Origin of the sequence: Gilvimarinus agarilyticus (assembly GCF_000832015.1) — a bacterium.
GTDB classification, from domain to species: domain Bacteria; phylum Pseudomonadota; class Gammaproteobacteria; order Pseudomonadales; family Cellvibrionaceae; genus Gilvimarinus; species Gilvimarinus agarilyticus.
On the sequence record NZ_JXCJ01000001.1, the window covers coordinates 3,370,494 to 3,413,276 of the forward strand.

Consider the following 42,783-nt stretch of genomic DNA (forward strand, 5'->3'; position numbering starts at 1 on the left):
GGGTCATCTCGGACGAAGTGGCCGAGCTAACGCAAAAATACCACGGCCTGTTATGGGGCGAGCACGGTAAAGGCGTGCGCTCGGAGTACGCGCCCAAATTTTTTGGCGAGCTGTACCCGCAACTGCAAAAAATTAAAGCCGCGTTTGACCCGCACAACCAGTTAAACCCAGGCAAAATTGCCACGCCAAAGGCCGAATTATCGCTGCTGAGCATTGATGGCGTTACTACCCGGGGCCAGCAGGACCGTAAAATCGCTGTGGAAGTATGGGACGGCTACGCTGAGGGCATGCACTGCAACGGTAACGGCGCTTGCTTTAACTGGAACCCCAACGACGCCATGTGCCCCTCGTACAAGGCCACTCGTGAGCGTATCCACTCGCCCAAAGGCCGTTCATCGCTGGTGCGCGAGTGGCTAAAACAATTAAGCGAGCGCGACATTAACGCGCTACAAGAAGCCAAAGCCAACCGCGAGCGTCACTTTGTTTTCTCGCTGCCGGCGCGCATTAAAAACACCATCAACAAAAAACGCGGCCAGTACGACTTCTCGCACGAGGTAAACGAGTCTATGCAGGGGTGTTTAGCCTGTAAGTCTTGCGTTGGCCAGTGCCCTATTAAAGTAGACGTGCCCGAGTTTCGCTCAAAGTTTTTAGAGTTGTATTACGGCCGTTATTTACGCCCGTTAAAAGATTATTTTATCGGCGCGCTTGAATACATTGTGCCTACCATGGTGCGGGTACCCTGGCTGTATAACGGCGTAATGAAGCCTAAAGTGAGCCAAAAAGTGCTGGCCAAAGTCGCCGGCATGGTCGATAGCCCGCTGCTCACCGGAGTGGATTTAGACAAAGCTCTGCGCGAGCTAAACGTGCGCTACGCCAGCGCGCAAAACATCGCCAGCTTAAACGACGAACAAAAAGCCAAAACCGTTATTTTGGTGCAGGATGCCTTTACCAGTTACTTTGAGACCGAGCTGGTACTTGACAGCATTAAGCTGCTTAAAATTTTAGGGTTTAACCCTATGCTGGCGCCCTTTAAACCCAACGGCAAGCCACTGCACGTACACGGCTTTTTAAAAGCCTTTGCCAAAGCCGCCAACAACAACGCCACGATGCTTAACGCCTTAGCCAACACCGGTATTGCTCTGGTGGGGCTTGAGCCCTCCATGACACTGGCCTATCGCAGCGAGTACCAAAAAGTGCTGGGCGATAAAGCGCCAAAGGTGGCCTTGATTCAAGAGTGGTTAGCCGCGCAAGATTTAACCGAGGCCACCGCGTTGTTTGGCAAAAGCGATTACAAGCTGCTGGCGCACTGCACCGAAAAGACCAATGCCGCCGCCTCGATTAAGGATTGGCAAACCGTTTACGCCGCGCTTGGGCAAGAGCTTAGTGTGCTTAGCACCGGCTGCTGCGGTATGGCCGGCACCTACGGCCACGAGGCCGCCAACCTCGACACCTCGAAAAAGATCTTCTCGCAAAGCTGGGAGGCGGTTGTCACAGAGCCGACCAACAGCGGCAAACTGACCGCCACCGGCTACTCCTGCCGCAGCCAGGTAAAGCGTATTCAGGATCAGCGCCTACCCCACCCACTGCAGGTGCTGCTCACGGCTTACCAAGGTTAGCCTCCCAATCCGGGCGCCACGGCGCCCGGATCTAATGGGGCAAACCCGACACTACATTTCCTAACACTTTTCGCACCACAGCTCTGGTAAGGTTTATCACCTTCTAAAAGCACGGTCGCTTTATAGCGATTCTTAATAGTTACGATTACCGTGGAGACTCCTCATGGCTTACTTACCTAAGGCCGCTGCCGGCCTCACTCTGGCCGCATTAATAGGCGCAAGCGCCGCCAGTCAGGCAACGATCGTTCAATTTCAAACCGTTATGGGCGATTTTGAAGTCAACCTCTACGATGAGACCACCCCCGAAACGGTGGCCAACTTTTTAGCGTATGTGGAGGCCGGTGCCTATAGCGACACTTTTATGCATCGTTCTGTACCGGGGTTTATCGTTCAGGGTGGCGGCTTTAATTACGATATCGAAAATGCGGAATATGGCGATATAGCCAGTAACGACCCGGTTATGAACGAGCCCCTGCTCTCCAACCAGCGCGGCACCATAGCTATGGCTAAACCTTCCGAAAAACCAAATGGTGCGACCAACCAGTGGTTTTTTAACCTGAAGGACAATAGCGTTTCCCTTGATGGCCCGGAGGGAGGCTACACCGTGTTTGGTGAAGTCGCCGGCAATGGTATGGCGATTATCGACGCAATGGCTGAGCTACCACGAGGTAATTTCACGCCAGAGGAGTTTATTAACAATATCGCACTCGATGAAATGCCGGTGCGGGATTATGAACAAGAAGATTACGACGACAACCTACTTCCGACTGAAGACCATATCGTTCTGGTACAAAACATCGTCGTTCTCGACGCCGCCGTGGACACCGCGGCCGATTTAGACCCCATGCCCACCACCCGCGATGACAGCGAGCCAGACAATGGCGGCAATAACGGTGGCAGTGGTGGCGGTGGCGGTAGTGTCAGCTGGCTGATGTTATTGGGCCTGCTGGGTGCGGGTATCGCGCGCCGCGTTAGCCGCCAGCGTTAATTCAGCGCAAGCCTACTGTGGTGCACGGCGGGCTCGAGCCTATTGAGTCAGCCGAGCACTTCAGCCAAGTAATAACGGCAACAACGACAACATAGCGATGGCCGCAATAGCCAGCAATGTGCCGATTACCACCAACGGCTTTTGGCGCAATTGGCTGGCAAAGGTAGGCGCCGTGCCCTCAGCCAGGCGGCGCTCAAAGTCGGCGCGCGACTCTTTGCTGAATTGGTACTGAAACTCGCCAGCCAACTCCCGCGCTTTGGCGGCATCCTCATCGTGGGTAAGCCACAACCCGTCTACCCCTAAACGCCAGCGCCCGGCGTCGGTGGTGTAGCATACGATTCCCTCCGCTTGTAATAACTCGATAAGCCCGTCGACTTCTTCGGCGCTGGCGCCTGTAGTACGCATTAATAACTGTGGCAAGATTCACCTGATGATGTCGGGCTGAGTGCTAACTTAAGGACTCAAGCGATTTAATTTCTGAGTGTAACTCGGGTGCCACCAGCGATTTTTGCTGCGAGCGTTTGTCCAGCAAGACAATACGCCCCACCCCGGTGGCGGCTACCTCACCCAACTCCTCGCTATAGATTTCGTACTCCTGCGAGAAACCGTGCTCGTGCACCTCCGTGATGGTACACCCCACAATCAAGCGGTCCGGGTAGCGCAGCGGCCGGCGATAGCGGCAGGCGGTCTCGGCTAACACGGGTATAATTTGCCCGGTATCAAATACACCTTTATGGCTCATGCGGCGCATATAGGCGATGCGGGCCGACTCGAAATAACGCAAATACACCGTGTTATTCACGTGGCCAAAGGCGTCCATTTCGCCCCACTGCACATCGATTTCAACCGTTACCGGAAAACTGCGTAAAAAATCCTCGCGATCAATCACAAATAGCTCCTTTTTGGTTTTGCCTAGCGTGGTGCCTTTCGCCATTTTAGACGCTATCGGCTATGATGAGTAGCCAAGAGAGCCTCTATCACCGCACACCCCAAGGATGTTTTATGCACGACTCAGCCATGGCAATTGCCATTATCGGAATTGCCGCGCTCGCCTGCCATTGGGGCGCCTGGAAAGCCCGCCTGCCCGCCATTTTATTTTTGTTGATCGCCGGATTGATTTTGGGCCCGGGGCTGGGCTGGATAAACCCCGACAAAATTTTTGGCGACCTACTGTTTCCGCTTGTATCGCTCGCGGTGGCGGTGATTTTGTTTGAGGGCAGTTTAACCCTCAACTTTCAAGAGCTTGGCGGCACAAGTAAGGTCGTGCAGCGAATGATTACCGTGGCGGCCCCCGTCACGTGGGTTGTAGTAGCCATCGCCACTCATGCGCTGTTCGATCTTAGCTGGCAGTTATCTATATTATTTGGCGCCTTGATGGTAGTAACCGGCCCCACGGTTGTCACCCCTTTGCTGCGCACTGTGCGCCCCTCCGAAAGAGTAGCCAATATTCTGCGGTGGGAGGGGATTATTATCGACCCCATTGGTGCGCTATTGGTGGTAGTTGTGTATGAGTTTATCGTCACCACAACGACCAGCGCAGCCTTCAGCCATAGCTTATTGTTGTTTTTAGAGATTATCGTGGTTGGCCTAGCCGTTGGCGCGGCCGCAGGTTATGCCTTGGGCAAAATGCTGGCACACCGCCGCCTGCCGGAATATCTACAAAACCTTGCCACACTAAGCTTGGTGTTTATGGTGTTTACTTTTTGTAACCACTTAGCACATGAATCCGGCTTATTGGGGGTAACCGTCATGGGCATGTGGCTGGGCAATATGCGCGGCGTGCATATTCACAACATCCTAAACTTTAAAGAAAACCTCACCATATTATTTATTTCCGGCCTATTTATTATCCTGGCGGCGCGTTTACCCATGGCGCAGCTTATCGGGATTTTTACGCTATCGTACCTACTGTTATTGCTGGTGATTCAATTTGTCGCCCGGCCGATCTCCGTGGCATTGGCCACGCTCGGCTCCGAGATCAAAATTCGCGAGCGGGTATTGCTGGGCTGGATTGCCCCTCGCGGTATCGTGGCGGCGGCGGTATCGGCACTGTTTGCGCTGCGCCTGGACGAAAGTGGCGTTGCCGGTGCTGACTTGCTGGTGCCGCTCACTTTTGCCGTTATTTTAGGCACAGTGGTGTTTCAAAGCGCTACCTCAAGGCCTTTGGCCAAGCTATTGGGTATTGTCGAACCCGAGCCACGGGGCGTATTGATCCAAGGCGCCAATCAGGTGGCGCGACGTATTGGCGAAGCACTGCAACAACAAGATGTACCGGTTTTGGTGTGCGACTCTAATTGGGATAATATTCGCTTGGCTCGCATGGCAGGACTTAAAACGTTCTACGGCAATCCAGTGTCGGAGTTTGCCACCCAGCGGTTAGAGTTAACCGGCATTGGCAACCTGATTGCGTTATCGCCACTACGCGAGTTGAATGTGATTGCCGGTATGCATTTTCGCAGTGAATTTGGCGATACCCACATTTTCTCGATCCGCACCAACGCCGACAGCAACAAAGCCGAAAAGCACCAGGTGGCCTCCACCTTAAAAGGGGCCCCGCTGTTTAGCAAAGACCTCACCTACGCCAAACTGGCCAGCTTAATTGGCAGTGGCGCCGAAATTCGGGCCACCCGCCTCACCGATGAATTTACGATAGAAGACTTCCGCCGCCAGGGTGGCTCAGAGCTGCTGTTCGCCGTCACCGACAAAGGCAAACTTAAGCCTTTTATCGAAAATGCCAAGCTTGAGCCGACCAAAGGTTGGGTGTTACTCAGTTTGATACGCGAGCCGAAACCTAAAATTCGAGAAAACACTCAAGAGTCGCCCGACATTCCGTCATAAGTCAATGCTATACGCTTTTGGAGTACGTCACATCGACTATACTGGTTGCAACATTATTAACCGGACATCACCACGAGGGATTGCTAATGCTACCAAACCTTAAATCTGTATGCGCAGGCTTAATCGGCTGCGCCCTAACATTACAGGCGCTCGCCGACCCATTACCATCCTGGCGCGAGGGCGATAACAAAAACGCCATATTGGAGTTTGTTACAAACGTCACCAACCCGGAGAGCGACCAGTTTGTGCCGGTCGCCTCGCGCATTGCCACATTCGATAACGACGGTACGTTATGGACGGAGCAACCCGTTTACTTTCAGCTTATCTACGCATTAGATATGCTCAAAGAGCAGGCAAAAAAAGACCCGAGCATTCTCGATTCAACCATGTTAAAAGCCGCTGTGGATGGCGACTTTAAGACATTGATGTCTGGGGGCAAAGGTGCCCTGCAAGAGGTGATCAATGCCTCCCATGCCGATATCAGCCTCAACGAGTTTGAGCAAAGTGTAAAACAGTGGCTTGCCACTGCCCGCCACCCCAAAACCAACATGCCCTACAACGCTATGGTCTACCAGCCTATGCTGGAGCTCTTAAGTTACCTACGTGATAAAGGCTTTACCACCTACATTGTCAGTGGTGGCGGGCAAATGTTTGTCCGCGCTTTTGCACAAGACACTTACGGTATCCCCCCGCAGCAAGTAATAGGCTCAGGTTTGCACCTCAGCTACGAAGTTATTAATGGCAATCCGCAACTCACCAAAAAGCCCGACATAGCCTTTCTTGACGACGGCCCCGGCAAACCTGTGGGAATTGCCACAATAATAGGCAAAAAACCCATTTTTGTGGCGGGTAACTCTGACGGTGACTTTGAAATGCTTGAGTGGGGTAGCACTAACTCGCTGCCAAGCCTTGGTGTGATCGTGCACCACACGGACGCTAAAAGAGAATATCAGTATGACCGGGATAGCCACATTGGCAAGCTCGATAAGGGCCTGAGCGAAGCCGGTGATCGAGGCTGGTTATTAATCGACATGAAAGAGGATTGGGCTAAGGTGTACCCCAAAACGCCGTAAACAACTTCTCTCAGTACTCGCAACCAGATAACAACGCACTGGTTGCGAGACCAGTATCCAGCCGAAAACCGCGCGATATTAAGGATTTAAAGGCTGCAACTGCGAGTGTTTAGTATTCACCATTTGCTGCAGCGCGCGACGATAGTCACGCAGAAGCGATGGTAAATTAGCCGTTTCTCTCGACAAGTAAACGTCCTGCTCAAGCGCAAAGACAATCCCCGTAAATTCTTGCTGACGTGCAAAATTTTGACGGTACGCCTGCGGCCATTTACCGTTCCATGTGTGTAGTAGCTGCTCACTGGCGCGATTGGGCTTTTTGAGTGACTGTAAGGTGCGGCGAAAGAGCACCGGCTCGGTTTGCTGATAGGCCTTATATTTAACCCGCAACCAGCGCGCGATAAACGTGCAGACCAGTACCCCCAGCAGTGCTACCAAAGCGTAAAACAATTTCTGCAGGCTAGTCGCGGCAGGCTTAGCCACCTGAAAGGCTTTGCCCTCAGCGACCACCTCAATCACCTCGCCTGAACTGGGCTGATAGTAGCGCACACTAATGTCGTCAAACACAATCTCGCCCGGCGCTTGCGTTAATGCATCTTGCCGCTCGGTTCGTACGCCACTCACTTGCCCACCGCTGACCTCATCCTTGCTAACCGGGCTTTGCTGGTAGGATGCAACGGCCTCGCTTTCTAGCTTTTGCAGCAGCGAGGGCAAAAACAAAGATGAGCTGCCACTCACCCGAGCGGTCAGTGCCCGGCTAATGCTATCGCCTACCGTCAGCTGATCCGGGGCCTCGAACGACTGTTGTAGATCAATACTGTCGGCAATAATCAACGGATCAAGGTTCTGCGCAGCTGGCGGAATATACGCACTAAAGGTTACTGGTGGTGGTGTGATATCAACGGTTTCGGCGCTGCCACCCTCGCCGCCAAAATGCAGCGTTAAGGGCGGAAAATCAAGCGTATAGCTTCCCTCAGTCATTGGCACCACGGTGTAGTCTTTAACAATACCCGACCAAGTTTTGCCATCGACGTTTTCCGAAATCGGATACGAGCTTTTATTGGTGGCAAGGCTAATGATATTAACCGCCTCCACCTCATCAAAATATACCGCTTTAGTGAACCAAGTGGGCACCAGGACTTTAACCGACACGGTGTTTATTTGCCCCACCATCACTTGCTCATTGCTAACCGATGAAGTTATTTTTGGCTCAGCCAGAGTCGCCACGCTGATGCAACACAAAGCCCACGCCAATATGACCTTACTCACTGTCATCGCCTCCCTGGTTGTTTGCCTCATTGGCAAACTTGGCCGACAGAAAATCGCTCATATCCGAATCCACACTTCGCATCCACTTTTCCCGTGCATCCTCAGACAGCGTATCGCTGACTTGATACTGCTGGGATTTAGCGCCCTCCTCTTTTTTTGCGGTTTTTTTACCGTCAACGTCCAGCGATACACTTTGCTCTAGATCGACGTTTTCACCGGCGTCGATCAACTCCTGAATAATGGCCTGAGTAATCGCAAGGTTGCGTTCCGCCTTAGCAAAGCCGGGCTTTTCTTTTAAAATCTGCTCGTAAGCGGCGGCAGCGCCATAATACTGATGGGCTTTTAGTAAGGCATTGGCGCGATTGTACATGGCCTCCACCGTGCCAACAGTGGCGAATAGATTTGCCGCCTGGTTGTATTTTCCTTCCTCATATAAAGCGGTGGCACGCCACATAGGGTCTTCGAATGTCTGTGCGGCCTCTGTAAAGTGGTTTTTCTGATATTGCCAAAAGCCCTGCTGGTCTGGGGTAACAAACCAATCCAGCACATCGGCCCGTGCCGTTTGCGGCTGTAACGCCAGCCCCACCCACAAAAAGCCCAGCCCTGCAGCAGCACCACGCGAGGTGACACGAGTGCCGGTAGAGGTGAATCCTTTGCGAAACCACAGTGCCATTAACACCAGTACCGGCCAAATAAAGTACCAGGCCATATCCTCATAGGGGGCGTTGGGGTTATCGCGCAGGGCGCGGCGCTGCAGCTCACGCACCGATTTATCCAGGGCTAACAAATCCTGGTTATTCAGCGTAACTTTTTGCGTGGTGACTTGAGGCAAGTCTGCGGCGATAGTGGGGTTAAGCGCAAAAGTCAGTGACTGACCGCTGTCATTACTTTGGTAAGCGCCGCTCTCGCTGATAATAACGCCGCCCTCTTCGGTAGCAAATTGCCACCAGATAAACGGCGTATCGTTCTGCTTTAATTTTTCCACCTCGCCTGGCTGTAGGTTATCGGCCATCAGCACCACAACCCCTTCGCCTGCGCGCTCTACCTCCTGTACAGCCAGAGCAATGGCGGCGGCGGCATCATCGGCGCCCAAAGAGTCGTTATTGGGCATAATATCGGGACTCAATGCCTCCACAAACGGCTGAAACACGCGATTATCTTCGGTCATTGGCAGAACTTTGTGGCTACTGTCGGCGTAGACGATCAGTGCTGTTTTCGCACCGGCGCGAAACGCCAACAAATCGGTAATCTTCTGTTTAGCGCGAGTCAGCCGGTCGGGCTGGATATCGTTAGCCAACATCGTCTGCCCCAGCTTCAACACCAGGACAACTGGCGGCTGTTGCTGTTGATCGTCCACCGCTTTGTGCCATGCGGGACCCGCTGCCGCGAACACCAACAAAAAAGCGATCACCGCAACCAGATCAACCGGCTTAAATTTGTCCAGTAAAGTCTGACGTGGGGTTAATGCTTTTACCAGATGCGGAGGAATATGCTCCTGCCAGTTGGCTTTACTTACCAAGCGGCGGCGCAACGCTCCGTACAGCAGCGCGAGCACTGGCAGTGCGACGAATAATTCGGGGCGCAAAAAATGAAAATCAAACATGATGACGCTCCATCATCCGCACGCGAACAACACTGATGATAAACGACAGGATTAACAGCCCGAGCGCCGCCACCAATGGGTAGACTAACAACATCTGCTCGCTGCGCTGTATAGGCTTCTCGCTGGTGGTTGCCGCTATTTTATCGATTTCAGCATATACACGGCTCAGTGCATCCGCATCCTGAGCCGAATAAAAAGCGGCATCAGTAATCGCGGCGACCTTGCGCAGGGTGTCAAAGTCCACCCGGTACTGGCCTTCACCATTTTCATCGCCAATACCGATGGTAAAAATCTTAACCCCGTCGTCGGCGGCGATATGAGCGGCGTTTAAAGGCGACATACGCGAGCCAGTGTCAGCGCCATCGGTAAGTAGAATCAACACCCGGTCTTTTACCTTAGAAGACTCAAAGTGTTTTATTGCCAAGCCTATCGCATCACCAATGGCCGTATGAGGCCCGGCAATGGACACGGCAGATTCACGTAAAATCTCTTCGGCACTGGCCAGGTCTTGGGTAAACGGCACCTGCAGATAAGCGCGAGTACCAAATACAATCAAACCAATGCGGTCATCACTGCGATCGCTAATGTACTGCGATACGACGTTTTTAACGGCGTCGAGCCGCTGTATTTTTTCACCATTGGTATCGGGGAAATCTTGCTCGCCCATAGAGCCGGACAAATCGATGGCCAACATAATATCCCGGCTAACGACTTTTTCCTGGATAGGCTCGCCGAGCTTTACCGGCTCGGCCAGAGCCAGCACTAAAAGCGTCCAGATCAGCAAACCCGCGATAAGATCCCACAGCGGCTTGCCAAACACCTGACTACCCGCCCCCACCCGCGCACCGGACACCTCCGCTGCCAGATTAAAAAACGGAATTCGAATCGCCAGCGCGCGCTGACGCAAGGCGGGCAACAACCAATAGGCCAACAGCGGAATGGGCAAAAGCGCCAGTAGCCACAGGTGTTTAAACACAATCATGGGGCCACCTTATAATGTTCTAGCCAAAAGATGGCCTGCTGCCTGAGCGCAGCACGGTCAAACCCATTATCGCTACGCAACCGATAAAAATCGGTAAAAGTAACTTGATTCTCGACTCGAGCGTTCAGGTACTCACACCACGGCTCACCGGTCAAAGCCGCCACTTCACGGCGTGGCATATGGCTTAACAAGCAACGCTTGAGAATCGCACTGACGTCCAGTGGATCGTAATCGTCCGCCAACGCGTTCACCTCGGCGACGGCATAGAGCCGAAAGCGATTTTGATAGCGGCGATAATAATGCCTGCCTACCAACAGCACCACTAAGAACAACACGCCCCCCAACAGCCCCCACCAACCGGGGCCTTGGGGTAACATCGAAATGGGCTCGGCGGGCTCCAGTGGCTGTATCAGCTCGAACAACTGATAAATTTCCAGACCATCCAGATCACTGTTATCGGTTGTGCTATCAATCATGATTTACCTCCGCACCGCCAGTGCTTCGGCCATTTGCATAAAGGTATCGTCAGCCGTACTCAACTCCATCACCGATAAATTCATGCGCTCGCGCCACTGGCCGATTTTTTCTACCCGCTCGGTAAAACTGCTTTGCAGCTTGCGGTGGGTTTGGCTATGGCTGGTGTCCAAAGTCATTTGCAAGCGCCCGTCGCTGACCACCATTTGTATGTCTTCGGGCAGCTCACGAGCCATAGGGTCAACGACCTGCACTAAGACGACGTCATTGTGAGCACACATCTGCCCCAGATAGTCTTCGGTTTGCTCGTCCACCTCGTCAAAGTCGCTGATTACAATGATTAACTGATCATGGCTCGCAAGTTCTGCCGCCGTTTTAAGTGGCAGGTTTAAATGCATCGGTGCGGACACCGGCTGATCGCAATTAAGGGCCAGATTGCAATCGGCCAAGGCGCGAATGATTTGCTCAAGTGATCGGGCCCGTTTACTGGGTTTATAGGCGTGCACTTCTGCGTCGTTAAACAACACCGCGCCCACCCGGTCGCCTCGCTCAAATATACCGTACGCGCAAAGCGCGGCGGCCTCACTGGCGGTGACTGACTTCATATTGTGGCTGGAACCAAAAAACATGCTCACGCGCTGATCGACGATCAGCAATGCCGAGCGATCTTTTTCTTCCGCGTAGACACGCACATGAGGTTTTCCGGTACGAGCGGTCACGCGCCAGTCCATGGTGCGAATGTCGTCGCCCACACGGTAGTCGCGTAACTCTTCAAAGCTTAAGCCCCTCCCGCGCATACGCGAGCCATGACGCCCCGACAAAATACTTTTACTGTTGTGACGAGGTAAAAAGCTGAGCGAGCGGGCTCGCCGCTGTAAACCTTTTAAGTGAGCAAAGTCTGTGTAGATGCGTGAATCGAGTGAACCAGGCGCGTCGTTCCCTGTCGACTTCATGGCAAGCCCCTAGGGTAACGCGACCAGCTCGATGATTTTGTCTACCACCCCATCAGCGTTTATGCCCGCCCCCTGAGCCTGGTAGCTGAGCGCTAAACGATGGCGCATTACATCTTTGGCGATAGCGCGAATATCTTCTGGAAGCACATCAGTACGGCCGTTTAACCACGCCTGCGTGCGGGCGCATTTATCCAACGCGATGGAAGCGCGCGGCGACACACCAATCTCAATCCAGCCGGCGAGCTCGGCATCGTATTTTTCCGGGGTGCGGGTTGCGTAAACCAAATCGGCCATATAGCGGGCCATGGCCGGCGCCACGTTTACCTGTGCTATGTCTTGGCGGGCGGCGAAGATAACGGCTTGCTCGGTGCGCTCGGCGTTACTGGGAGGCTTGGTGCCCTGGGCCTGCTGCTCCTCGTCGCGCACCAACTCGATTACTTTGACTTCGTCTTCGACGCTCGGGTAGTCGATGTTAATCTTCATTAAAAAGCGGTCTAATTGCGCCTCTGGCAACGAGTAAGTACCCTCTTGCTCCACCGGGTTTTGTGTAGCCAGCACCATAAACAGCGGCTCCATGGTATGGCTCTTACCGTTGACGGTAATCTGCCGCTCTTCCATCGCCTCTAACAGCGCCGATTGCACCTTGGCCGGAGCGCGATTGATTTCATCAGCCAAAACAATATTGGCGAAAATTGGGCCTGGATCAAAATGAAACTCACCGCCATCGGGGGTTTGATGAAACACCTCCGAGCCCGTGATATCAGAGGGGAGCAAATCGGGGGTAAACTGCACCCGGCTAAACTCGCTCACCATGTTTTTTGCCAACGCTTTAATGGCCCGGGTTTTAGCGAGCCCCGGCAGGCCTTCAATGAGTAAGTTACCGTTTGCGAGCAAACCAATCAGCAAACGGTCGACAACGTCTTCTTGGCCGATAATACTGGCGGCAATACGGGTTTTGAGTGCCTTGACTTGTTGCAATGTATTCATACTGAATTTTCAACCTCAATCCTTTTGTTGCTGTTCCAGTTGTCGCAGCATTTGCTGAATTTGCTGGTTGCCAGGCACCAGAGCGTTAAGCTTTTTAGCGTAGAACAATGCGCGGTCGTACTGTTGGTTCGCAGCGTATAACTGCGACAAAGTATAGCTGATGTCTGGGTTGCCGGGTTCGCGCTCGTACGCTTTTTGCAACTGCACAATGGCATCAGGTATCCGGTTCATATCCTGCAGCAGTAAGCCATAGGTGTAAATGAAGTTCGCGCTGGCATCAGCCCCACTCGCCGCAGCTTTCAACTCTGGTAAAGCCTTGGGTTTATCACCCTGACGAATATAGCTCATAGCCATAGCGTAGCGAACGGCAGCGGCGCCCTCATTAATAGCCAAAGCCTGCTGCAGTACTTCCTGTACTTTAGCTTCATTTTGGCGAATACGGTACAAGTCGGCCAGATTAACGTAGGCCGGCATAAAAATGGGTTCAACCTCAATGGCCTTACGGTAATGTTTTTCGGCGTTTCGGGAGCGCCCCAACTCATGTTCAAGGTTGCCCAGGTTAGTGTGCGCAAAACCGCGATCGGCTTGATATGCCTGCACTTCGCGATACTCATCCAGCACTTTTCGCAGCCGCGCACTGTCGGTCGCATCTAACGCTGTTTCCTGAGGCTGCACCAGCATGCGCGCCAACGAACGAGCCGCCTGAGTGCGAACCGGCAAATGAGTATCATCCAGCAGCTCGCTTAGCATTCGCCATTTATCCGGCGTGGGATACGCCGACGCGGCCTCAATCGCCGCTTGACGTTTTATCGGGTCGCCGTCGCGCACCGCGCGCGCGATAGCCACTACCGCATTTTGTCCCGGCGTCCGCGCCATACGATGCAAGGCTGAGGCGCGAATAATATCCGGGTAACGCGGGTCCTGTGCAATTTTAGTTAATTCTTGCCCCGCATCAGCAGCGCCAGTATCGCCCTTGTGAAAGGCGGTAGCAAAATGCTCGTGCCCCAAATAATTGCTTTCTGGGTGCCATTGTAGAATGTTCGCCTCGGACCACTTGGCGGATTTATCTTTATGGCAGCCGTTACACGCATTGGGCACTCCCAAACTCTGACTTAAATCCGGGCGCGGGACCTTAAAGCTGTGGTCTCGGCGAGCGTCTATTTGCATGTAAGTCGTAGACGGCATATGGCAATCCACACAGGCGCTCCCGATAGAGCCCAACGTGTGACCATGGTGTTTTTTATCTTCGTAAGTTTCTTGGGTATGACATTGAGTACACACCTGATTGCCGGGAAGCTTTATCTGGCCTGAATGAGGGTTATGGCAATTGCTGCAGGTTACCCCGGCCTCGTGCATTTTGCTCTGTAAAAACGAGCCCCACACATAATCTTCATCCCAAATTTGGCCGTCGGCGTGATACAGCCCCTCGGTGATCAACGCAGGTTCGAAAGTATTGTGGTAATCGTCCGGCGCCTGGCTGTCGGCAAGTGCCGAGCGGCGGGAGTGGCAACTGGCGCACACCTGCACCTGCCGGCTGGGCTTAATGTCGGCAATGGCCTGCATCAAGCCCTGATCATTTTCGCGAAATAGCGGCGCTTTTACGCCGATATAGGTGCTGTAGCCTTTATCAGCAATGGATTTATCACCCTCTGCCCACTTTAAATGTTGTTCAGCGCTCCCGTGACACGCCGCGCAACTGACATTAACTGCGGAGTAAGTGGAGTGGTACGACTGGCTCTCTAGATCAAAGCCTTTGCGAAAGTCGGTCGAATGACAGTCGGCACACATTTGATTCCAGTTCTGCCCCATATTGGACCAGTGAAACTCATCGCTCGGGGTTTGCTCGGGGTGCAACACAAACCATCGCTGGCCGCCATTTTCTTTGACGCGACTATCCCAGGCAAACGGAAAAAACTGATACTTGCCCTTTCCTGCATCAAACATATATTGCTGCAATGGTTCGTAGCCAAAGGTGTAGGCAACCGCAAGGGTTTGCAGCTTGCCGTCCAAACCCGGCATAGAGATAAACAGCTGTTCCCCCTGACGGGTAAATGTCGCCGTCGCCCCCTGATAGTTAAGAGTCTGATTGGTAAAGTCCCCCAACACCGTTTGCGGTGTGGCAGGCTCCATTGCGTGGAAGTGATGCGATTGCTGCCAGTCTTTGACTTGTTCAGCGTGGCAGCTGGCGCATTTTTCTTCGAGCCCTGCAGAAAAAGAAACGGCACTGGCCAGTGCCACGAGAATACCGACTACTAAAATGAACGAACTTTTCCCTAATGGTCTGCCTCGCTGTCGTCCTAACTTCACACTCGACCTCTTATATTGTTTCGCGTTGTTTACTGCTCACAGTAGCCAGTATTTTGGCACAGTACTCCCAGATAAATACAGCGGCATCAGCCACTGTGTTACCAACACATTTAAATGATAAATACGCGAATGTAAAAAAAAACGAATATCTTGGGGGGACGGCAATTTAGGTTATATACTCATTGTTCCTGGGGTGGATTGAACGCGTTCCGACGAGTCAACTCATCGCACAGAATAGGCACGGTCAATGAGCGTACGGACGTTTCGCGCATTAATCTGCCAACCTGCCACAACTAAAGGAGCTAGATCGTGTTTACATTTAAAGCACAGTGGAAAAAGCTTGTCGCTTTGACCGCACTTACCATAGGCGCCTCCGCCGCCACCCAAGCCGCCGATAAGCCCAATATTCTGGTTATTTGGGGCGACGACATTGGTGTTCACAATGTCAGCGCTTACAACCACGGTATTATGGGCTATAAAACACCGAACATTGACCGGATCGCCAAAGAAGGCGCTATGTTCACCGACGCCTACGCACAGCAATCGTGCACAGCTGGTCGCGCCTCATTTGTCTTAGGCCAGCACCCTTTCCGTACCGGCCTGCTGACCATTGGTATGCCCGGCTCTGATCACGGCATTCCCGATTGGTCGCCCACCATCGGTGACGTACTAAAAGAACAAGGTTACTTGACCGGCCAGTTTGGCAAAAACCACTTGGGCGATCAGGACAAGCATTTGCCAACAAATCACGGCTTTGATGAGTTTTTTGGCAACCTATACCACTTAAACGCCGAGGAAGAACCAGAGGGTTACTACTACCCCAAAGACGCCGAGTTTCGTAAAAAGTACGGCCCACGCGGGGTATTACACTCCACAGCCGATGGCAAAATCGAAGACACCGGCCCCCTCACTAAAAAGCGTATGGAAACTGCTGACGAAGAGTTTTTGAGCGCGGGGATTGATTTTATCGAGCGCGCAGTCAAACAAGACAAACCGTTCTTTGTTTGGATGAACACCACCCGCATGCACGTGTGGACTCACCTTAAGCCCGAGTCTGACGGCGTAACCGGCATTGGGCTGTACCCTGACGGTATGGTTGAGCACGACAAATCCGTCGGTGTGCTGCTCGACAAGCTCGACGAGTTAAAAATCGCCGATAACACCATTGTGGTTTACTCAACCGACAACGGCGCCGAAACGATCAGCTGGCCCGATGGTGGCACAACTCCGTTCCACGGCGAGAAAGGCACCACTTGGGAAGGCGGTCACCGTGTACCTATGATGGTACGCTGGCCCGGCACAGTTGAGCCCGGCACCGTGTACAACGACATTATCTCGCAAGAAGACTGGATGCCTACCTTTGCCGCCGCTGCCGGCGAGCCCGAGTTAGTCGAGAAAATGAAGAAAGGCTACCGCGCTAACGGCAAAAAGTTTCGCGTGCACCTGGACGGCTACAACATGCTGCCTTGGTTTAGTGGCGAGGTTGACGGCTCACCGCGCGAAGAGATCTTCTACTTTGGCGCTACCGGCGAGCTAAACGCCGTACGCTGGCGGGATTGGAAAATCCATTTCGCCATCCTGAAAGGCGGCATCAACACGGCAGTACGTGAGACGCCAGCTTGGCCGCTAATCATTAACTTGCGCGCCGATCCATACCAAAAAGGTGCACTCGAGTCAGAGATGTACCTTAAGTGGTATGCTGAAAACACCATGTGGCTGTTTGTTCCTGTGCAGCAAAAGGCTATGGAGTTCTTAAAAACCATTCCTGATTACCCCTTTCAGAAAGGCTCTAGTTTGAGCATGAGCAACATCAGCTACAAAACCTTCGAGCAAAAAGAAGCGATGGATAAGCTGAAGGCGCTGGATGCACTGGTACCACGCAACTAACATTAGGTAACCCTAATGCAGTAGTACTAAAAAGGCCGCTTACTCTCCGTAAGCGGCCTTTTTTCTGTTCGCCTAAACGGCCCTTTTTATCCCCCGCGCTTTACCCCGGCGCGGCGCGCTAAAGGGGTCGTCCCCAGGTAAGTCGTAATCGGGCCCCTCGGGCTCCAATCCGGCCGTTAAGTACTCGGCAATCGCCTGCTGTAATAACTCTGTGCCGCCCGGTAAGCCCTGATTACCAAACAGCCGGTTAAACTCCAACAAGTACGGGTGATCACCCACCATGGCCACATCAAAGCCGGCATGATCCACCCCCAGAGTATGCGCTACACTCAGCGCAAGTTCTACGGCCTGATACGGTACCGGGGAGTGATCCACAATACCGCCGCGCGCCACGTTGTTGTAGAAGCCTTGCTCGGCTTGCAAGCGCCAGTAGGCGGCGACCAACTTACCACCCACCACAATCACGCGAATATCCCGCACGATAGGTAAGTATTCCTGTACATACAAAATATCGGTCAGCGCTCGATAGCGTTCGTAGTCGGCCCGATCATTAACCAGCCAAACCCCCTCCCCCATAGAGGCCTTCGGTAGCTTCACCACAAACGGCAACAGCATAGCGTCCCACAACCGCTCGGCCTCGGTGTCAGTATTGGCGGCAATCAAGGTCCAGGGGGTATGGCGCGGCGCCACGGCCTGAAACGCACGGGTCATTTCGATTTTATCGTGGCCAATTAAATAGCTGGATAAACTGGGGAAAATGCGGCAGCCCAAACCAAACACCAACGCATTCACCTGCCAGTATTCCGGAAACAACACCCACGGCGCCTCTTGTAGGGCCTGTTGGTGCTGCAAGTACGCCTCTGGCTTTAGCACAGTGACACCTTCCAATCCCAGCGTACGAAACACATTAAACGAGATCATGCTCACAAAACGGTCACCTAAAAAAGGCGGATAATCCGGTGTTTTCAGGTTTTACGCAACTAATATCTCCTGTGGTGCTACATTATTTGCCAGCCGCACCCAGCATTCGCTATGCTCACTAGAAGAGTACGTATTCCAGCCCAGCCCTATCAGTAAGAGCAGCCCCATGAGCGAAAGCGACCATAAAGTAGAACCCATCCCCATTGCCCGACGAGTCGAAAACGGCTTGCGTGCGCTCGACCGCTGGCTGTGGCAAGTCGAAACCGCTCACCGCTCTAAAGCCCATCAAAGGTTTTGGCATTTGTCACGGGTGATTGTCGCCGTGGTGCGCGATCTCGTGCGCGGTGATATTACCCTGCACGCTATGAGCTTGGTGTACACCACGCTCTTGTCCGTCGTGCCATTTTTGGCATTAAGCTTTTCGGTGCTAAAAGGCTTTGGAGTACACAACCAATTAGAGCCAATACTCGATCACCTATTGGCGGCGCCGCTGGGCGACCGTGGCCCGGTGGTGGTGCAAAACATTCTAAATTTTGTCGACAACATTAAAGTCGGCGTGCTGGGCTCGGTGGGGCTAGGGGTATTAATTTATACGGTTATCTCGCTGATTCAAAAAATTGAACGCTCGTTTAACGAGATCTGGCGCGTCAGCGAAAGCCGCTCGTTAGCCCAGCGCTTTAGCAGTTACCTAAGTGTCATCATGATTGGCCCGCTGCTGGTATTCTCCGCCATGGGGGCTACCGCCGCGCTGGTTAACAGCGAAACCATGCAACACCTAATTGATTTTGCTCCCCTGGGTTGGTTGTACGGCTTTTTATCCAGCGCCATGCCCTATGTCATTATTATCGGCTTGTTTACCTTCCTGTATGCGTTTATCCCCAACACTCGGGTTAAGTTGCCCCACGCCTTTTTGGGCGGTTTGGTGGCTGGTGTTATTTGGCAAACGACGATTTTTGGTTTTACGCTGTTTGTTTCATCGTCCAATAACTATACCGCCATCTACTCCGGCTTTGCCGTTGGTATTTTATTACTCATTTGGCTGTACCTGGCGTGGTTAATTTTACTGATTGGCGCGGCCGTGGCGTTTTACTCGCAGCACGCGCAACAGATTACCCGCTCACGGGTTAACCGCCCCTCTGCCCGTCTGGATGAGCTAACCGGGCTGGCCATCATGCACAAAGTGGCTGGCAACTTTGATTGCAATGAGGGTGGCACCTCGATTGCTCAGATGGAGTCAAACCTATCCGTTGGGCCGGAAGTGATTCAGCGTATGATCAACAAAATGATCAAATTTGATTTGGTGATGATCTCGGGCCACGATGCTAACTGCCTGGTACCGGCCCGCTCGCTCGATCAAATTTCACTGCGTGAGGTGATTCAGGTAATCCGCCGGCATCAGAGCGACATCCCCTCAACCCTGCTAAGCAACACACCGGTAACCACACTGGAAACCCGTATCGAAACCGCTTTGTATGCGGAGCTGGGCGAGCAGACGGTGGCCGACTGGGTGCGGTCCACCGCCGAGCATCCGCTTATTTCACCGGATGCAAACGGGTAAAGAGTTTTTTCGCAATGGCGGTATTGTCTTGGTAGCCAGCGAACTGCTCGGCATCTACGCCGGCAGCAAGCACAGGAACATCACCGCCAGTGTGACCACTGGTGGTCCATCCGGTGTAGCTGGCCTTATCAATCACCGCGAGTAACGCCGCTCGCAGCTGAGTTTTGGCGTTGTTTTTATCCGCAGTAGTCTCGGCACCCAGTAAGGCATCAACCAGCGGCCCAATTGCCGTTTGTTGCTCGGGCGCAAGCTCAATTGCCGTTAGCTCAAGCCACTTTGCCGGCCAGGCATTGCCGGCCTCTTGTAGCTTGCGCACCAGCTCATTTGCCGATGCTTTAACCCCGCGCACGACGGAGGCGCGCCACTCGTAAACCCCATCAGACCCCATGCTCAAACCACCGGTACTGTGGTCGGCGGTCGCCACCATCACTGTATGTTGATGGGCGGCGACATAGTTGGCCAATACCTGTAAGGCCTCTTCGGCATCGCGCATTTCAGCCATCGCACAGGCAATATCATTGGCGTGGCCACACCAGTCAATCTCACTGGCCTCCACCATTAAAAAGAAGGGCTTATCTTTGGGCAACAATGCGAGAGCTTTGGTGGTCATAATCGCCAGGCGATTTGCCGGCGGCTCATCGATGGCAAATGGCAAGCCTTTGGGAGCCAATAGCGCCAGCGCTGGCGCCTTCTCGATACTCTCAAGCGCAGCAAAACTGTCGGCGTATTGATACCCTAACGCTGTAAACTCCTCAACCAGATCGCGGCTCTCACGCTTAAAGTACTGCTCGCCGCCGCCAATCAATACATCGACCCAGGGTTTATCCGCAATCCGGTTATCGAGATACTGATCGGCAATTTCATCGTATTTTTGACGACTATCTACGTGCGCGGCAAAGCTTGCCGGTGTGGCGTGGTTAATCTGGCTGGTAGACACCATAGCCGTGCTGTAGCCCAGCTTTTTGGCGCGCTCCAACAGCGTCTCGACGGGCTCTTTGTGTGGGTCAACGCCAATCGCACCGTTAAAGCTTTTTACCCCTGACGATAGCGCAGTAGCACTCGCCGCCGAGTCCGTAACCAGCTCGTGACCGTGCGGGTGTGTGGCCGAAGAGCCAATGAGGTAGCGGTCAAACACCGTTTCTTCGATTTGCTCGGTGGCCGGGTCATCGGCAAAATGGCGATACGCGGTTAAGTACTCCATGCCCATACCATCACCAATAAAATAGATTACCGACTGGGGCTGTGCGGCCGCAACACCTCCCACCTGGCACATTAAACATAAGGCCATCGCGGCCAGAGCTTGCTTCATAAACGCTCCCTACTAGTAGCTGTTATTTACAGGTTTTAGATCGAGGTAATTGCGCCCCCTCAAGATGGAACGTATAGTGCCAGATAATGATAAAAAAATAATGACAGTCACCCATGTCTAGTATGCATAAGCCAACACCTGAGCTATCAGCCAACCATCGTGCGCATATCGAGTGCCGCCACATAGGCCGCGAGCGGTACCCTCTGCTGGTTATTGATGACTTTTTAACCGCCCCCGAGCAGCTTGTCGAGCTGGCGAGCCGGGCCGAGTTTAAGCCCACGCAGGGCTTGTTTCCTGGTCATCGCGCGCCGGTACCCCGTGCCTATACCGATGCCCTTGAGCACGCTCTGCCGCCGCTACTCGCCGATGTATTTGGCACTCGTCCAGGCGATATAAAGCGGGTCGAATCGAGTTACTCGTTAGTAACTCAGCCGCCCACCTCACTCAAACCCTTACAGCGCATTCCGCACTTTGACTCGCGCGACACCCGTGAGCTGGCCAGTATTTATTTTTTATGTAACCGGTTGAGCAAGCGTTACGGCGGCACAGGCTTTTATCGCCACCGCCGCACGGGGTTTGAGTCCATCACCGATGAGCGCTTTAGCCGCTATATGGCGGCGCTGGAACAGGATGCCCAACAAGCGGGGCTACCTGCCGCCGACTATATTCGTGGGGATACCGCCGCTTTTGAAAAAATCGCCGAAGTGCCCGCGCGCTACAACCGACTGGTGATATACCCCTGCACGGTGCTGCACTCTGGTTTAATCGGAGCAGACTTTGATTACTCGCAAAACCCCACACAAGCGCGTCTGTCCATTAACAGCTTTTTAGTCAATGGTTAGCCATTGATGAGGCGTGGGCACGGCAGCCGTCTTGCCAAGGTAACCTATTCAAATAAACACAATAAGGAGTCTTCACATGAGCTTTTCATCCAAAGAAGCCGCCCGGGCCTATTGGCGCGCCAATATTCGCTGGCTGCTGGGTTTGCTGTCAATTTGGTTTATCGTCTCTTACGGGGCGGGTATTTTATTTGTCGATCAACTTAACAACATCCGCTTAGGGGGCTTTAAGCTGGGCTTTTGGTTTGCGCAGCAGGGGTCTATTTACACGTTTGTTATTCTGATTTTTGTCTACGTTCGCGTGATGAATCAGCTCGATAAAAAATTCGGCGTAGAGGAAGAGTAAGCCATGGATGTTCAAGTACTTACATTTATTATTGTCGGCATTACCTTCGCGCTGTATATCGGGATTGCCATTTGGGCCCGCGCCGCCAGCACCCAAGAATTTTACGTCGCCGGTGGCCATGTACCGCCGCTGGCCAATGGTATGGCAACCGCCGCCGACTGGATGAGCGCGGCCTCTTTTATTTCGATGGCGGGGATTATCTCGTTTAGTGGCTACGATGGCAGTGTTTACCTTATGGGCTGGACCGGCGGCTACGTTTTGCTGGCTTTGTGCCTGGCACCTTACCTGCGCAAGTTTGGTAAGTTTACGGTGCCCGACTTTATCGGCGATCGCTACTACTCACAAACCGCGCGCACGGTTGCCGTAATTTGTGCCATTTTTGTCTCGTTCACCTATGTTGCCGGACAAATGCGCGGCGTGGGCGTGGTGTTCTCACGCTTTTTAGAGGTGGACATTACTCTCGGCATTATCATCGGTATGGGCATCGTGTTTTTTTACGCCGTGCTCGGCGGTATGAAGGGCATCACCTACACCCAGGTGGCGCAGTATTGCGTGCTTATTTTTGCCTTTATGGTGCCAGCAATCTTTTTAAGTTTAATGATGACCGGCTCGCCTATTCCGCAAATTGGCATGGGCTCTACCATGGCCGATGACCCATCGGTATTTTTACTCGATAAGCTCGACGGGCTTAGTGAGTCGCTCGGTTTTAATGCCTACACCGAGGGTAAAAAGTCCACTATTGATATGTTCTGTATCACCGCCGCGCTGATGGTGGGCACCGCTGGTTTACCCCACGTTATTGTGCGCTTTTTTACCGTACCCAAAGTGCGCGATGCACGCAAGAGTGCAGGCTGGGCGCTGATCTTTATCGCCATTTTGTACACCACGGCACCGGCTATTGCAGTATTTGCCCGCGTTAATATGATCGATACGATTAACGGCCCTGAAGCTCAGGGCGTTGCCGCCGCCGAAGCACCGGGCTGGATCGACAGTTGGGAAACCACCGGTCTTGTGGCCTGGGACGATAAAAACCAGGACGGCCGCCTATTCTACAGTGGCGATGAGCGCAACGAGATGACCATCGATCGCGACATTATGGTACTGGCCACCCCCGAGATTGCCCGCCTACCCGCGTGGGTGATTGCGTTAATCGCCGCCGGCGGTTTAGCAGCAGCACTGTCCACCGCGGCGGGCTTATTGTTGGTTATATCAACGTCCGTCTCCCATGACTTACTCAAAAGAAACCTGATGCCCAACATCAGCGAAAAACAAGAGCTGTTGTTTGCCCGTATAGCCGCCGCCGTAGCGATCTGCGTGGCGGGGTACTTGGGGGTTCACCCGCCGGGCTTTGTCGCCGAGGTGGTGGCATTTGCCTTTGGCCTGGCAGCGGCAAGTTTCTTTCCCGCGATTATCATGGGGATTTTCTTTAAAGCGATGAATCGCGAGGGCGCCATTGCCGGCATGATTTGCGGCCTCTTATTTACCACGGCTTATATCCTGGTGTTTAAAGGGATTATTATGGAGCCGTTGCTACCTAACACCAAAGAGTACTGGTTACTGGGTATCTCGCCCGAAGGTATCGGCACTATCGGCATGGTGATTAATGTGATCGTCGCGGTAACCGTGTGGAAGTTTACACCGCCGGCGCCGAACGAGGTACAAGAGCTGGTCGAATCGATTCGCTACCCGCAAAAAATTCAGGCCTAATCCAGGCCTCTGGCAGTGACAAATGTCACCCGCAATGGGTGACATTGCTCAGTAGTTACTCACACCAATGAGCGGCACAATAGCTCCTGACACAAACACTCAGGAGCTTTCCCATGGCCATCGCCTTACTCGATTATTTCTCGGCCACACTTGTGTGCAGCTATGATGCGCTGTGCAATATAGCGCCGTGGCTCGGGCAATGGGCTAAAGTAACCCTGAGCGTCAATTGGCTAATGCTGGCAGTTGCCGGCTATCTGCTTAACCATTAATGAGGCCAGTTATGAACAACGTCGACTACACTGCGGAAAACGCCGATAACAGCCCTCATTACTTTAGTAACGATCGGCTGTATTACCTTTGGTTAGTTTTTAGTGCTTATTACTTTATTCCGATTTTCGCCATGCCGTTAACGGGCTGGAAGTTGGTGTTGTCTTTGCTTGGCTACGGGGCTTTTGTCGCCACCTACATCAGCCTGCGTTTCACCCCGAAAAAATACTGGCCCTTTGCCGTCGCGCTCATCATTGCAATCGCCACCGCCAGCTCTTTTGTAACGCCGGGCGCCTCTAACTTTTTTATGTACACCGGCTTTTTTCTCGGCGTTATGTTGCCGCTGGGCTATTTCATCGGGGCCATTGCACTAATCGTAGCGGGCACCTACTGGCTGGGTGAAGCATTGGGTTACCCCTTTTTGTTTTTTAGTTTGTACATTTTAATTGGCACACCCACCATTGGTATGATCGGTGTGGTGGAGCGGCTAAGAGCCCACAGCGTGCGACGGGAGCAGCAGTCTCTGGAAGAGATCCGCTCGCTGGCGCAGTCGCTCGAGCGCGAGCGCATCGCCCGGGACTTACACGACGTTATCGGCCATACACTGTCCACTATCGCCCTTAAAGCCGAGCTGGCGCAAAAATTACTCGATCGAGACCAGGCCGGGCCCGCCGCGGCTGAGCTCAGCCAATTGCAACTGATCACGCGCGATGGCTTGCGTCAGGTGCGCGAAACCATCAGCGGCGTGCACCGCACCAGTCTCGCCGGGGAACTGGAGAATTTATCCCTACTGATGAGCGAGCAGGGCATTCACTTTTTGCAACAGGGCGAGCCGCCGCGGCTTTCGCCAAAAGCCGACGCGACTCTGGCGCTGGTAGTCAAAGAGCTAACCACCAATTTGTTGCGTCACAGCAACGCCCGGCAATGCACCCTGAGCTTTGCGCACGACGGCGACAGCCAGCAGATCACATTAGAAGACGATGGCGAGGTAACAGAGTTTACCGAGGGCAATGGTTTACGCGGTATTCGCCAGCGCCTGAGTGAGCTGGGAGGTCAAGTGTATATCTCGACTGAGCCCGGGTTTAGCGCTCAGATGAGCTTTCCGGGCCAACCGACCACAACGGAGAACACGGCATGAATATACTACTAGCAGAGGATCAGGCGATGCTACGCGGTGCACTGGCAACACTGTTAGAGCTAGAGCCGGGGTTTAGCGTCACGGCGGTAAGCGACGGTTTAACAGCTCAGGCACTTTTACAGGAGCAGTCGTTTGATCTGCTACTGACCGACATTGAAATGCCAGGCTTAACCGGGCTGGAGCTCATCGCTTGGCTGCGCGAGCAAAACAACGCCTTGGCCAGCATTATTATCACAACATTTAATCGAGCGGGTTTTATTCGCCGCGCACTGGCGCTTAATGTCGGGGGCTTTCTGTTAAAAGACGCCCCCTCCGATCAGTTGGTCGATGCTATTTATCGGGTGCACCGCGGCGAGCGGGTGATCGACAATGATTTGGCCATTCAGGCACTGGGAGACCGGGACCCGCTCACAGATAAAGAGCGCCGTGCGCTGCGCCTGGCCCACGAGGGTTTGAGTACAGCGCAAATCGCGCAGCAGTTATGCTTATCCGAAGGCACGATTCGCAACTATCTATCTGAAGCCATCAGTAAACTCGGTGCCGGCAACCGGGTAGATGCCGCGCGAATTGCACGGCACAAAGGCTGGCTATAACACCCGTTAACGCACGGTTACCTGAAATGAATCCACTAACTGATGCAGGGTAACGGCGGTATTTTGTAAGCGGTCCGAGCTACCGCGCAATACACGATACACCTGATTCATGGCATCACTGGAGTTAGCTACCTCACGGACCCGGTCACCACTTTGACGACTGGTTTGCTCGATGTGCTGAATCGCATCAAACATTTGCGCCACGATTTCATGCAACTGAGCGTTATCCGTGGAGGACTCTTCAGCCAAACGCAACCCCCGGTCCACCTCTTCCACACTGGATTCCATATAGCTGGCAGCCTTTTGCGACTCCGATTGAATCGACAAAATCTTTGCACTGATATCTTCCGCCACTTGAGCGGTGCGACCGGCCAATGAGCGCACCTCTTCGGCCACCACCGAAAAACCCCGACCGTGCTCGCCGGCGCGGGCAGCTTCAATTGCGGCGTTAAGCGCAAGCAAATTGGTCTGCTCGGTAATGCCGCCAATCATGCTAACCATACCGGCAATATCGGAGGTCTGATCATTGAGCCGATGAATGGTTTCGGCCGAGCGCTCGACCACATCACGAATCGATTGCGTACCGGTTTGTACCTGGGCCAATTGCTCGCGGGCCTGTTTAACCACCTCGTCCATGGTGGTTTTCATTTGGTTCGCGGTCATACTGGCGTTACTGATTTCGCTGATTTGATCTTCCACCAAGGCAAGCATTTGCTCAACCGACGTGGACACGGTTTGCGACGTATCGCGAGCCTGTTCGTTGCGTGTTAGCATTTGGTCGCTGTTACTTTTTACATCGTTAGCCGCACCAATCACTTCGCCCACAATATTATCCAGGTTATCAATAAAGCTGTTGGTCCAACGGCCTAAATCACCGGTTTCATCGGGCGCAAGCTTGCGGGTATCTAGGCGCTGACGCAGGTTACCACCACCCTCGGCAATGGCGTGAATCATCTCAGTCATTTTACCAATACGCCGCGCCAAGCGGCGCGGGCCGCGCTGGCGAAAAATAAAAGCACTGGCCGCCAACAAGCCCGCTGTTGCCGCGTTAATACCCCACAGAGGTAACTCGGCAAAGCTGTGCAGCAGCGCATTACCACCAAAGACCAACAATACCGACAACGCATACTGACGCATCATGGTGTAGGTGACTGAGCGAAACCGGTACACCTCTTCGAGATCACCTTCACACATCATGCCCCAGCGATCGGGTGAACCTTTTAACGAAAAAGTCACGCCTTTGCCAATCACAGGAATGTGGCGATAATCCGAGTAGCCAGGGTAAGTCACAAACAGGTTACTGCCGTTTTTGATGGTCTCGCGCACCCCGGGGTGTAACTGCCCGGTGGCCGGATCGGTAAAACGAATTTCAAACTCTGTATGGTCGCGCACGCCAACCACACCCCAATTGGTGTGAATGCCAGATTTAAGATTTTCACCGTGAGAGAAAGTGCTATCTTCAAACCGCGAGCGCGACAAGGCCGTGCCCGTAGCAATGCTTCGATCAAACGTAGACTCGACCATAAACAAATAATTATCGCCTGACTCGGTAAAAATATGGCCGGCCTCGCGCTGAATCAAATCACTCAGTACGTCGTTAGGGTAGCGCGCGCATAAGCTGCCGGGGCTGCCATCGATTAGCGTCACCGGAAGATAAAACATTAACGTAACGGCATCATGAAACTTTGAACTGGAGGGCCCGATTTTTTCGGTGAGCCCGTCCACGTAAGGCCCGTGTAAAAAAGGCTCGGCCAAGCCCGCCGCCACCGCCTTGTTGTCTAAATCGCGGGTGCCTTTGTGGCCGGGGTAAGTAGATTCAATCACTTGCCCTGTGGAGTCGATCAAAAACAACTCAGAGCAATCCTTCATACGCTGGTGCTGGCGCGGCAATACCGCCTCTGGCTGCACATCGTCTGCGGCCAAACGCGCCGCCACGCTCTCCAAGTGACGCCACTGGGACTCTACCCATTGGTGCATTAACCGAATACGGGTATTGGCGATACTCTCAAAGGCCTGCTCCATCAGCGCGTAGCGATTGCGGTTTACCCGGCAAGACCAACCCAGTGATAGTTTGCCGTTGGCGCCAAACCAATCAAGCCAGCGGCGTTCCTGACCCGACAATTGCATTTGATGACTTTTTAGGCTCATGGCTTACTTCCTTTAACAAGGCCCCTCTGTGAGGGCTTAGAGAATTTTGGTTAGGCGACACCGAGGTGGACCCCGGGACAAGTAAGATCTTTGTAAAAGCAGAAATCAGGCCAATCGCGTCGCATTATTCAACAGTGCAAAAATAGCGGGGAAACTAAAAAGCCCCCCTAAAAAGCGCACCATTTAAGTGCAAGAGACTCAAAAAACATTAAAAAAACGACACTCGGGCGAGTGTCGTTAGGAGATATATCGACCACAGGGCCTAGGAATTTAGCGAGAAAACACCACGGTTTTACTGCCGTTTAACAGCACGCGGTGCTCGGCGTGCCAGCGCAGCGCACGATTAAGTACCACCGCCTCGATATCGCGGCCAATCTCAGCCATGCCCTCAGGGGAATTAACATGTGACACTCGCTCGACGGCCTGCTCAATAATCGGGCCCTCGTCCAAATCGGCGGTCACAAAGTGAGCGGTAGCACCAATCAGCTTGACGCCGCGCTCATAGGCTTGGTGGTAGGGCTTAGCCCCTTTAAAACCGGGCAGGAACGAGTGGTGAATATTGATGGCGCGGCCTTGCAACTTGCGACATAAGTCATCGGAGAGGATTTGCATGTAACGCGCCAGCACCAGACAGTCGGCCTGGCGATCTTGCATCAGCTGCCACAGGGCGGCCTCTTGTTGCGGCTTAGTCTCGGCGGTAATAGGCAAGTGCACAAACGGTAGATCGTACCATTCCGTCAGTGGCCGCATAACCTCATGGTTAGACACCACACCGACAATATCAATGGGCAGTGAACCGTTCTTCCAGCTATTGAGTAAGCTATTTAAGCAATGCCCCCACTGTGACACCGCAATCAGCACTTTAGGCTTGCAGGCCGTATCACTGATTTGCCAATCCATTTGGTACTGTTCGGCGACCGGCGTAAACAACGCATTGATATCGTCCATACTAACGCCCTGGGGGCAGTCAAACACGGTACGCATAAAAAAGCGGCGCTGATCGGTATCTTCAAATTGCGACGACTCGGTAATATTGTAACCGCGCTCGGCAAATAAGCTGGCCACCCGTGCCACTAACCCTCGTTGATCCTGACAACTAAAGGTCAGCACGATTTCTTTTACATCAGCCATAGGTTGCGCTCTCACTCCACTGCGGTTATCGGCTTATTGCTCTAAAGCGCGCAAAGATTATCCTATCGCCCTACCGGACTCAAGAGCAGCCCCGCTAATAGCAGGGCCTGAGCGCTAGGCAGCAACGCTGGGCAGCACCCATGCCAAAATAACTGGCAACGTAATAAAGGCCATGGCGGTAGAGGTCACCACCATGGCGGCAACCTCCTGATAGTCCCGCTCGTAGCGCAAACTTAAAATATAGGTAAAAACCGCCACGGGCATTGCTGATTGCAACAGCACCACCCCGCGCTCAACGCCGGTTAAACCCAACGCTGTCACCACCGCGTAAGCAATGGCAAGCCCTCCGCCGATGCGCATTGCGCTAAAAATCACACTGTACTTTAATTTTTTAACTTTTAAACGGCCCAGCGACACACCCAGGGTAATCATCATCAATGGGATGGCAAAGCCGCCTAACAAGTCCAGCGTATTTGCCAGCCACAAAGGCACCGGGGTATCGCTAAACAGCAGCGCCAGTGCCAGCAACATAGCCCACAGCACTGGCTGGCTCAAAACGGCCCGCGCCATAGCCCGCGGCCCGTGGCCACCGGCCACCACGGCTAAGCCCATGGTAAAGGTAATAAACATCATCACCAAAAAGTAACCCAGCGCTAACGCCAAGCCCTGCTCACCAAATGCAAACAGGCACACGGGTAAGCCCATATTGCCGTTATTGGGTAAGACAATCGGCGGCAGGTAAGTGGCAACATCGAAACCCTTTACCCGCAATACCCCGTAGGCCAACACCCCGGTTAAGCCCAACACCAATGCCGCCGCCAGGGCGACACGGGTGATACTGGCCAGCTCGACATCGGTACTGGCCATGGATGAGACGATCAGGCACGGCGTACCAACGGTCATCACCAAGCGCCCGATAAAGTCCGAGGGATACTCAGCGCCCGAGCGGGCCCAAATAAAACCCACCGCCGTTGCGATAAATACCGGCGCTAAGATCGGCAACAAAGTTAAAAGCAACGCAGACTCCAAATTTTGACAGAATAAAGGCCGTTAGCCGTAACGGGCAGTAGTGCGTGATGTGATATTGTAGGGGACGATCTGGGTTATTATAGGGTAATCTGCCGCAATAAGCCGAACGACCAGTACCCCGACTATAAAGAACACCTCAGGAGCAATTATGGATTTCCGTATCGCGAGCCTCTCGATATTAACCTTAACTCTGGCAGGTGCCGCGCAAGCGGACAACCCAGCCTGGCAATTTAAGGTGGGTGGTTTTCACCAATACACTGATATCGCCATTGCGTCCGGGGTCAACGATAACGACCGCCCGGGTACCGAGCTCAGCCTGGAAGATCTGGGCCATAACGAGAGTGACACAAACCCTTGGTTTAGCGCCACCTGGCAAATCAGTGAGAACTGGCAGCTGTGGGGTAATTACTCGAGCTTTACCAGCAGTGCCGACACCGCGGTGGACTTTGCCTTTGAGTTTGGTGACCTGGATATTCCGCAAAACATCGATGACATCGAGGGCACCCTGATGACCCGCTCGGAGTACGATGCCAAGCTCTATGTGATCAACCTTGGGTACAACCTATATCAGTCGACCACGACTAAAATGGACTTAGGCTTGGGGTTGCACTTGATTGATATGAGTATGTCGATTGATGCACGCACCGTTACCGACAACGCCACCCGCGAAATAGGCACAGGCACAAGCAGTGTAAGCGCCCCGCTGCCCAACATCGTCCTATTTGCCAGTCACGACCTAAGCCCGCGCTGGAAGGTCTCTTCAACGCTGGGCTGGCTATCGTTAAAATACGATGAGTACGATGGCGGGCTAACCGCGGCAGATGTTGAGCTTGACTATGCCATTACCCCCCATATTGGCTTGGGCGCCGGTTACCGTTGGGTCGACTATGATTTGACCCAAACCAAGCCACGGTTAACCAATAGTTTTGATGCCACCTTTAGCGGCCCAACCGTTTATGTTACCGGCCGTTTTTAAGCCCGTAACAAGGGCCGCTCTGGCCCTCAAATCTAAACGAATAAACAGCAAAAGCGTCATAAAGATTTAATCTAATTCAAGCTCACGGCCCCCTTTAAATCACAGTCCACGACTGTGTGGGGCCGCAACGTTAGTGATCACTTCACCCACCAACTACCCACAAGTTATCCACACGTTAAGAGTGGTGTTCTGCACTTGCAATCGTCCTCAAACCGCATTATCTTGTATCCCACTTTAGAAAAACACCTATATATAGGGTTTTCAGATAAACACGGCAGACGAGCTAAGCGGTGGCAAACACCCCCTCTGGCGCCTTTGCCAGACACAGCGCGGCTTACCAGTCTCGGCGCCATAAAGCATGGGCCTATGTAACCACGCTGCTGCCTCAGAGATAACGAGTACGAGCAGGGCTTATCCAGCCCGACTTTTGGTGACCCTTTTTTTGGCACCGCTATTATTTTTGATACTTCTATATTGGTAGTCGGTGTAGTTGGTATGGGCACCTTGATATTGGCATATTGATGCGTTGGTTTTACCCATAACCACCCGGTGTCAGGTAAAGCAAAGCGGTTATTAACCTATTCATAACCGCAGCAACGATCAAAGCCCGGCACGAATACAGATATCAATATTTTGTACTCCTTAAATAAGTACACATTAGTTCAACAGGTTGTAAAACAGCCCCTGTAGCACCGTGGCGTGCCGCAGCGGCTGGAGATACATTTTCGCAATATTATTAGCGGGAGCACCCCGCACCCCGAGACCAGTAGGGAATTTTCCACGGAGATCTTCATGCAGACAGACACACACTCGTCCCAAGCCTCAACTTCCAGAAGCGACGACACCCATCAAAACCTGGAGGCAACGGCGCCGGGCCAGCTGCGCGTCATTAAGCGCAACGGCACCGTGGTACCCTTTGATGCCAGCAAAATCGCTGTGGCGATGACCAAAGCATTTTTGGCGGTCGAGGGCGGCACTGCCGCGGCCTCAAGCCGTGTACACGAAACTGTGGACAACCTTACCAAGCAAATTACCGCAACCTTTAAACGCCGCATGCCCTCGGGTGGCACCGTTCATATCGAGGACATCCAGGACCAGGCCGAATTGGTGTTAATGCGCTCAGGCGAGCAAAAAGTTGCTCGTGACTATGTTCTGTACCGTGAAGAGCATGCCCGTCTGCGCGCCTCTAAGCACCCGGACGACGCACCGATACAACCCGATCCCGACTACCCCACCGTTCAGATCACTCAGGACGATGGCAGCACTGCGCCGCTGGATATGGTGCACATCCGCACCATCGTCTCCGAAGCCTGTGCCGGCTTAACCGATGTCGACGACAAGGCCATCCTCGATGAAGCCATGCGCAACCTGTACGACGGTGTCAGCCTTACCGACGTCAACACCTCACTGGTCATCACCGCCCGGACACTAGTCGAAAAAGAGCCTAACTACAGCTACGCCACCGCGCGCCTGCTGCTGGATAAACTGCGCTCTGAAGCCTTGGGCTTTTTGGGTGTGGCCGAAGCGGCGACCCAGGCAGAAATGCACGACTACTACGCCCGTGCCCTGCCAGTTTACATCCGCAAAGGTGTCGAGCTAGAGCTAATCGACCCCGAGCTATTAAACTACGACTTAGAAAAACTCGGCAAAGCCCTGCTGGCCGAGCGCGATTTGCAGTTTACTTACCTGGGCCTGCAAACCTTGTATGACCGCTACTTTATTCACAGCAACGATGTTCGCATCGAGCTGCCGCAAATTTTCTTTATGCGTGTCGCCATGGGCTTGGCCGCTGAAGAGGACAACCGCGAAGAGCGTGCCATTGAGTTTTACCGCCTGCTGAGTTCGTTCGATTACATGAGCTCCACCCCGACACTGTTTAACGCCGGTACCCTGCGCCCACAGCTGTCTTCTTGCTACCTAACCACCGTGCCCGACAACCTGCACGGCATTTACGGGGCAATGCAAGATAACGCCATGCTGAGCAAATTTGCCGGCGGCCTGGGTAATGATTGGACACCCGTTCGCTCCTTGGGCGCCTACATTAAAGGTACCAATGGTCGCTCGCAGGGCGTGGTGCCCTTCCTTAAAGTCGCCAACGACACCGCCGTTGCCGTTAACCAAGGCGGTAAGCGTAAGGGTGCCGTGTGTGCCTACCTCGAGACCTGGCACTTAGACATCGAAGAGTTTCTGGAGCTGCGTAAAAACACCGGTGATGACCGCCGCCGCACCCACGATATGAACACCGCCAACTGGGTTCCCGACCTGTTTATGAAGCGCGTGTTTGAAGACAAAGAATGGACGCTGTTCTCGCCCAACGATGTACCGGATTTGCACGACTTGTTTGGCAGCGCATTTGAAGAGCGCTACACCCATTACGAGCAACAAGCTGCCGCGGGTAAAATCAAGCCGTTTAAAACCGTTCGCGCTCTGGATTTATGGCGTAAGATGCTCGGCATGCTGTTTGAAACCGGCCACCCCTGGATCACGTTTAAAGACAGCTGTAACCTGCGTAGCCCACAGCAACACGCCGGTGTCGTGCACTCGTCTAACCTGTGTACCGAAATTACGCTTAACACCAAAGCCAACGAAGAGATCGCTGTGTGTAACCTAGGCTCCATCAACCTGGCGCAACACATTGTCGATGGCAAGTTAGATCAGGATAAATTAGCCAAAACGGTTAAAACCGCTATCCGCATGCTCGACAACGTCATCGATATTAACTACTACTCGGTAGACACAGCGCGCACCTCTAACCTGCGCCACCGCCCCATTGGCTTGGGCATTATGGGTTTCCAGGATGCTCTGTACGCACAACACATCGCCTACGGCTCGCCCGAGGCCGTGGAATTTGCCGATACTTCGATGGAAGCCATCAGCTACTACGCCATTGCCGAATCCTCTAATTTGGCAGCCGAGCGCGGCCGTTACTCAAGCTTTGAGGGCTCACTCTGGAGCCAGGGTATTTTGCCAGTAGACTCACTCGAGATCCTCGCCCGCGAGCGCGGTGCCGATTACCTGCAGGTAGATCGCACGCAACGGCTCGACTGGGACACCCTGCGCGAAACCGTGAAAACTCAAGGCATGCGTAACTCCAACGTAATGGCGATTGCGCCGACAGCAACCATTGCCAATATTACCGGTGTGAGCCAGTCGATCGAGCCGACCTACCAAAACCTGTACGTTAAATCGAACCTGTCCGGTGAGTTTACAGTTGTTAACCCATCACTGGTTCGCGATTTAAAAGCACAGGGTTTGTGGGACAGCGTGATGGTTAACGACCTCAAGTACTACGAGGGCTCACTACAAAAAATCGACCGCATCCCAGACGACATTAAGCAGCTCTACGCCACCGCATTTGAAGTCGAGCCGCGCTGGATTGTCGAAGCGGCCAGCCGCCGTCAAAAGTGGATCGATCAAGCGCAAAGCCTCAACCTGTATATTTCAGGCGCCAATGGCAAGAAGTTGGATGTGACTTATCGGATGGCGTGGTTCCAAGGCCTTAAAACCACCTACTACCTGCGTGCCTTGGCCGCTACCACCACCGAGAAGTCGACGATTAGCACCGGCTCTCTCAACGCGGTGTCATCTGGCAGCGGTGCCAGTGGCTCGGCCGCGGCCAGCAGCGCAGCGGCCAGTGCCACTAGCGAAGCAAGCGCTCCGCAAGCGGCGCCTGTACCACAGGCTTGCTCGCTGGACGACCCCGACTGCGAAGCTTGCCAGTAGTAGAACTCAGCTACCCCGCGCGGCGGGGTAGCTCGCCACACTTTTTACCGAATACGATCAAAAGGATACCGCCAACATGTTGAGCTGGGACGATTTTAACGCTGAAGAAAACGCTCAAGCCGCGCCAAACCCTGCGGCGATGGCAAAACCCTCCAAAACCGAGACCAAGCCTTCCGAGGCTGCTCCCGTAAATGAAGCGGCACCAGCCACCGAGCCTACCACCAATAACGACGCAATCCGTCAGGCGCGCGAGTCACTGGCACAACTGGACGTCGCCCCGGGCCTGGAAGAGCTGGAAATCGGCGCTCAACGTATCGAAGTTGACGACAAGCGCATGATCAACTGCCGCGCCGACCTCAACCAGCTGGTGCCCTTTAAATACGACTGGGCCTGGCAAAAATACCTGGACGGCTGTGCCAACCACTGGATGCCGCAAGAGGTCAACATGACCGCGGACATTTCACTGTGGAAAGGCAAAGAGGGCCTGACCGAAGACGAGCGCCGTGTGGTTAAACGCAGCCTGGGTTATTTCTCTACCGCTGACTCGCTGGTTGCCAACAACTTAGTACTGGCACTGTATCGCCTGATTACCAACCCTGAGTGTCGCCAGTATATTCTGCGTCAGGCGTTTGAAGAGGCGATCCACACCCACGCTTATCAGTACTGCATCGAGTCACTGGGCATGGACGAAGGCGAAGTATTTAACATGTATCGCGAGCTGCCCTCAGTAGCGGCAAAAGCGGCCTGGAGCCTGAAACATACTCAAGCGCTGGGCGACCCAACCTTTACCACCGGCACGCCCGAGACAGATCAAGAATTGTTGCGCAATTTGGTGGCTTTTTATGTAGTCACTGAAGGCATCTTCTTTTACTGCGGTTTCAGCCAGATTCTGTCCATGGGCCGTCGCAATAAAATGACCGGGGTTGCCGAGCAATTTCAGTACATTTTGCGCGATGAATCCATGCACCTTAACTTTGGCATCGACGTCATTAACCAGATCAAACTCGAAAATCCGCATTTGTGGTCTGCCGAGTTCCAGCAGGAAGTCACGCAAATGGTCATCGAGGGTGCCGAGCTGGAAATCGCCTACGCCCGAGACTCTATGCCCCGTGGTATTTTGGGTATGAACGCGGCCATGATGGAAGAGTACCTGCACTTTATCGCCAACCGCCGTCTGGCACAGCTGGGCCTTAAAGAGCAGTACGCCGGTGCGCAAAACCCCTTCCCGTGGATGAGCGAGATCATGGATCTGCGTAAAGAGAAAAACTTCTTTGAAACCCGCGTCATCGAGTATCAGACAGGCGGGGCCCTAAGCTGGGATTAACCGTTACAACCCGGGTGGCTGATCTTCACCCGGGTTTTCTTTCTTATTAAACCGGATCCAACCATGAGTAAATCCAACCGTCCCGATCCCGAAGAGCTTCTGTTTACCCTTAACCAGCTAGAACAAACCGCAGAGGTGATGGGGCGCGTTATTAGCCGACTAAAACGTCAGGTGGCCGAACTCGCTCCGGCAGCAGCCCACTCTCCGAAAAAACGTCCGGTAAATCGCAGCAATAATCCTAAGCCACCGCGCCGCACGTTACATTAATCCGGTTTACCGTCTTATAGACGCTCCTGCGCTACAGGCGTTTATCGGCTGCCCCTACCCTGCACTGCTGTTATACTCAAACCAAAGTCCAACACTGAGCCAAATGGTTTGATCAATAACCCTAACGACATTCAGCCAACACAGCGCAACGGCACCCGCCGCGGTTTGGTCGTAGGGTGGCTACGCAGGTTAGACCTCCAGATTGGCATACTGCTGCTTGTGCTAGGCGCATCAGTTACCGCGTTACAAAGCGATAAATTATTACAGCACATGCAAAGTGAGTACGGCGACGATGGCAGTGCTCTACTGCAAGCGTGGTTTCGGCTACTCAGCGAGCAAACCGACCAGACCGAGCTGAATAAACTCACCGCCGTTAACGACTTTTTTAATCGCAGCATTACCTTTAGCGATGACACCCTACTATGGCGTAGTAAAGATTACTGGGCTACCCCACTGCAGACAATGGGCGTACGCGGTGGTGACTGTGAAGATTTTAGCATTGCCAAATATATGTCGCTGCTTGAACTCGGCTTTGAACCCGACAAGCTGCGCCTGATTTACGTCAAAGCCAGGCTCGGCAATCAGGCTCAAGCGCATATGGTGCTTGGCTATTTTGCCAACGCCAGCGCCGAGCCTTTAATTTTGGATAATCTCAATCCCGCTATATTGCCCGCACGAAGCCGATCAGACTTAACCCCGGTTTTTAGTTTTAATAGCCAGGGGCTTTGGCTCGGCGGCAGCAAATCACAATCAGACCCTACCGCTCGCCTATCGCGCTGGCGCGACGTGCTGCAGCGCATGCGCGATGAGGGTTTTCTCTAATGGTAATTATGTATAAGCAATGGCCCTATTGGGAGTCACTATGTCACTAATTAAACAACTCTGGATCGGTATTATTTTAATACTGCTATTGGCTATGGGAGGCAGCTTTTTTATTAGTACTCTCACGGCTAAAGCGTATCTGGAGCAACAGTTACAGCTCAAGAACATCGACAACGCCAACTCACTCGCACTGTCGATCACGCAAATGCCAAAAGATCCGGTATCGCTTGAGCTGCTAATTGCCGCCCAGTTCGATAGCGGCCATTATCAGTACATTCGGTTTACCGATCCCGCCGGCGAGGTTATCGCCGAGCGTCACTTTCAGGGCACCACCACCGACTCGGTACCCGAATGGTTTAACCGCATGCTGAATATTGCCCCCAAACCCGGGCTTGCTCAGGTACAAGATGGCTGGCAACAATATGGCACTATCGAGCTACTAAGCCATTCCAGCTACGCCAAACAAAAATTGTGGCATAGCACTCAACAACTACTGCAATGGTTATTGATTGCAGCGCTCGTGTGTGGGCTGTTAGGCACGGTTATTTTACGCTTTATTACCAATCCGCTAAATCAAGCCGTCATACAAGCCGAAGCCATTGGCCAGCGTCATTTCGTTACCTCAAGCGAGCCTAAAACGCGAGAGTTACGGCGTTTGGTGCGGGCTATGAATAAACTGTCGGTTAGTGTCAAAGCCATGCTGGACAAAGAAAGACAAAAGCTAGAGCGTTTACAAATCGCCTCTCAAAAAGACCCTCTTACCAATCTGTCAAATCGAGAGCACTTTGTTAATTTACTAGACAGCGCCACTGTGCGTGAAGATCACGAGCAGGACACAGCGATTTATTTAACCCGCCTGCTTAATCTGGCAGAGCTCAACCAACACCTGGGGCGAGATAAAGTCGATCAACTGCTGGCCGGCTTGGGACAAGTACTGAATGACGTCAGCCAAGGCAGTACCGACGACTTTGCCGGCAGGCTTAATGGTACGGATTTCGCGGTGGTACTATCAGATACTCACCAGATCGAAAAAAACGCCCACCGTATCAGCGCCCATATGCTAGACAAATTGCGTGAGCTAGGCATTGACACCCAACTGGTGGGCTTACCATTAGCCGCCAGCTCGCTTAAAACCGGCGAGCCAAGAGGTCAATTACTCTCGCGCCTCGATGGTTTATTGGCGCTCGCTGAGCAAAAAGGTAATCGCGGCATCGTAGTCCAAAAGCCAGAGCAAACCCAAGGTTTACAACGCAACCTGGCGGATTGGCGCGTCAGTATTGAGCAAGCGATTAACCACTCGGGCATCGCGCTGGCAGAGTTCCCTGTACGTGATCACAGCGGCGGAGTCATTCACTTCGAGCGACCGGTTCGTTTAAACATTGATGACAACTGGCAAAGCGCGGGCTACTTTGTCGGCTGGGCTCGCCGTTTAGGATTACTCGCACATATCGACGAACATGTCCTTAGCACCGCATTAGGCGACATTAAAGCTAAGAACTTACCTTACGCTATTAATGTTTCAGAAAGCTCACTGTGCGACGCCCACTTTAGGACGCGAGCTCTGGAATTACTCGGTCAAACTCTCGAGTTTAATGCACACTTGTGGATCGAGTTCCCGGAGAGTTGTGCAATCCGGCAAATGCCACTGCTTAAACAGTTTAGCCGCGCGTTGCGCGATTTAGGCTGCAAAGTGGGCCTAGAGCATGTCGGGTTAGAGTTTACCCGTATTGAAGAGTTACAGGGGATTGGGCTCGATTATCTAAAAATCGACAGCGCGATTATTCGTGACGTCGATAATCAGAGCACCAATCACTCCTATATTCAAAGTTTGTGTCGTATCGGCCACTCACTGGGGATGACCATGATTGCCGAAGGGGTAATGACCAGAGCCGAGCAGCACACGCTAGCCACATTGGACACCGACGGAGCCACCGGCCCAGGCATTCAATAGTATGTGTAAACGGTGTAGCTAAAGTGACAGGTGGTCGTCATCACTCCAAACAAAATCATCATTCACCTGATCGCGCACTTCCCGGCGGCTTAGCAATTTTTGCTGTGCCGCCAGAGGCAAATCAGTAAAGCGAATCACCGACTTATCAATCAACAAATTCACCACATCCTCCATCACCCGGGCCATTTGCAGATCCGACTGTTCGAGTTTCCGCTGTGCCTCGGGTTTAGATTCCTGAAAGAAAAGCGCCAGCTCCTCTGCCTCGAGCTCAATCGGCTCGTCTACCCCTGCTATTTTCTCTCGACTAACGGCACAAATCTCACCATTAGGGTTTCGGCTCACAAACATTTTTGCCTCACGGGCGCCGCGATGCGGCGCCATTACTGTCGTTGGATGGATACAGGTTTAATCAATAACCAAATGATTATTATCGAGTAAGTATTGGATAATTTCACCGCTAGAGCTGAAGCCCGACATATCGACCCCCTCTAACGTGATGATTTGATCTGTCTTCTCCAGCTCGCCGTTGTAGCCACCTGCAGACAAACCATCGAAATTACTAACACGAATCACAGTGTCGACACCGTCTGACTCCGCGTAGAGGTAGTCGGAAATATTATCTTCACTCTCATTCAGTAAAAGGTCAGACAAATCCAGACTATCGCCTTGCGATAGAGAGAAATCCATCACTACGTCTTCAGCCGGATCTGCTAAGACTCCCTTGTCGCCCAGGTGCCAAGCAAATGTATCTGCCCCTAAACCACCAACCAAGAGGTCGCTTCCACCATCGCCGGCCAAGGTATCATCACCCAAGCCACCAATGAGAACGTCATCGGCATCACCTGCTCTCAAGTTATCGTTGCCATCAAAGCCTTTCAAGGTTAAGGATTGTGATCCACCCCAGCCACTGGTATCAATTGTGTTGTCACCGGCGTTGCCGAGCTGCTGATTGTCAGTTACATAAATCGTTGAGGTGACGGATGCGCTATGGTCATTACCATCATAAATAGTAATGGATATATCCCGTGCACCATTCACGGAGCCGTCATCGTCAAAACCAACCATTTTTAACGCATTCACATAGTCGGCGTGCGTTGCAACTCCACCAATAGTCGCCGTAGAGCTTGATGCATTGTAATTGTAACTAAGCCCACCAGGGAGGCTACCATTCACGGTTAAGCTGTCACCCGCTTGTGGATTAACAATTTGTATCTCGGCCGAGAACAATCGAGTTCCATCAAGATCGCTGATCAACAAATCCGCATCGGTTATAGGTAATGGGTTCCAGGTTGGCCCAGCATCAAAGTATCCACCATTAGCCTTGCCAGAGCTGTCATCCGCATCCAGATCAATAACGGGTGCGTTATTGGCCGGCCGAACCTCGACAGGAACCGCTATAGTATCTGTTCCACCATTGCCATCGGATACTGTATATGTGAATGAATCCTGACCAAAGAAACCGCTATTCGGCGTATACGTTACGGTTTGCCCATTAGTAGTCACTGTTCCATAGGTTCCGTTGGTGATCGCCGAAACACTCAAGGTATCTCCATCAATGTCGGTATCGTTCGCAAGCACATCGATGGTAATCGCGCTGTCCTCATCAGTCGTAATGGGAGCACCTCGGTAAGACATGTTGACAGGAGTCCACATATCATTCCCGAAAGAGTCAAATAAGCTCCCGTCAAACACATACTCACCACCTTGATCCCAGTAATAAATTTCTACCTCATGAGAGCCGGCGGTCAAGAAAGTACTTTCAGAATAGTTACTGGGCGCTGTAATAAAATCAGCGACAAATGTTTGCTGACCATCGATGAAAACCACAAAGCCGTCATCATGGCGAATATTAAAGTCATAAATGCCATCCTCAGCTACATCAAACACGCCAGCAAAGCGCACGATGGCGTCACCAGAGCTTTGCGTGGTGTAACGAATGACAGACGAATCATCGCCGTTATCCGCCAACCAGCTTTCTAAGTTTGAGCCCGTGCCTAAGTTTGCACGGTAGTCTGAGTCGTTCCGAACGACAGAATAATCAAACCCGGTAGTGATAAAGCCCGCATCTGGAGCGTTACTGCCGGTAAACCCGATAACTTGAGAGATAGTTGACAAGTTCGGTCCATCAACCCCCTCGTTATAAACCCAGAACTCTGAAGCAAAGCCGCCCGAGCTCAAACCTGTGTCGGTTACCGCTACAGGGGCGTCGTTCGCACCGGAAATGTTCAGGGTTGCGGCGGAATCGAAAGTGCCATTACTTGTCGCCACGCTATAGTTAAACGCCAGCTGAGCATCCTCACCCACAGCCAGGAAGTCTAACAAGTGGTTGTCAACATTCGTCCAGGCGACATCGCCATTTTCGTAGACCACAAGTTCAGCACTTGCGTAAGTACCATTATGTACAAATGAGTACTTAGCCACTTCACCAGCGCTCGTCGACTCATTGGTAATCGTAAACTCAGAAGCCGCATTCACCCCGTTAACAAGTAACGTTAAACCTGTTACCGATGCAATCGAGTTACTACTTGATTGAGGTGTGGTGTTTTCCAGTAGATTTAAAGCACCTAATGCAATGTTCTGGTCTTCAGTGATCGAAACAGATTCACCGTAATCCCTTGGGGTATCGGCCTGATCATCATGGATAGAAATATTCAGTGTCGCGCTATCGCTAAAGCCCACACCATCACTCAGTGTATAAGTAAATTCATCGGCACGCTCTAACGTAGATAACGATAGATTATCAACATAAGCCACTTCGTTATTTGCCGTGGTGTTTGCATTCAATGCCACCACCACAGAGCCATTGCTATCGAGTGTCAGGGTAGTTGAGACCTGAGTAGTGCTACCATTCGCTGGCGAGAAGGACTCGACCGTTGAACCATTTGCAATAACATTAAAATAATCCTGCGAGCCTCCAGAGGTTTCCCAGCCGCCAGTTGTTCTAACATCGAACATCAATGTCACTTGTTCACCCGCCATATCGGCCCCAAAACTAAAGGTTTGAGTGGCAGTGCTATCACGCCCAATTCGCAAACTATTCGACTGCTGAGAGACACCAGATCCACTCCAACCCTCTCGATTAGAACCGAAGCTATGCTCGACTACCTTGTGATTCACAGCATTAATTAAGGTATAGGTATAATCCCCAAAATTGGCGGAGCTATTGTCTGTGTTCACCACTAAGGTATTTCCCTCAGCGGTTGTAATGACGGATTGACCTACCGTGCTGTTATCAACACTACCGCCCGCAATAGTAACGGCCAAAGACAACCCATTCGGCAAAGCAATATCATCAGCCAGCAGATTCCCAGTGGTTACCTCCGCGGTACTCGCGCTGTTACTTCCGCCAGGTAGCGCCTCTTCATACACATCCCCAGCGTTATCGTTTAAACCCGGAACATAGACGGTGACGGTCGCCGTATCAGTGCCCCCGTTGCCATCACTAACAGTGTAATCAAACGTTGCCTCACCACTAAAATTAGCGTCGGGAGAGAAAGTCACACTGCCATTAGCATTGAGTACGACAGAGCCATTAACAGGGTTGCTAACCGCACTAATAGTCAATGTATCGCCGTCCAGGTCGGTGTCGTTTGGCGTAACGATGTCGTCCACTGTCAAATTAACAGAGGTGTTTTCTGCCGTAATGGCGTTGTCATCTATAGCTACTGGCGCATCGTTTATGGGGTTCACGGTGATGCTCACGGTGGCGGTGTCGGTCTGCCCGTCCGCGTCGGTGATGCTGTAGGTGAAGCTGTCACTG

General features: G+C 52.8%; 34 protein-coding genes (1 of these 34 cut by a window edge). 18 read left to right on the forward strand and 16 right to left on the reverse strand.

Annotation, left to right across the window (positions count from 1 at the left end):
* Together ydiJ and SD69_RS14740 are read left to right on the forward strand one after the other, a co-directional pair.
* Nucleotides 1-1,616 carry the 3' portion of a D-2-hydroxyglutarate dehydrogenase YdiJ gene (gene ydiJ, locus SD69_RS14735; protein WP_041523818.1) on the forward strand. 1,438 nt of this gene lie to the left of the window's left edge, so the window shows 1,616 of its 3,054 coding nt (coding positions 1,439-3,054); its start codon lies beyond the left edge, outside the window; it ends in the stop codon at nucleotides 1,614-1,616.
* 163 nt (nucleotides 1,617-1,779) lie between these two features.
* Entirely contained in the window at nucleotides 1,780-2,604 is an 825-nt protein-coding gene (locus tag SD69_RS14740; RefSeq protein ID WP_041523819.1) for a peptidylprolyl isomerase, read from the forward strand.
* A 60-nt stretch (nucleotides 2,605-2,664) separates the two neighbouring features.
* Here SD69_RS14740 and SD69_RS14745 read toward each other — a convergent pair whose 3' ends face one another.
* Both SD69_RS14745 and SD69_RS14750 read right to left on the reverse strand, forming a co-directional pair.
* On the reverse strand, nucleotides 2,665-3,024 hold the full coding sequence (locus SD69_RS14745; protein ID WP_157471709.1) for a DUF6164 family protein: 360 nt from the start codon (nucleotides 3,022-3,024) through the stop codon (nucleotides 2,665-2,667).
* A 28-nt stretch (nucleotides 3,025-3,052) separates the two neighbouring features.
* The gene (locus SD69_RS14750) at nucleotides 3,053-3,493 is read right to left on the reverse strand and encodes an acyl-CoA thioesterase (protein WP_198144108.1); all 441 of its coding nucleotides are present in this window, start codon (nucleotides 3,491-3,493) and stop codon (nucleotides 3,053-3,055) included.
* Between the two features lie 113 nt (nucleotides 3,494-3,606).
* On the opposite strand from SD69_RS14750, the gene SD69_RS14755 reads away from it, so the two are divergent.
* Both SD69_RS14755 and SD69_RS14760 read left to right on the forward strand, forming a co-directional pair.
* Entirely contained in the window at nucleotides 3,607-5,442 is a 1,836-nt protein-coding gene (locus tag SD69_RS14755) for a cation:proton antiporter (RefSeq protein WP_041523820.1), read from the forward strand.
* Between the two features lie 86 nt (nucleotides 5,443-5,528).
* Entirely contained in the window at nucleotides 5,529-6,515 is a 987-nt protein-coding gene (locus SD69_RS14760; RefSeq protein WP_052481194.1) for an HAD family hydrolase, read from the forward strand.
* Nucleotides 6,516-6,593: 78 nt separating this feature from the next.
* Here SD69_RS14760 and SD69_RS14765 read toward each other — a convergent pair whose 3' ends face one another.
* Genes SD69_RS14765 through SD69_RS14795 form a run of 7 tightly spaced genes read right to left on the reverse strand, consistent with a single transcriptional unit; the run spans nucleotide 6,594 to nucleotide 15,087 of the window.
* Nucleotides 6,594-7,781: a BatD family protein gene (locus SD69_RS14765; RefSeq protein WP_041523821.1), complete on the reverse strand. Its 1,188-nt coding sequence runs from the start codon at nucleotides 7,779-7,781 to the stop codon at nucleotides 6,594-6,596.
* The gene (locus tag SD69_RS14770; protein ID WP_041523822.1) at nucleotides 7,774-9,384 is read right to left on the reverse strand and encodes a VWA domain-containing protein; all 1,611 of its coding nucleotides are present in this window, start codon (nucleotides 9,382-9,384) and stop codon (nucleotides 7,774-7,776) included. The genes SD69_RS14765 and SD69_RS14770 overlap by 8 nt, the downstream gene beginning before the upstream one ends.
* Nucleotides 9,377-10,366, reverse strand: a complete 990-nt coding sequence (locus SD69_RS14775; protein WP_041523823.1) for a VWA domain-containing protein — start codon at nucleotides 10,364-10,366, stop codon at nucleotides 9,377-9,379. Before SD69_RS14775 ends, SD69_RS14770 begins: the two co-directional genes overlap by 8 nt.
* Nucleotides 10,363-10,842: a DUF4381 domain-containing protein gene (locus tag SD69_RS14780; protein WP_041523824.1), complete on the reverse strand. Its 480-nt coding sequence runs from the start codon at nucleotides 10,840-10,842 to the stop codon at nucleotides 10,363-10,365. The genes SD69_RS14775 and SD69_RS14780 overlap by 4 nt, the downstream gene beginning before the upstream one ends.
* Before the next feature lie 3 nt (nucleotides 10,843-10,845).
* A complete protein-coding gene (locus SD69_RS14785) occupies nucleotides 10,846-11,793 on the reverse strand; it encodes a DUF58 domain-containing protein (RefSeq protein ID WP_041523825.1) in 948 nt (315 codons plus the stop codon).
* A gap of 9 nt (nucleotides 11,794-11,802) precedes the next feature.
* A complete protein-coding gene (locus SD69_RS14790; protein ID WP_041523826.1) occupies nucleotides 11,803-12,780 on the reverse strand; it encodes an AAA family ATPase in 978 nt (325 codons plus the stop codon).
* Nucleotides 12,781-12,795: 15 nt separating this feature from the next.
* On the reverse strand, nucleotides 12,796-15,087 hold the full coding sequence (locus SD69_RS14795; RefSeq protein WP_041523827.1) for a tetratricopeptide repeat protein: 2,292 nt from the start codon (nucleotides 15,085-15,087) through the stop codon (nucleotides 12,796-12,798).
* A 309-nt stretch (nucleotides 15,088-15,396) separates the two neighbouring features.
* Between SD69_RS14795 and SD69_RS14800 the strand changes: the two genes are divergently transcribed.
* Nucleotides 15,397-16,974 carry an arylsulfatase gene (locus SD69_RS14800; RefSeq protein ID WP_084591595.1) on the forward strand — a complete coding sequence of 526 codons (1,578 nt, stop codon included), beginning with the start codon at nucleotides 15,397-15,399 and terminating at the stop codon, nucleotides 16,972-16,974.
* A 72-nt stretch (nucleotides 16,975-17,046) separates the two neighbouring features.
* Here the strand turns inward: SD69_RS14800 and SD69_RS14805 are convergent, their stop codons facing one another.
* Nucleotides 17,047-17,895 carry an ATP-grasp domain-containing protein gene (locus tag SD69_RS14805; RefSeq protein WP_084591596.1) on the reverse strand — a complete coding sequence of 283 codons (849 nt, stop codon included), beginning with the start codon at nucleotides 17,893-17,895 and terminating at the stop codon, nucleotides 17,047-17,049.
* 166 nt (nucleotides 17,896-18,061) lie between these two features.
* Between SD69_RS14805 and SD69_RS14810 the strand changes: the two genes are divergently transcribed.
* Entirely contained in the window at nucleotides 18,062-19,453 is a 1,392-nt protein-coding gene (locus tag SD69_RS14810) for a YihY/virulence factor BrkB family protein (RefSeq protein ID WP_052481195.1), read from the forward strand.
* Here the strand turns inward: SD69_RS14810 and SD69_RS14815 are convergent.
* Entirely contained in the window at nucleotides 19,428-20,762 is a 1,335-nt protein-coding gene (locus SD69_RS14815) for an alkaline phosphatase (RefSeq protein WP_041523828.1), read from the reverse strand. The two genes, SD69_RS14810 and SD69_RS14815, sit on opposite strands and share 26 nt — an antisense overlap.
* A gap of 113 nt (nucleotides 20,763-20,875) precedes the next feature.
* Between SD69_RS14815 and SD69_RS14820 the strand changes: the two genes are divergently transcribed.
* From SD69_RS14820 to SD69_RS14840, 6 genes are all read left to right on the forward strand, one after another.
* Complete coding sequence (locus SD69_RS14820; protein ID WP_052481196.1) at nucleotides 20,876-21,604, forward strand: DUF6445 family protein; 729 nt, start codon at nucleotides 20,876-20,878, stop codon at nucleotides 21,602-21,604.
* A 76-nt stretch (nucleotides 21,605-21,680) separates the two neighbouring features.
* Complete coding sequence (locus SD69_RS14825) at nucleotides 21,681-21,947, forward strand: DUF4212 domain-containing protein (protein ID WP_041523829.1); 267 nt, start codon at nucleotides 21,681-21,683, stop codon at nucleotides 21,945-21,947.
* 3 nt (nucleotides 21,948-21,950) lie between these two features.
* On the forward strand, nucleotides 21,951-23,654 hold the full coding sequence (locus SD69_RS14830; RefSeq protein WP_041523830.1) for a sodium:solute symporter family protein: 1,704 nt from the start codon (nucleotides 21,951-21,953) through the stop codon (nucleotides 23,652-23,654).
* Between the two features lie 113 nt (nucleotides 23,655-23,767).
* Nucleotides 23,768-23,923, forward strand: coding sequence for a hypothetical protein (locus tag SD69_RS18820; RefSeq protein ID WP_157471711.1), 156 nt, complete (start codon nucleotides 23,768-23,770; stop codon nucleotides 23,921-23,923).
* An 11-nt stretch (nucleotides 23,924-23,934) separates the two neighbouring features.
* Nucleotides 23,935-25,059 carry a sensor histidine kinase gene (locus SD69_RS14835; RefSeq protein WP_052481197.1) on the forward strand — a complete coding sequence of 375 codons (1,125 nt, stop codon included), beginning with the start codon at nucleotides 23,935-23,937 and terminating at the stop codon, nucleotides 25,057-25,059.
* A complete protein-coding gene (locus SD69_RS14840) occupies nucleotides 25,056-25,652 on the forward strand; it encodes a response regulator transcription factor (protein ID WP_041523831.1) in 597 nt (198 codons plus the stop codon). Before SD69_RS14835 ends, SD69_RS14840 begins: the two co-directional genes overlap by 4 nt.
* Nucleotides 25,653-25,658: 6 nt before the next feature.
* On the opposite strand, the gene SD69_RS14845 is transcribed toward SD69_RS14840, so the two are convergent.
* From SD69_RS14845 to SD69_RS14855, 3 genes are all read right to left on the reverse strand, one after another.
* Nucleotides 25,659-27,800 (reverse strand): methyl-accepting chemotaxis protein, encoded by a 2,142-nt coding sequence (locus SD69_RS14845; protein ID WP_084591598.1) that lies wholly within the window; start codon nucleotides 27,798-27,800, stop codon nucleotides 25,659-25,661.
* A gap of 270 nt (nucleotides 27,801-28,070) precedes the next feature.
* Nucleotides 28,071-28,931, reverse strand: coding sequence for a formyltetrahydrofolate deformylase (gene purU, locus SD69_RS14850; RefSeq protein WP_041523832.1), 861 nt, complete (start codon nucleotides 28,929-28,931; stop codon nucleotides 28,071-28,073).
* A gap of 114 nt (nucleotides 28,932-29,045) precedes the next feature.
* On the reverse strand, nucleotides 29,046-29,948 hold the full coding sequence (locus SD69_RS14855) for an AEC family transporter (protein WP_041523833.1): 903 nt from the start codon (nucleotides 29,946-29,948) through the stop codon (nucleotides 29,046-29,048).
* Between the two features lie 160 nt (nucleotides 29,949-30,108).
* Between SD69_RS14855 and SD69_RS14860 the strand changes: the two genes are divergently transcribed.
* The 6 genes from SD69_RS14860 to SD69_RS14885 all read left to right on the forward strand — a co-directional run bounded on the left by SD69_RS14860 (nucleotide 30,109) and on the right by SD69_RS14885 (nucleotide 39,023).
* Nucleotides 30,109-30,936, forward strand: a complete 828-nt coding sequence (locus SD69_RS14860) for a TonB-dependent receptor (RefSeq protein WP_041523834.1) — start codon at nucleotides 30,109-30,111, stop codon at nucleotides 30,934-30,936.
* Between the two features lie 792 nt (nucleotides 30,937-31,728).
* Nucleotides 31,729-34,659, forward strand: coding sequence for a ribonucleoside-diphosphate reductase subunit alpha (locus SD69_RS14865; protein WP_041523835.1), 2,931 nt, complete (start codon nucleotides 31,729-31,731; stop codon nucleotides 34,657-34,659).
* A 76-nt stretch (nucleotides 34,660-34,735) separates the two neighbouring features.
* Entirely contained in the window at nucleotides 34,736-35,983 is a 1,248-nt protein-coding gene (locus SD69_RS14870; protein ID WP_041523836.1) for a ribonucleotide-diphosphate reductase subunit beta, read from the forward strand.
* A 63-nt stretch (nucleotides 35,984-36,046) separates the two neighbouring features.
* Nucleotides 36,047-36,250 carry a hypothetical protein gene (locus SD69_RS14875; RefSeq protein WP_041523837.1) on the forward strand — a complete coding sequence of 68 codons (204 nt, stop codon included), beginning with the start codon at nucleotides 36,047-36,049 and terminating at the stop codon, nucleotides 36,248-36,250.
* A 108-nt stretch (nucleotides 36,251-36,358) separates the two neighbouring features.
* Nucleotides 36,359-37,072, forward strand: coding sequence for a transglutaminase-like cysteine peptidase (locus SD69_RS14880; protein ID WP_232301214.1), 714 nt, complete (start codon nucleotides 36,359-36,361; stop codon nucleotides 37,070-37,072).
* Nucleotides 37,073-37,112: 40 nt separating this feature from the next.
* Nucleotides 37,113-39,023 carry a bifunctional diguanylate cyclase/phosphodiesterase gene (locus tag SD69_RS14885; RefSeq protein WP_041523838.1) on the forward strand — a complete coding sequence of 637 codons (1,911 nt, stop codon included), beginning with the start codon at nucleotides 37,113-37,115 and terminating at the stop codon, nucleotides 39,021-39,023.
* Between the two features lie 18 nt (nucleotides 39,024-39,041).
* On the opposite strand, the gene SD69_RS14890 is transcribed toward SD69_RS14885, so the two are convergent.
* On the reverse strand, nucleotides 39,042-39,365 hold the full coding sequence (locus SD69_RS14890) for a hypothetical protein (protein ID WP_408606040.1): 324 nt from the start codon (nucleotides 39,363-39,365) through the stop codon (nucleotides 39,042-39,044).
* 63 nt (nucleotides 39,366-39,428) lie between these two features.
* A partial coding sequence (locus SD69_RS14895; RefSeq protein ID WP_041523839.1) for a tandem-95 repeat protein occupies nucleotides 39,429-42,783 on the reverse strand: 3,355 nt, incomplete at its 5' end.

Bases quoted from the DNA above. Each gene is read 5' to 3' on its own strand.
- SD69_RS14740 (WP_041523819.1), top strand. From the start codon at position 1,780: ATGGCTTACTTACCTAAGGCCGCTGCCGGCCTCACTCTGGCCGCATTA.
- SD69_RS14755 (WP_041523820.1), top strand. From the start codon at position 3,607: ATGCACGACTCAGCCATGGCAATTGCCATTATCGGAATTGCCGCGCTC.
- SD69_RS14760 (WP_052481194.1), top strand. From the start codon at position 5,529: ATGCTACCAAACCTTAAATCTGTATGCGCAGGCTTAATCGGCTGCGCC.
- SD69_RS14770 (WP_041523822.1), bottom strand. From the start codon at position 9,384: ATGTTTGATTTTCATTTTTTGCGCCCCGAATTATTCGTCGCACTGCCA.
- SD69_RS14775 (WP_041523823.1), bottom strand. From the start codon at position 10,366: ATGATTGTGTTTAAACACCTGTGGCTACTGGCGCTTTTGCCCATTCCG.
- SD69_RS14780 (WP_041523824.1), bottom strand. From the start codon at position 10,842: ATGATTGATAGCACAACCGATAACAGTGATCTGGATGGTCTGGAAATT.
- SD69_RS14785 (WP_041523825.1), bottom strand. From the start codon at position 11,793: ATGAAGTCGACAGGGAACGACGCGCCTGGTTCACTCGATTCACGCATC.
- SD69_RS14790 (WP_041523826.1), bottom strand. From the start codon at position 12,780: ATGAATACATTGCAACAAGTCAAGGCACTCAAAACCCGTATTGCCGCC.
- SD69_RS14805 (WP_084591596.1), bottom strand. From the start codon at position 17,895: ATGATCTCGTTTAATGTGTTTCGTACGCTGGGATTGGAAGGTGTCACT.
- SD69_RS14810 (WP_052481195.1), top strand. From the start codon at position 18,062: ATGAGCGAAAGCGACCATAAAGTAGAACCCATCCCCATTGCCCGACGA.
- SD69_RS14815 (WP_041523828.1), bottom strand. From the start codon at position 20,762: ATGAAGCAAGCTCTGGCCGCGATGGCCTTATGTTTAATGTGCCAGGTG.
- SD69_RS14820 (WP_052481196.1), top strand. From the start codon at position 20,876: ATGTCTAGTATGCATAAGCCAACACCTGAGCTATCAGCCAACCATCGT.
- SD69_RS14825 (WP_041523829.1), top strand. From the start codon at position 21,681: ATGAGCTTTTCATCCAAAGAAGCCGCCCGGGCCTATTGGCGCGCCAAT.
- SD69_RS14830 (WP_041523830.1), top strand. From the start codon at position 21,951: ATGGATGTTCAAGTACTTACATTTATTATTGTCGGCATTACCTTCGCG.
- SD69_RS18820 (WP_157471711.1), top strand. From the start codon at position 23,768: ATGGCCATCGCCTTACTCGATTATTTCTCGGCCACACTTGTGTGCAGC.
- SD69_RS14835 (WP_052481197.1), top strand. From the start codon at position 23,935: ATGAACAACGTCGACTACACTGCGGAAAACGCCGATAACAGCCCTCAT.
- SD69_RS14840 (WP_041523831.1), top strand. From the start codon at position 25,056: ATGAATATACTACTAGCAGAGGATCAGGCGATGCTACGCGGTGCACTG.
- SD69_RS14845 (WP_084591598.1), bottom strand. From the start codon at position 27,800: ATGAGCCTAAAAAGTCATCAAATGCAATTGTCGGGTCAGGAACGCCGC.
- purU (WP_041523832.1), bottom strand. From the start codon at position 28,931: ATGGCTGATGTAAAAGAAATCGTGCTGACCTTTAGTTGTCAGGATCAA.
- SD69_RS14860 (WP_041523834.1), top strand. From the start codon at position 30,109: ATGGATTTCCGTATCGCGAGCCTCTCGATATTAACCTTAACTCTGGCA.
- SD69_RS14865 (WP_041523835.1), top strand. From the start codon at position 31,729: ATGCAGACAGACACACACTCGTCCCAAGCCTCAACTTCCAGAAGCGAC.
- SD69_RS14870 (WP_041523836.1), top strand. From the start codon at position 34,736: ATGTTGAGCTGGGACGATTTTAACGCTGAAGAAAACGCTCAAGCCGCG.
- SD69_RS14875 (WP_041523837.1), top strand. From the start codon at position 36,047: ATGAGTAAATCCAACCGTCCCGATCCCGAAGAGCTTCTGTTTACCCTT.
- SD69_RS14885 (WP_041523838.1), top strand. From the start codon at position 37,113: ATGTCACTAATTAAACAACTCTGGATCGGTATTATTTTAATACTGCTA.